Annotated in this window: 52 protein-coding genes, 3 tRNA genes and 1 pseudogene (1 of these 56 running past the window's edge); 29 read left to right on the forward strand and 27 right to left on the reverse strand. The window is 67.6% G+C overall.

Annotation, left to right across the window (positions count from 1 at the left end; translation table 11 throughout):
* A pseudogene (locus NET02_RS06760) lies at nt 1-1040 on the forward strand (hypothetical protein); the annotation flags it as partial.
* Between the two features lie 350 nt (nt 1041-1390).
* On the opposite strand, the gene NET02_RS06765 reads toward NET02_RS06760, so the two are convergent.
* The 12 genes from NET02_RS06765 to NET02_RS06820 all read right to left on the reverse strand — a co-directional run bounded on the left by NET02_RS06765 (nt 1391) and on the right by NET02_RS06820 (nt 13807).
* Complete coding sequence (locus tag NET02_RS06765; RefSeq protein WP_284056627.1) at nt 1391-3706, reverse strand: xanthine dehydrogenase family protein molybdopterin-binding subunit; 2316 nt, start codon at nt 3704-3706, stop codon at nt 1391-1393.
* Nucleotides 3707-3788: 82 nt separating this feature from the next.
* Nucleotides 3789-4301, reverse strand: coding sequence for an NUDIX domain-containing protein (locus NET02_RS06770; RefSeq protein WP_284056628.1), 513 nt, complete (start codon nt 4299-4301; stop codon nt 3789-3791).
* Nucleotides 4298-4918, reverse strand: coding sequence for a molybdenum cofactor cytidylyltransferase (mocA, locus tag NET02_RS06775; RefSeq protein WP_284056629.1), 621 nt, complete (start codon nt 4916-4918; stop codon nt 4298-4300). Before mocA ends, NET02_RS06770 begins: the two co-directional genes overlap by 4 nt.
* A gap of 3 nt (nt 4919-4921) precedes the next feature.
* Nucleotides 4922-5707 (reverse strand): XdhC family protein, encoded by a 786-nt coding sequence (locus NET02_RS06780; protein ID WP_284056630.1) that lies wholly within the window; start codon nt 5705-5707, stop codon nt 4922-4924.
* A complete protein-coding gene (locus NET02_RS06785; protein ID WP_284056631.1) occupies nt 5704-6024 on the reverse strand; it encodes an XdhC family protein in 321 nt (106 codons plus the stop codon). Before NET02_RS06785 ends, NET02_RS06780 begins: the two co-directional genes overlap by 4 nt.
* 18 nt (nt 6025-6042) lie before the next feature.
* Nucleotides 6043-7308, reverse strand: coding sequence for a vWA domain-containing protein (locus NET02_RS06790; RefSeq protein ID WP_284056632.1), 1266 nt, complete (start codon nt 7306-7308; stop codon nt 6043-6045).
* Nucleotides 7309-7317: 9 nt separating this feature from the next.
* A complete protein-coding gene (locus NET02_RS06795; RefSeq protein ID WP_347711018.1) occupies nt 7318-8172 on the reverse strand; it encodes an AAA family ATPase in 855 nt (284 codons plus the stop codon).
* Between the two features lie 212 nt (nt 8173-8384).
* Nucleotides 8385-9251 carry an FAD binding domain-containing protein gene (locus NET02_RS06800; RefSeq protein WP_284056634.1) on the reverse strand — a complete coding sequence of 289 codons (867 nt, stop codon included), beginning with the start codon at nt 9249-9251 and terminating at the stop codon, nt 8385-8387.
* Between the two features lie 86 nt (nt 9252-9337).
* Nucleotides 9338-11689 (reverse strand): xanthine dehydrogenase family protein molybdopterin-binding subunit, encoded by a 2352-nt coding sequence (locus NET02_RS06805; protein ID WP_284056635.1) that lies wholly within the window; start codon nt 11687-11689, stop codon nt 9338-9340.
* 69 nt (nt 11690-11758) lie between these two features.
* On the reverse strand, nt 11759-12223 hold the full coding sequence (locus NET02_RS06810; RefSeq protein ID WP_284056636.1) for a (2Fe-2S)-binding protein: 465 nt from the start codon (nt 12221-12223) through the stop codon (nt 11759-11761).
* A gap of 57 nt (nt 12224-12280) precedes the next feature.
* On the reverse strand, nt 12281-12724 hold the full coding sequence (locus tag NET02_RS06815; RefSeq protein ID WP_284056637.1) for an SRPBCC family protein: 444 nt from the start codon (nt 12722-12724) through the stop codon (nt 12281-12283).
* 309 nt (nt 12725-13033) lie between these two features.
* Complete coding sequence (locus tag NET02_RS06820; protein WP_284056638.1) at nt 13034-13807, reverse strand: SCO1664 family protein; 774 nt, start codon at nt 13805-13807, stop codon at nt 13034-13036.
* A 328-nt stretch (nt 13808-14135) separates the two neighbouring features.
* Here NET02_RS06820 and tig point away from each other — a divergent pair, with 328 nt between their 5' ends.
* Genes tig through clpX form a run of 3 tightly spaced genes read left to right on the forward strand, consistent with a single transcriptional unit; the run spans nt 14136 to nt 17620 of the window.
* On the forward strand, nt 14136-15656 hold the full coding sequence (gene tig / locus NET02_RS06825; RefSeq protein WP_284056639.1) for a trigger factor: 1521 nt from the start codon (nt 14136-14138) through the stop codon (nt 15654-15656).
* 49 nt (nt 15657-15705) lie between these two features.
* On the forward strand, nt 15706-16323 hold the full coding sequence (locus NET02_RS06830; RefSeq protein WP_284056640.1) for an ATP-dependent Clp protease proteolytic subunit: 618 nt from the start codon (nt 15706-15708) through the stop codon (nt 16321-16323).
* Between the two features lie 31 nt (nt 16324-16354).
* Nucleotides 16355-17620: an ATP-dependent Clp protease ATP-binding subunit ClpX gene (clpX, locus tag NET02_RS06835; RefSeq protein WP_284056641.1), complete on the forward strand. Its 1266-nt coding sequence runs from the start codon at nt 16355-16357 to the stop codon at nt 17618-17620.
* A 237-nt stretch (nt 17621-17857) separates the two neighbouring features.
* Here the strand turns inward: clpX and NET02_RS06840 are convergent, their stop codons facing one another.
* On the reverse strand, nt 17858-18334 hold the full coding sequence (locus NET02_RS06840; RefSeq protein ID WP_284056642.1) for a DinB family protein: 477 nt from the start codon (nt 18332-18334) through the stop codon (nt 17858-17860).
* A gap of 134 nt (nt 18335-18468) precedes the next feature.
* Between NET02_RS06840 and allB the strand changes: the two genes are divergently transcribed.
* On the forward strand, nt 18469-19845 hold the full coding sequence (gene allB, locus NET02_RS06845) for an allantoinase AllB (protein ID WP_284056643.1): 1377 nt from the start codon (nt 18469-18471) through the stop codon (nt 19843-19845).
* A gap of 106 nt (nt 19846-19951) precedes the next feature.
* Here allB and NET02_RS06850 read toward each other — a convergent pair whose 3' ends face one another.
* Complete coding sequence (locus NET02_RS06850; protein WP_284056644.1) at nt 19952-20644, reverse strand: zinc metallopeptidase; 693 nt, start codon at nt 20642-20644, stop codon at nt 19952-19954.
* A 310-nt stretch (nt 20645-20954) separates the two neighbouring features.
* Between NET02_RS06850 and NET02_RS06855 the strand changes: the two genes are divergently transcribed.
* Nucleotides 20955-21998: a polyprenyl synthetase family protein gene (locus NET02_RS06855; RefSeq protein ID WP_284056645.1), complete on the forward strand. Its 1044-nt coding sequence runs from the start codon at nt 20955-20957 to the stop codon at nt 21996-21998.
* Between the two features lie 67 nt (nt 21999-22065).
* Here the strand turns inward: NET02_RS06855 and NET02_RS06860 are convergent, their stop codons facing one another.
* Both NET02_RS06860 and NET02_RS06865 read right to left on the reverse strand, forming a co-directional pair.
* Nucleotides 22066-23163: a DUF1786 domain-containing protein gene (locus NET02_RS06860; RefSeq protein WP_284056646.1), complete on the reverse strand. Its 1098-nt coding sequence runs from the start codon at nt 23161-23163 to the stop codon at nt 22066-22068.
* A gap of 40 nt (nt 23164-23203) precedes the next feature.
* Nucleotides 23204-24142, reverse strand: coding sequence for a metallophosphoesterase (locus NET02_RS06865; protein ID WP_284056647.1), 939 nt, complete (start codon nt 24140-24142; stop codon nt 23204-23206).
* Nucleotides 24143-24291: 149 nt separating this feature from the next.
* On the opposite strand from NET02_RS06865, the gene NET02_RS06870 reads away from it, so the two are divergent.
* Nucleotides 24292-25002, forward strand: a complete 711-nt coding sequence (locus tag NET02_RS06870; RefSeq protein ID WP_284056648.1) for a metal-dependent transcriptional regulator — start codon at nt 24292-24294, stop codon at nt 25000-25002.
* 53 nt (nt 25003-25055) lie between these two features.
* Nucleotides 25056-26780: a single-stranded-DNA-specific exonuclease RecJ gene (gene recJ / locus NET02_RS06875; protein WP_284056649.1), complete on the forward strand. Its 1725-nt coding sequence runs from the start codon at nt 25056-25058 to the stop codon at nt 26778-26780.
* Here recJ and NET02_RS06880 read toward each other — a convergent pair.
* Nucleotides 26725-27573 carry a BtpA/SgcQ family protein gene (locus NET02_RS06880; RefSeq protein ID WP_284056650.1) on the reverse strand — a complete coding sequence of 283 codons (849 nt, stop codon included), beginning with the start codon at nt 27571-27573 and terminating at the stop codon, nt 26725-26727. The genes recJ and NET02_RS06880 overlap by 56 nt on opposite strands.
* Before the next feature lie 103 nt (nt 27574-27676).
* Here NET02_RS06880 and NET02_RS06885 point away from each other — a divergent pair, with 103 nt between their 5' ends.
* From NET02_RS06885 to NET02_RS06915, 7 genes are all read left to right on the forward strand, one after another.
* Nucleotides 27677-28114, forward strand: a complete 438-nt coding sequence (locus NET02_RS06885) for a helix-turn-helix domain-containing protein (protein WP_284056651.1) — start codon at nt 27677-27679, stop codon at nt 28112-28114.
* Nucleotides 28092-28577 (forward strand): hypothetical protein, encoded by a 486-nt coding sequence (locus NET02_RS06890; RefSeq protein ID WP_284056652.1) that lies wholly within the window; start codon nt 28092-28094, stop codon nt 28575-28577. Before NET02_RS06885 ends, NET02_RS06890 begins: the two co-directional genes overlap by 23 nt.
* 21 nt (nt 28578-28598) lie before the next feature.
* Nucleotides 28599-30305 (forward strand): adenine deaminase, encoded by a 1707-nt coding sequence (ade, locus tag NET02_RS06895; protein WP_284056653.1) that lies wholly within the window; start codon nt 28599-28601, stop codon nt 30303-30305.
* Nucleotides 30306-30401: 96 nt separating this feature from the next.
* Nucleotides 30402-30472 (forward strand) — tRNA-Cys (locus NET02_RS06900).
* 572 nt (nt 30473-31044) lie between these two features.
* Nucleotides 31045-31455, forward strand: coding sequence for a nitroreductase/quinone reductase family protein (locus tag NET02_RS06905; RefSeq protein ID WP_284056654.1), 411 nt, complete (start codon nt 31045-31047; stop codon nt 31453-31455).
* Nucleotides 31456-31481: 26 nt separating this feature from the next.
* Nucleotides 31482-32015, forward strand: a complete 534-nt coding sequence (locus NET02_RS06910; RefSeq protein ID WP_284056655.1) for an NUDIX domain-containing protein — start codon at nt 31482-31484, stop codon at nt 32013-32015.
* 168 nt (nt 32016-32183) lie between these two features.
* On the forward strand, nt 32184-32912 hold the full coding sequence (locus tag NET02_RS06915; RefSeq protein ID WP_284056656.1) for a response regulator transcription factor: 729 nt from the start codon (nt 32184-32186) through the stop codon (nt 32910-32912).
* Here NET02_RS06915 and purD read toward each other — a convergent pair.
* Nucleotides 32909-34201, reverse strand: coding sequence for a phosphoribosylamine--glycine ligase (purD, locus tag NET02_RS06920; protein ID WP_284056657.1), 1293 nt, complete (start codon nt 34199-34201; stop codon nt 32909-32911). The genes NET02_RS06915 and purD overlap by 4 nt on opposite strands.
* A gap of 19 nt (nt 34202-34220) precedes the next feature.
* Complete coding sequence (gene guaA, locus NET02_RS06925; protein WP_347711019.1) at nt 34221-35756, reverse strand: glutamine-hydrolyzing GMP synthase; 1536 nt, start codon at nt 35754-35756, stop codon at nt 34221-34223.
* A gap of 265 nt (nt 35757-36021) precedes the next feature.
* Between guaA and purN the strand changes: the two genes are divergently transcribed.
* Nucleotides 36022-36660, forward strand: coding sequence for a phosphoribosylglycinamide formyltransferase (gene purN / locus NET02_RS06930; RefSeq protein WP_284056659.1), 639 nt, complete (start codon nt 36022-36024; stop codon nt 36658-36660).
* A gap of 52 nt (nt 36661-36712) precedes the next feature.
* A complete protein-coding gene (locus NET02_RS06935) occupies nt 36713-37816 on the forward strand; it encodes an alanine racemase (protein ID WP_284056660.1) in 1104 nt (367 codons plus the stop codon).
* Between the two features lie 3 nt (nt 37817-37819).
* Here NET02_RS06935 and NET02_RS06940 read toward each other — a convergent pair whose 3' ends face one another.
* The 5 genes from NET02_RS06940 to NET02_RS06960 form a co-directional block, all read right to left on the reverse strand.
* Nucleotides 37820-38035, reverse strand: coding sequence for a hypothetical protein (locus NET02_RS06940; protein WP_284056661.1), 216 nt, complete (start codon nt 38033-38035; stop codon nt 37820-37822).
* 5 nt (nt 38036-38040) lie between these two features.
* Nucleotides 38041-38784, reverse strand: coding sequence for a helix-turn-helix domain-containing protein (locus tag NET02_RS06945; RefSeq protein ID WP_284056662.1), 744 nt, complete (start codon nt 38782-38784; stop codon nt 38041-38043).
* 79 nt (nt 38785-38863) lie between these two features.
* Entirely contained in the window at nt 38864-39358 is a 495-nt protein-coding gene (locus tag NET02_RS06950; RefSeq protein WP_284056663.1) for a DUF402 domain-containing protein, read from the reverse strand.
* A gap of 12 nt (nt 39359-39370) precedes the next feature.
* Complete coding sequence (glmM, locus tag NET02_RS06955; RefSeq protein ID WP_284056664.1) at nt 39371-40720, reverse strand: phosphoglucosamine mutase; 1350 nt, start codon at nt 40718-40720, stop codon at nt 39371-39373.
* 32 nt (nt 40721-40752) lie between these two features.
* Nucleotides 40753-41511: a Nif3-like dinuclear metal center hexameric protein gene (locus tag NET02_RS06960; protein WP_284056665.1), complete on the reverse strand. Its 759-nt coding sequence runs from the start codon at nt 41509-41511 to the stop codon at nt 40753-40755.
* Between the two features lie 139 nt (nt 41512-41650).
* On the opposite strand from NET02_RS06960, the gene NET02_RS06965 reads away from it, so the two are divergent.
* From NET02_RS06965 to NET02_RS06980, 4 genes are all read left to right on the forward strand, one after another.
* Entirely contained in the window at nt 41651-42586 is a 936-nt protein-coding gene (locus NET02_RS06965) for a PHP domain-containing protein (RefSeq protein ID WP_284056666.1), read from the forward strand.
* Between the two features lie 48 nt (nt 42587-42634).
* On the forward strand, nt 42635-43465 hold the full coding sequence (locus NET02_RS06970; protein WP_284056667.1) for an AAC(3) family N-acetyltransferase: 831 nt from the start codon (nt 42635-42637) through the stop codon (nt 43463-43465).
* Between the two features lie 376 nt (nt 43466-43841).
* Nucleotides 43842-43914 (forward strand) — tRNA-Thr (locus NET02_RS06975).
* A gap of 5 nt (nt 43915-43919) precedes the next feature.
* Nucleotides 43920-43991, forward strand: a tRNA-Thr gene (locus NET02_RS06980).
* Between the two features lie 339 nt (nt 43992-44330).
* Here NET02_RS06980 and NET02_RS06985 read toward each other — a convergent pair.
* Both NET02_RS06985 and NET02_RS06990 read right to left on the reverse strand, forming a co-directional pair.
* Nucleotides 44331-44873: a hypothetical protein gene (locus NET02_RS06985; protein WP_284056668.1), complete on the reverse strand. Its 543-nt coding sequence runs from the start codon at nt 44871-44873 to the stop codon at nt 44331-44333.
* 199 nt (nt 44874-45072) lie between these two features.
* Nucleotides 45073-46242, reverse strand: coding sequence for a pyridoxal phosphate-dependent aminotransferase (locus NET02_RS06990; protein WP_284056669.1), 1170 nt, complete (start codon nt 46240-46242; stop codon nt 45073-45075).
* Nucleotides 46243-46546: 304 nt separating this feature from the next.
* Between NET02_RS06990 and groES the strand changes: the two genes are divergently transcribed.
* From groES to NET02_RS07025, 7 genes are all read left to right on the forward strand, one after another.
* On the forward strand, nt 46547-46852 hold the full coding sequence (gene groES, locus NET02_RS06995; protein ID WP_284056670.1) for a co-chaperone GroES: 306 nt from the start codon (nt 46547-46549) through the stop codon (nt 46850-46852).
* Nucleotides 46853-46926: 74 nt separating this feature from the next.
* A complete protein-coding gene (groL, locus tag NET02_RS07000; protein ID WP_284056671.1) occupies nt 46927-48555 on the forward strand; it encodes a chaperonin GroEL in 1629 nt (542 codons plus the stop codon).
* Between the two features lie 165 nt (nt 48556-48720).
* Nucleotides 48721-49944, forward strand: coding sequence for a glycosyltransferase family 4 protein (locus tag NET02_RS07005; RefSeq protein WP_284056672.1), 1224 nt, complete (start codon nt 48721-48723; stop codon nt 49942-49944).
* On the forward strand, nt 49941-50882 hold the full coding sequence (locus tag NET02_RS07010) for a lysylphosphatidylglycerol synthase transmembrane domain-containing protein (protein ID WP_284056673.1): 942 nt from the start codon (nt 49941-49943) through the stop codon (nt 50880-50882). The genes NET02_RS07005 and NET02_RS07010 overlap by 4 nt, the downstream gene beginning before the upstream one ends.
* Nucleotides 50879-52234 (forward strand): hypothetical protein, encoded by a 1356-nt coding sequence (locus NET02_RS07015; protein ID WP_284056674.1) that lies wholly within the window; start codon nt 50879-50881, stop codon nt 52232-52234. The genes NET02_RS07010 and NET02_RS07015 overlap by 4 nt, the downstream gene beginning before the upstream one ends.
* Complete coding sequence (locus NET02_RS07020) at nt 52228-53622, forward strand: SH3 domain-containing protein (protein WP_284056675.1); 1395 nt, start codon at nt 52228-52230, stop codon at nt 53620-53622. The genes NET02_RS07015 and NET02_RS07020 overlap by 7 nt, the downstream gene beginning before the upstream one ends.
* Nucleotides 53612-54412: a class I SAM-dependent methyltransferase gene (locus tag NET02_RS07025; RefSeq protein ID WP_284056676.1), complete on the forward strand. Its 801-nt coding sequence runs from the start codon at nt 53612-53614 to the stop codon at nt 54410-54412. Before NET02_RS07020 ends, NET02_RS07025 begins: the two co-directional genes overlap by 11 nt.
* Before the next feature lie 6 nt (nt 54413-54418).
* On the opposite strand, the gene NET02_RS07030 is transcribed toward NET02_RS07025, so the two are convergent.
* Nucleotides 54419-55297: an LLM class F420-dependent oxidoreductase gene (locus NET02_RS07030; RefSeq protein ID WP_284056677.1), complete on the reverse strand. Its 879-nt coding sequence runs from the start codon at nt 55295-55297 to the stop codon at nt 54419-54421.
* 173 nt (nt 55298-55470) lie between these two features.
* On the opposite strand from NET02_RS07030, the gene ggt reads away from it, so the two are divergent.
* Nucleotides 55471-56573 carry the 5' portion of a gamma-glutamyltransferase gene (ggt, locus tag NET02_RS07035; RefSeq protein WP_284056678.1) on the forward strand. The gene runs 532 nt beyond the window's last position, so the window shows 1103 of its 1635 coding nt (coding positions 1-1103); its start codon is at nt 55471-55473; the stop codon falls past the right edge of the window.

Genomic DNA, 56573 nt, shown 5'->3' on the forward strand with positions numbered 1-56573 from the left:
AGCCGACCCGCTTCGAGGCCGAGCCGGGATTCGCGGAAAACCCGGTCACAGTGTGGGCGGACGATGATGACGGCGATGCGGTTTTCAGCAGCCACACGGTGACGGTGACGGTCTACGACCAGTTCGGGGACCCGCTGGCGGGCGTGGACGTGTGCGTCGACGTGGTGAGGGGGCCGAACGCGGGCGTGGGCGACTGCGGGTCGACGGACGCCAACGGCCAGTTCGCGTTCACCTACTGGCCGAACGGCACGTTGGGCACCGACGCGATCCGGGTGTGGGTCGACCTGGACGACGACGGGGTGGTCGACGGGGGCGAGACCGACACCCTGATCAAGGAGTGGGTGCTGGGCCTCGCACGGGTGCTCGCGTGCGCGCCGACGCCAGACTACAACGTCACCAGAACTCCGCACACCTTTACCTGCACGCTGACGGACGGGGCGGGCAACGGGGTCGCGGGGCAAACCCTGAGTGTCGACATCGACCCGGGCCCGAACAGCGGGGTGACGCCGACGTGTGGCATTACGAACGCGCTCGGCCAGGCCACCTGCTCCTACACCGACCAGGACGCCGACCCGTCCAGCCTGGAGTTGAACGACTACCGCGACACCATCAGGGTGACGCATCCGGCCAGCGGGGCGAGGGACACGGTCACCAAGGTGTGGTTCGACGGCGTGGCCGAGGGCGTCGTCGAGGGCGAGCTCTTGGTGCGGGTGACGCTGTCCCCGTCGGTGCTACCAGCGGGCATCCGGGTGCTGTTCGTGATCCGCGACGCCGACCCGGCATCCAGCACCACGCCCAGCGCGTCGTTCGGCGGCTGCTCGAGCGATGACGAGGTGGCGGCGGCGAGCACGGACGCGAACGACCAGGCGGTCTCGCCGCTCATCTACGTGTGCGATTGGGTTTACGCCGGCGAAGGCGACAACACGTATGGCGACACGTACGATGTCGAGGTCTACTGGGACGCGGACGGCGATGAGGAGTTCGATCCAAGGGTCGACGTCCTGCTCGACACGGTGACCTTCACTGTAATCGAAACGTGAGCCGTACGGATGGGCTAGGTACACCTGATCCAAACCCGCGCGGGGAAGAGGCCCCGGGGGATCATCCCGGGCCCTCTGGGTTTGCTCGCACCCCCTACCCCCTCTCCCGCCATGCGGGAGAGGGGGGCCCGAAGGGCGGAGGAGGTGGGAAGGCACCGGAGTGGGGTAGCGCAGGCAGGGTGAAGGCGGCGGGGGCGGTGCCGCTACGCCGCTCGGGATCTTTCACCGCCATGGCCACCTGGCACCTGGGCGAGTGGTGGAGAAGAGATTGTCGGCCCGCTGGCCAGGAGGTGACGTCCCGTCCGCTCGGTTGCGCCCACGGCAACCTCGGGCCGAGCACCGGGCCGGCGTCAGGCCGATGCAGGCGCGCTGCGTGCCTCGCGAATGGCGCGCCAGACGCGCTCGGGGATGAGCGGCATGTCGAGGTGCCGCACGCCGAGCGGCCGCAGCGCGTCGAGCACCGCGTTGACGATCGCCGGCGGAGCGGCGGTCGTGCCCGCCTCACCCACGCCCTTGGCGCCGAGCGGGTTGAGGGGACTGGGCGTCTCGATGTGGGCGGTCTCGACGTCCGGCACGTGCGCGGCGCGCGGGACGGCGTAATCGAGGAACGAGCGAGCCAGCGGCTGGCCGCTCTCGCTGTACGGAACCCATTCCAGCAACGCCTGCCCGATGCCCTGGGCGACCGCGCCGTGGATCTGCCCCTCGACGAGGAGCGGGTTCACCTGGTTGCCGCAGTCGTCGACGGCTAGGTAGCGGAGCACCTCGATCTCGCCCGTCTCAGGGTCGACTTCGATCATCGCGATGTGGACGCCAGAGGGGACGGTACGGGTCTCTGGCGCGAAGAAGCGCGTCGCTTCCAGACCCGGCTCCAACCCTCCGGGCGGGCCGTCGAAGCGGTGCGCGAGCCGGGCGACTGACTGCCAGGTCACGCGACGGTCGGGAGCGCCGCGCACCTGGAAGGCCCCGTTCTGGAGTTCGATGTCGTCCGGGCTCGCCTCCAGGGCGTGCGCGGCGAGCTGCCGCGCCTTGGCCAGCACGTCCTGCGCCGCGAGGAACGCGGCCGAGCCGCCGACGGCCGTGCTCCGGCTGCCGAAGGTGCCGATGCCCTGCTGGATCGCGCCGGTATCGCCGGTCCGGACGCGCACGCGCTCCAGATCCACACCGAGGACATCGGCGACGATCTGCGCGAGCACGGTCGAGTGTCCCTGGCCACTGGGCGTGATGCCGCTGAAGACGCTGACGGCGCCGTCGGGGTGCACCCGCACGGTCGCGCTCTCCCAACCGGGCCCGGCGAACTCGCAGTAGCAGGCGAGGCCGATGCCGAGGATCCGGCCTTCCGCCCGTGCCCGCTGCTGCGCCGCTCTCGCTTCGACGTAACCGAAGCGGTCGAGCGCGATATCGAGGGCCCGGTGGTAGTCGCCGCTATCGTACTGAGCGCCGGTCGGGCTGCGGTAGGGGAACTCATCGGCCCGCAGGAGGTTGCGGCGACGGATCTCGGCGGGATCGAGGTCGAGCTCCGCGGCGGCGGCGTCCATCAGCCGCTCGAGCAGGTAGGCGGCTTCGGGCCGCCCGGCTCCCCGGTAAGAGCCGAGCGGGGCGCAGTTGGTCATTATCCCCTCGACCAGCACATGCAGTGCCGGCACCCGGTACGGCCCGGCGGCGAGCAAGCCGGTGCGCAGAGCAGTCGTGGCGGCGTTGTAGGCACCCAGGTTCGCGAGGAGCTGCACGTCGAGTCCCAGGAGCGTGCCGTCCCGGCGGAAGGCTGCGCGGACGCGCTGCACCTGGTCGCGGGCATGGACGGTTCCCAGCAGGCTCTCGCTGCGTGTCTCCACCCACTTCACCGGCCGGCCGAGCTGCCAGGCGAGCGCGGCGACCAGCACGTACTCGGGATAGACACCGCCTTTGGAGCCGAACGCCCCGCCGACCTCCGGGACGATGACGCGGATCTGATGCTCGGGCAGGCCCACGGCGGTGGCAAGGCCGCTGCGCAGCCCGTGGGGGGCCTGGGTCGAAGCCCAGACGGTCAGCTCGCCGGTCGCCCGGTCGGGCCGAGCGAGCGCGCCGCGGGGCTCCAGGAAGGCGGCATAGATCCTTTGGTTCACCAGCCGCAGGGAGACTGTGACGTCGGCCTGGCGAAACATCGCCTCGAGGTCGCCCTGCCTGACCTCCCAGCGGAACGCGACGTTGTCGGGCCAGTCTGGATACACTAGCGGCGCCGTCGCTTCCCGCGCACGCTCGGCGTCCACGACTGCCGGCAATTCCCCGTAGCTCACGGTGACCAGCTCAGCCGCCTCGTGCGCCGCGACGGGGTCGACGGCGAGGACGGCAGCCACCGGGTCACCGACGAACCGGGCGCGATCTACTGCCAGTGGGTATCGCTCCAGACGACGGCCTGACAGGAGCTCCGGCGGGCTGGACAGGGGCGAGACCCAGGAGGCGAGCTCGCGGCCGGTCACGACGGCCACGACGCCGGGGAGGGCCAATGCGGTAGCGGAATCCACGTCGCGAATGAGCGCGTGGGCAAGCGGGCTCCGCACGAGCGCCAGGTGCAGTAGCCCGGGGACCCTGATGTCGTCGAGAAATGCTGCGGTACCGGTGATGAGCCGATCGTCGCCGAGCCGGCGCAGCGGACGGCCGATGTACCTGGTGTTGCCGGACGTCGACATGGCTCCATCCCTTCCCTGAGCCACTACCACCGTAGAGCGGGTATCGCGTCGATGCGCCGAGCTGGTCGAGCTGCCACAAACGTCACGGCGGTTGGCCAGTCTCGCTCAACCAGGCCCGGATGATCTCCTCGTCGTGCTCGAACGCTAGCTCTGGCAGCTCGTCGGCCGCGAAGAGCGCGACGTCGTCGGTCTCGTCGCCCGCGGCGAGCCGACCGCCGATTGGCTCGGCGAGATAGACCGCCAGCACCACGGGGTGCCCCGGTGTCGAGTAGAGGCCGAGCAGCCGGGTCAGTTTCACCTCCAGCCCGACCTCTTCGCGCACCTCGCGCAGAGCCGCGTCTTCGACGCGCTCGCCGCGCTCGACGAACCCGGACGGAAACGTCCAGCGCCCGAGCCCGGGATCGATGGTGCGTCGCTGGAGCACGACCTTGCCCTGCTGGACGATGAGCACTGCCACGGCGAGCTTCGGGTCAGCGAAGAAGGTGACCTGGCAGTCAGGGCAATGGGGTCGCAGCCGGCCGGCGACGTGACGGCGCTGAATAGGACGGCCGCAGTGCGGGCAGAAGCGGATCGAGTCGTCGAAGCTCAGGCTCATCGGCCTGTGTCTCCCCTGCGTGCACGCTCGAACTCGGCCTGGAGCCGCTCGTAGTCTTCCCAGGTGTCGAGGTCAGCCGGCCGCCGGTGCGCGCGGACGTCGACGAGGAGCACCTCGTCGGCATGACGCTCGAGCAGCGGGCGAGCTCCGGTGTCTCCGGTCAGGCGCTCCAGCTCGGGGAAGAGCGCCCGGGCGATGAGCACCGGGTTGCCGCGCCCCTCGGCGTAGCGTGGCTGGACGATCGGCGCCCGGCGTTCGCAGAAGGCCTCGATGAGCCGGTCGACGACGGCCGGCTCGACCAGTGGCTGGTCGCCGAGCAGGAAGACGATTGCCTCGACGTCACCCGGGAGGTGTCGCAGCGCGAGGCGAACCGACGTGCTCAACCCTTCGGCGTAGTCCGGGTTCTCGATCACGGTCAGGTTCGTGAGGTCGACCTGCCGGCGAATCTGGTTCGCTGCGTGGCCTAGGACGACGAGCACCGGGTCGAGCTTGGTTCGCCGAGCTACTGCGACCGTGTGGGCCAAGACCGGCTGTCCCCTGAGGGGAAGGAGTTGTTTAGGCTGGCCGAGGCGACGCGAGGCGCCAGCCGCGAGGATAACGCCAGCCACCCGCCCCATAGCCTAGTCGTTGCCGGCGGTCGCCTTGGCAGGGAGCAGGCCGGAGCCAGCCCCCCGGGGATCGCGGCCACTGCGCACGGCGATGATCTCCGCCAGGATGCTGACGGCTATCTCGGCCGGTGTGCGAGCGCCGATGTCGATGCCGATCGGGCCGTGGATCCGGGCGATGTCTTCATCGCTGAACCCGGCCTGGCGCAGTCGCTCGGCCCGGGCCTCGCTGGTCTTCCGGCTGCCGATCGCCCCGATGTAGCCCGCACGCGACCGCAATGCGACCTGGAGCGCCGGGTCTTCGAACTTCTCGTCGTGCGCGAGCACGACGATGTCCGTCTGCGGGCCGAGCGGCACCTGGGCCAGCGCCTCGTCCGGCCAGGCGACGATCAGCTCGTCGGCGTGCGGGAAGCGCTCGCGCGTCGCGAAGAATTCCCTGGCATCGATGACGGTCGTGCGGTATCCGAGTTCTCTCGCCATCGCGACGAGGGGGATCGCAATGTGGACGGCGCCGATCACTACCAGGCGTCGAGGCGGCAGGAAGCTCTCGATGTAGACGTCGACCTCCTCGCCGCTGGCGAGCTGGTACGAGCGCGTCTCGATCTTCCCCTGGGGGAGCAGCGCGCGAGCGTCAGCAGCTACGGCCTCGTCGAGCTCGGGATGCCCCAGCGTGCCGAGTATCCGGCCGTCTTCATAGATCAGCAGCTTGGCGCCCAATGGCTCACCGCGCACCAGCGTGGCCTGCGCGACCGCGTCCTCGCGCGCGATGGCTTCGCGCAGCGCGTTGAACAGCTTGCTCATCCTCGCCTCACCAGTGGCTCGACGAACACGTCGATGATGCCTCCGCAGCTCAGGCCGACGTCCCAGGCCATCTCGTCACTGATCCCGTACTGGACGAGCTGCGGCCGGCCGCTCTCGAGCACCTGTTGCGCGAGCTCGAAGACCGCGCCTTCGACGCAGCCCCCGCTGACCGAGCCGGCCATGCGGCCGCTCCTGGTCACGGCCATCTTCGCGCCTACTGGGCGCGGAGCGGAGCCGGCAGTCCGGACAACTGTGGCCAGGGCGATCTCCTCGCCCTCGGCCATCCACTGTTCGATCTCGGGTAGAATATCGCGCATCGGTCTCCCTCCGGGCCGTTACGCCACGCGGCTGCTTTCGACCGGCGCTGGCAACACCGGGTGCTGGCGCCGCACCGGCCGGTAATCGTCGATCGTGCTCAAATGCCTGGCGAGCGCCTCCAGGCTAGCGAGGTTGTGCACCGGCATAAAGTCGTCGATAAAGGGTAGCGCTGCCTGCATGCCGCGGGTCAGCGGCTCGTAGCGCGGCGAGCCGAGCAGCGGGTTGAGCCAGATCAAGCGGTAGCTGCTCCGCTGGAGCCGGGCCATCTCGCGGGCTAGGAGCTCGGGATCGCCGCGATCCCAGCCGTCGCTGATGATCAACACCACCGCGCCGTTCCGCAGGACGCGCCGCGCCCACTGGGTGTTGAACGTCTGCAGCGACTGCCCGATCCGGGTGCCGCCCGACCAGTCCTGCACCTCGCGCGCGACTCGCTCCATGGCCTCGTCGATCGAGCGGTGCTTGAGCAGCCGGGTGATGCGCGTCAGCCGGGTGCCGAAGACGAACGACTCGACTTTGGCCATGCCGTTCTCGACGGCATAGATGAACTGCAACAAGATGCGCGAGTAGCGATCCATCGAGCCGCTGACGTCGCAGATGACGACGAGCTGGCGCGGCTTGGTCTTGGTCTGGCGCCGGGAGATAGTCAGCGGCACGCCGCCGGTCTGGAGCGAGCGACGCATCGTGCGCCGCGGGTCGATGAACCGGCCCTTGGGCGACGCTACCTTTCGGCGTGAGCGCCGCTGCCCGATCTGCCAAGTGAGCTGCTCCATCAGGTGCCGGGTCTGCTGCAGCTCCTCTTCGGTCAGGTCGGCGAAGTCCTTCTCGCGTAGCACCTCGGCGGCGCTGTAGCTGAATGCTTCCGAGCCTACGCCTTCCTCGGACTCCTCACCCTCCCCCTCGTCGAGCGTCTCGACGAACTCGAGGCGGCGTCCCTGGATACCCTCGAGCGCGCGACCGTCGGCCTCGCCCTCGCCCTCCTCGCTCTCTTCCGGGGCGAGCTTGACCACGTCGTCGGGCTGGCCGCTCTGGAGCGATCCATCGACGTACTCCGGCTTGGCTCGCCAGAAGGCGTCGAAGAGCTGCTCGAAGACCGGGATGTCTTCCTTGTGCGTGATCAGGCACGCACGCGCCGCCTCGCGGAACTCCTCCCGGCTACCGACATCGATATGCTCGATCGCGCGGACGAAGTCCATGGCCTGGCCGGTAGTGGTCTTCACCCCGGCTCGCCGCAGGAGCCGGGCGAACGTCAGTGTGCGCTGTGCGAAGTTCGTCGCCGTCGTCATGGCTACCAGCTAGTTCTCAGCGACTGCAGTACTGACCAGATCCTCGAGCTTGCGCTTCCGTACGAACTGCAAGTCTTCCTGATGCTTCAGGATCGCGCCCAGTGTCGCCGAGGCGATCTCGAGGCTGAGCTCCTGCTGGTTGAGCGCGAGGAGGGCAGCGGCCCAGTCGAGCGTTTCGGCGACGCCCGGGAGCTTGTACAGATCCTCCTGGCGGAGCGCCTGGATGAACCGAGCGACCTGGAGTGCCAACCGCTCGGAGATCCCGGGCAGCTTCACGGTGAGGATCTGGAACTCCTTCTCCAGCGACGGGTAGTCGATCCAGTGGTAGAGACATCGCCGCTTGAGCGCGTCGTGCAGCTCGCGCGTACGGTTCGAGGTGATGATGACGTACGGCGGGTGCTCGGCCCGGATCGTCCCGATCTCGGGGATCGTGATCTGGAAGTCCGAGAGCAGCTCGAGCAGGAAGGCCTCGAACTCCTCGTCGGCCCGGTCGATCTCATCGATCAACAGCACCGGGGGCTTGCCTCGATGGCGGATCGCCTGGAGAAGTGGCCGCTCGATGAGGAACTCTTCGCTGAAGATCTCCTGCATGGCCACATTCCAGCCGACCTGCTGATCCTCGAGCAGGCGGATCGCCAGCATCTGGCGTGGGTAGTTCCACTCGTAGACCGCGTGGCTGACGTCCAGTCCCTCGTAACACTGGAGCCGGATCAAGTCGGTGTCGAGCATGGCCGCCAGGACCTTCGCGACCTCGGTCTTGCCGACACCGGCCTCACCTTCCAGAAGCAGCGGCTTGGGCAACTTGAGCCCGAGATAGATCGCCGTGGCGAGGCTCTTCTCGCAGACATACCGATGCTGAGCCATCGCCTGCTGGACGTCTTCGACCGTATTGAGCGCTGTCGTTGTCGTCACCCCTCACCTCGACCTGCTCAAACTCCCGTACAACCTGATACGAATTGTATCAAATCTGCGCCTGCCCGACAGCGCGATCCGGTGGCCCGATCTCATGCCCTCCTGGCAACAGCAGACCGGGGGGACGATCCGCCCCGGTCTGCGGAGACCTGGCCGCGCTGGAATCAGCCGCGGGCGCGCTGAGCGGCCTTAGCGATGGCTCGGCCCACGAAGACGCGCGTCAGGTGCGCGCGGTACTCTTCCGACGCGAACACATCGCTGTTGAACGTCATGCCCTCGCTCGCGCGCTGGCTGGCCTGCTTGATGACCTCAGTCGTCGGCTCCTGCCCGATTAGTGCCTGCTCGGTCTCCGTCCGGCGCACGGCATAGGGGCCAGCTCCAGTCACCGCCACGCGCGCGGCCGACACTCGCCCGTCGTCACCGAGCGTGACGACTGCCGCTGCTCCGACCACCGCGTACCCGGATGCCGGGTTCGCGAACTTCTCATATGCCATGCCAGTGCGGCCGGACGGCTTGGGGATAGCGATCTCGGTCAGGACCTCGTTCGGCTGGAGAGCAGTGGTGAAGAGGTCCACGAAGAACTCATCGGCCGGGATGGTGCGCTCGCCGCTGGGACCGACGGCCTTGAGCTCGGCCCCGAGCGCCAGCATCACCGCAGGCAGGTCGGCCGCCGGATCGGCATGGGCCAGCGAGCCGCCGATGGTGCCCAGGTTACGTACCTGGAGATCGCCGATGACATCGATCGCCTCCGGCAGGATCGGCAGCGTGCGCTGGACCAGCTCCGAGCGCATGACCTCGTCGTAGGTCGTCGTTGCCCCGATGACTACCCGGTCACCCGCGTCGCGGATGCCGGACAGCTCGGGAATCCGCGTAATGTCGATCAGCGCGGCCGGCGACGAGAGCCGCAGCTTCATCGCTGGCACCAGGCTGTGCCCGCCGGCGAGCAGCTTGGCATCCGGATTCTGGCTGAGCAACTGGACAACCTCGCTGACCGACGATGGCCGGTAATATTCGAACGCACTCGGATACATCGCTCAGTTCCCCTTCCACTCCTGGCAACCGATCACTCGCGCTCCCCGGTTGGAGCGCGAGGCCATTGGCTCGATCCCCGCGTGGGCTAGCCCCTCCGCTCCTGAACAGCCCGCCAGATCCGCTCGGGCGTCAGCGGGATGTCGATATGGTCGATGCCGAGCGGGCTGAGGGCATCGATGATCGCATTGGCAACGGCCGGCGTCGAGGCGATCGTTCCGGTCTCTCCGGCGCCCTTCGCGCCCATCGGGTTGACCGGTGTCGGCGTCACCGTGCGATCGACATCGAACCGCGGGAGCATGGTGGCCTTGGGAATGGCGTAGTCCATCATGGTAGCGGTCAGGAGCTGCCCGCTCTCGTCGTAGGCGGCGAACTCGTAGACCGCCTGGGCCAGTCCCTGGGCGATACCGCCATGCACCTGCCCGTCGACGATCATCGGGTTCACGACGTTACCGACATCGTCGACTGCCACGTACTTGCGGAAGGACACTCGACCCGTGTCGGGATCGACCTCGACCACGCAGATGTGGCACCCGAACGGGAACGTATTGTTGATCGGGTCGTGGAAGTGGGTCTCCTCGAGCCCGGGTGTTACCCCTTCCGGCATGCTCCAGGCAAGGTAGGCTGCTCCGGCGACCTCCTGGAATGTCTTGGCCCGGTCGGGCGCGCCCTTGACGAAGAAGCGCCCGTTCTCGAAGGCGACGTCCTCCGGTGCGACTTCCAGTAGATGCGCGGCGATCTTGGTTGCCTTGTCCTTGATCTTGCGGGTGGCCATGATCACGGCCGTGCCACCGACGGCCAGGCTCCGGCTACCGTAGGTGCCCATGCCGAAGGGGATCATCTCGGTGTCGCCGTGGACGATCTCTACGTCGTCGATCGGGACCCCCAGCTCGTCGGCCACGAGCTGGGCGAAGGTGGTCTCTTCGCCCTGGCCGTGCGGGTTCGACCCGGTGAAGACCGAGACCTTTCCGCTCGGGTGAACTCGGACAGTCGCGCTCTCCCAGAGACCGCCCTGAAAGCCCATCGCGCCGGCCGCTGCCGAGGGCGCAAGGCCACAGACCTCGACGTAGGTCGAGAACCCGATGCCCAGGTAACGACCCTGCGCGCGCAGTTCCTCCTGCTCACGGCGGAGCTGCTGATAATTCACCAGCTCTAGTGCCCGATCGAGGGTGGCCTCGTAGTCCCCGCTGTCGTACTGGAGGCCGGTCGCCGTGGTGTAGGGGAATTGCTCCTTGGGGATGAAGTTCTTGCGGCGGATTTCGGCCGGATCCATGCGCAGCTCACGCGCGAGCAGGTCCATCACGCGCTCGAGCAGGTAGGTCGCCTCGGGCCGGCCAGCGCCGCGATAGGCGTCGGTCGGCGTCGTGTTGGTGACCACGCCGTAGACGTCCACGTGAACAACCGGGATCGTGTAGGCGCCGCAGAGCATCAAACCGAAGAGCCAGGTGGGCACGCCGGGAGATGCGGTCGAGAGATAGGCACCGAGATTCGCATACGACTTCACCCGGATGCCCGTGATCTTGCCGTCCCGCGTAGCCGCGACATCGACGTACTGGATGTGGTCGCGACCGTGGATGGTTGCGACGTAATTCTCGCGCCGGCTCTCGAACCACTTGATCGGCCGGCCCAGATCGCGGGAGATCGCACTGGCCAGCATCTCGCCGGCGTACATCGGGATCTTGCTCCCGAATCCGCCACCGACGTCGGTCGCGATCACACGGATGCGCGTCTCCGGGATGCCGGTGACGGCCGACAGCAGCAGGCGGTGCACATGCGGGTTCTGGCTGGTGCACCAGATCGTCAGGTCACCGGTGCCGGGGTTGAAGTAGGCCAGCGCGCCGCGCGGCTCCATCGCGCTCGGGATTAACCGGTGGTTGATGAAGCGCCGAGTGAGCTTGACCTCGGCCTGGTTCCAGGCGGAGTCGAAGTCCCCGGCGTGGAGCTTCCAGTGGAAGGCGATGTTGTTCGGCACATCGTCGTAGAGCTGGGGTGCGCCCTCCTGGGTGGCCTTCTCCTGGTCGACCACCGCCGGGAGCACCTCGTACTCCACTTCGATGGCCTCGGCCGCGTCCTCGGCGATGTACCGGTTCTCGGCCACGACCGCCGCCACCGCGTCGCCGACGTAGCGGACCTTGTCCACCGCCAGCGCACGGTACGTCGGAACCTTGAGGTCGCTGTCAGGGACCAGCCAGGCGCAGGGTACGGGTGCCAGCTTGTCGACCAGGTCCTGTCCCGTGTAGACGGCGACCACGCCCGGCATCGCGCGGGCCTTGCTGGTATCGATGCGAACGATACGGGCGTGGGCGTGCGGGCTGCGCTTGAGGGCCATGAAGAGCGTGCCGGGGAGCTTGATGTGATCGGTGAAATTGCCACGCCCAGTGATCAACCGGGGGTCTTCCCGCCGCTTGACTGAGGCGCCGAACAGCTTGGTGACAGCCATAGTTTCCTCCTTCGCGATGTCGCGAACCGGCTGCCGTCCTCAACTCGGTCAACGCCCGGCCGGGCGGCTTCAGGCGCGCATCTTCTCCGCTGCATACTGCACGGCTCGGACGATGTTCTGATACCCCGTGCAGCGGCAGAGATTACCCTCGAGGTAGTGCCGGATCTGCTCCTCACTGGGGTTCGGGATGCGCTGCAGCAGGTCCACCGCGGTCATGATCATGCCGGGTGTGCAGTAGCCGCACTGGAGCCCGTGCATCTCCCAGAAGCCCTCCTGGACCGGGTGCAGCTGCCCGTCGCGAGCGAGGCCCTCGATCGTCGTGATCTCGGCCCCGTCGGCCTGGACCGCGAAGACAGTGCAGGACTTGACTGCCTTCCCGTTCATCAGGATGGTGCAGGCTCCGCACTGGCTGGTATCACAGCCGATATGTGTCCCCGTCAGGTTGAGGACATCGCGGAGGTAGTGAACCAGCAGCATTCGGGGCTCGACATCGTGGGTATGGCTGACGCCGTTCACCTTCACCGTGATCTGCATCGGACCCTCCCTTCCGTGCTCGACCTCGCTCAACGCGCTCGTTGACCGCAATAGGACTCAACCGCCGGCGATCTGCTTCTCGATGCAGGAGAAGAACTGCTCCACCATTCGCTTGGCCACGCCGCCGAGCATCCGCTGGGCGACGCCAGCGACTGGCCCGCCGACTTCGACATCGCCCTCGTAGGTGATCTGCGTCGTGCTGTCGGGACCTTCAGCGAGACGGATCGTCCCGGTGCCCCGCACGAAGCCTGGCCGGCCGCTCCCCTCGACCTGCATCTGGTACTCCTCCGGCGGCCGCATGTTGATCAGGCGCACCTTGCCGTCGTAGGTACCCCGAACCGGGCCGATCCCCACGGTCATCGACATCTCGTACTCGTCCTGGCCGACCTGGTTGAGCTTCTCGACGCCAGGCAGGCATCCTGCAATCGCCTGCGGATCGATGAGCCGATCCCAGACGACCTGGCGTGGCGCGCTCATGGTGTAGCTACCGCTGATTTTCACTCCCGCTCCTTTCCTGTATCCCGACTCGTCCGCGTGTCAATGGACCGGGCGGCCATCTCCCGGCGAATCGGAAGAGACGGCCGCCTGGCTCAGGCGTGCACTGATCCCACGGTGGCGCTCCTTGCCGGGCTCACCTCGCGAAGAGTTCCCATACACCGCCACCCATGCTGATCGACTGCGGAACGAAGCGAGGTTAAACAGCGCTCTCAATGCGTATCATAAGACCAAGCCCGCGCTGCGGTCAAGCAGTTTGCTCGTACGCGCCCCGGTACGAATGATTTGATCACGTAGCCCGCGGCACCTGGTGTGCTACCAGCCGTACGGGATGTTGCGACGGGGGTTGAGGAGGGGGAAGATCGGTCTGTCGCACACGTTCCGGATCCGCTGCCACAGCCGCTCCAGTTCGGCCGAAGCCAGATAGGGGCGGAGCAACCGCTCCAGGAGCGTCCGGTGGCGGAGGGCGTGCCGGAGTGGGGCAAGGAGCTCGGGGCCGATGATCTCCCCGCAGAAGTCCCAGAGAACAGTCCGCAGCTTGGGATCGACGTGGAACGTAAGGCCGTGGTCGATCCCCCATACCCGCCGGTCGTAGCGGCCGATGAAGTAGTGACTCGCCTTGCGGTCGGCGTTATTCGTGATCAGGTCGAACAGCGCGATCTGGCGTAACTCCTGTTCCCGGCAGCGCTGCCCGGCTAGCCCGCGCAATGGCATCTCATCGGGCTCGATGTAGAGCTGAATCGTCCCGATCCCGTGTGGGCCATCCCGAATGACTGTCGGTGGGATGAAGTACCAGCCCATAGCGCGGCTGAGCACATACGAGGCGTACTCGCGCTTGTACAGCGTGCCCGAGGGGAAATCCCACAGCGGCACCTCGCCGCGACGCGGTTTGTAGACCGCTACCAGCGGCTCGGCGCCTGCCGGCTCGAGCATGACAGCGAACGTGTAGTTCGAGCCCCAAGGAAGCAACTGGCAGTCGGTGATCGGCGCATCAGCGAGCCATCGCAGAATCTGGCGACGGTGTACCGGCCCGTGCTTCATCAGCACGGACTGGCCGTCCCGGCGGTGATGTAGACTGTGCTCGGTCATGAGCGGCGCGATCCCTGTGCGGTCCGGTTCCTGGCACGAGTAACGATACCACCTCTCACCCCGGAGCTTGGTAGAGGCATCGCCCGCGGGGTAGGATTAGCGTGGCAGAAGGCCATCCTGGATGCGGAACGTGTGCGGCGCCGGGAGAAGCCCGGCGATCGAGCCGGGGGAAGCTCAACCGCATGGCGTTACCCTAGACCGGGATGGCACAATTCCTGAGCAGCGGTCCGGTATGGCACGACGCATACGGGGCGCCGCGAACGAGAGGTGCCCGGGGCGTCGTCGAGGCCGTGACACGGTACGGATCAGTGGGACAGGGTGAGGACGGGTGAAGGTTACGGTCGAACGACTGCCGCAGAGTGCCGTGCGCTTGGATATCGCCGCCGACCCTGAGGAGTTCGAGCGGGCATTCGAGCGCGCGTTTCGGCGCATCAACCAGCAGGTCGCGATCCCCGGCTTTCGCCCAGGCCGCGCGCCGCGAGCCCTCGTGGAGCGGCGGCTCGGGCGCGAGGTGATCGTCCACGAGGCTCACCACGAGTTAATGGACCAGCTCTACCGCAAGGCCCTCGAGCAGGAAGACTTGACGCCGGTATCGGAGCCGGTCGTCGAGGTCTACCAGGACGAGCCACTGGCCTTCCGGGTCGAGGTCCAGGTCTACCCGCGCGTCGAGTTGAACGATTATCGATCGGTGCGGGTCGAGCCGCGGGAGGTCAGCGTAACCGATGACGAGATCGACCAGGTGATCGAAGACCTGCGGAAATCGCAGAGCGTCTGGGTCGAGCCGGAGCAACCGCGACACCCAACGAGCGGCGACCAGGTGACGATCGATCTTCAGGCGTTCGAGGGTGATGAGCCGTTCCAGTCCCCGCTGGAAGGCATGCCCTTCGTGCTGGGCGAGAGTTCACTCTTCCCGCAGATCGAGGAGGCGATCCGCAATCTGCTGCCCGGCGAGAGCGCCGAGTTCGACATCGCCTTTGCTGAGGACGACGAGCGGGTAAACCCCGATCTGCGCGGCAAGACGCTCCACTACAAGGTCACGCTGCGCGAAGTCAAGGAGCGCGAGCTGCCCGAGCTGGACGACGAGTTCGCGCGCTCGGTCGGCGACTTCCAGACCCTCGACGAGCTGCGCCAGCGCATCCGCGACGATCTGCTCCGCCAGAAGGCGCTGGCTGCCCGGAGCGAGGTACTGAACGAAGCTGTGGAGAAAGTGACTGAGCAAGCCACAGTCGAAGTGCCCCCGGCCTTGGTCGAGCGCCAGGTAGAGCTCCAGATCGAGCGACTGCGGGAGGATTTGCGGCAGCAGGGCTCGAGCCTCGAAGAGTACCTCCGCCTCAGCCAGAAGTCGCTCGAGGATCTGAAAGCGGAACTACGTCCTGGGGCCGAGCAGCGGCTGCGGCAGTCCCTGGTGCTCGAGACCTTTGCGAAGATCGAAGGCATCGAAGTCTCAGAGGAGGACCTCGTCCAGGAGATCGAACGCCTGAGCTCGGCCAGTGAAAACCCCGAGCAGATGCGCTCGATCTACGGCTCCCCGTACTTCCGCGACCTAATCGGTGATGAGCTGCAGACTCGCAAGGTGACCGAGCGGCTCATCGAGATCGTGACCGAGGGGCGTGGCGCCGTTCTCGGCGAGGCGGCCCGCCTGCTCGAGGCGGAGGAGACCGCGGTGGAGGTAGAAGAGGTAGAAGGAGAAGACGGGGAGACCCGACCCACCGCTGACATGATCGCATCGGTGCCAGCGGAGCCTGCCGATGCCTCGGAAGAAGAGGAAACCGTTGCCAGCGCTGGCGAGCCGGAAGAGGAGACTGAGGAACCGGTAACCGCTCGGGAGGAAGCGCGGGAGACGCAGTGAGGCTTTTCGAGACGCGTGTGGAAGCATGCTGACCAGGAGGCACCTAACCATGGAGTGGTACCGAACACCGCAGAACCTCATTCCGATGGTGATTGAGACAACCAGCCGGGGCGAGCGCGCCTACGACATCTATTCCCGCCTGCTGCGCGACCGGATCGTCTTCCTCGGGACGCCGATCGACGACCAGGTGGCGAACGCGATCATCGCTCAACTTCTGTTCCTGGCCCATGAGAGTCCGGAGCAGGATATCAAGCTGTACATCAATAGCCCAGGCGGGCTGGTCTATGCGGGACTCGCTATCTACGACACGATCCAGATGATCGAGCCAGATGTCGCGACGTACTGCATCGGTATCGCGGCCAGCATGGCGGCGGTACTGCTGGCCGCCGGAGCCAAGGGGAAGCGCTTTGCGCTGCCACACTCTCGTGTGCTCATCCATCAGGGCACGTCGGGCTTCCGCGGCTCAGTGCCGGATATCGAGATCCAGGCGAGGGAAACGATCACGCTGACGACCAAGCTCACCGAGTTGCTCGCCTTCCATACCGGGCAGTCGTTCGAGCGCGTCAAGCGCGATACCGAGCGGGATTACTTCATGTCGGCACAGGAAGCCAGGGAGTACGGCATCGTCGATCACGTCCTCGAGTCGCCGAAGCTCGTCGGTGTGTAGCCTGAGGGGATAGTGGGGCGGGAGCGCGAGGATGTCGACGACGCGCGGAGGCCGGATCTTCTACCGCTGCTCCTTCTGCGGCAAGAGCCAGGAGGAGGTGCGCCGGTTGATCGCCGGCCCGAACGGCGTGTACATCTGTGACGAGTGCGTACAGCTCTGCCGGGAGATCATCGAAGAGGAGTCGCCGCCGCGTCGGCCCGCTCCCTCGCTCACCCATATCCCGACGCCGAAGAAGCTCTACGAGCAGCTCAGCCAGTACGTCATTGGACAGGATCGCGCCAAGAAGATCCTCTCGGTCGCGGTCTACAACCACTATAAGCGCGTCCTGATGGGCGACGACGATGAGGTCGAGCTGCAAAAGAGCAATATCCTGCTGCTCGGCCCGACCGGCAGCGGCAAGACGCTGCTGGCACAGACGCTCGCCAAGCTCCTCGATGTCCCCTTCTCGATCGCCGACGCGACGGCGCTCACCGAGGCCGGCTACGTCGGCGAAGATGTCGAGAACATTCTGCTTCGCCTCATCCAGGCGGCGGGCGGCGATGTGCACCGCGCGCAGACCGGGATCATCTACATCGACGAGATCGACAAGATTGCGCGCAAGAGCGACAACCCGTCGATTACCCGCGACGTCTCGGGCGAAGGCGTCCAGCAGGCGCTGCTGAAGATCATCGAGGGGACGATCGCCAACGTGCCGCCGCACAGCGGCCGCAAGCATCCCCATCAGGAGTACATTCAGATCGATACTCGCAATATCCTCTTCATCTGCGGCGGTGCCTTCGAGGGGCTAGCCGAGATCATCCGTCGGCGTATCGGCAAGGACTCGACTATCGGCTTCGGCAAGAGCAAGCAGCAGCGACAGCGCGAGGAGAACGTGCTCCACGACGTGACGCCCGACGATCTGCTCAAGTTCGGCCTCATCCCCGAGTTTATCGGCCGGCTGCCGATCGTCGCGGCGCTCGACCCGCTGACGCACGAGGATTTGATCCGGATCCTGGTCGAGCCGAAGAACGCGGTCGTCAAGCAGTATCAAAAGATCTTCGCGCTCGACAACGTGGAGCTGGTCTTTACCGACGATGCCCTGGAGGCCACGGCGGTGCTGGCTGAGCAGCGCAACACCGGCGCGCGTGGCTTGCGCACCACGATCGAGGAAGTGCTACTGGACGTAATGTACGAGCTGCCTTCGATGCGCGGAGTGCGCAAGTGCGTGATCACCGGCGACGTGATCTATCGACGCCGGCCACCGTTGCTGCTCGCCGAGAACGACGAGCCACTGGAGAACTACCAGGAGACAGCCTGAACCTCGCCGTCATGGCGCAGGCGTCTCCGGCACAGCGCATAGAGAAATCGCAGGGGCGAAAGACATACTCGCCCCTGCGATTCGATAAACCCCCTCGTCCCCATCTGCCGCCGGCGCCAGAGCCGCCCGGCGCTGAGGCCAGCAACTGGCCGAACCCTCTACCCGTCCCGTCTGCCGGTGCGCGCTGCCACTCGCGAACGCGGGCTGCTCAGGCTCGTCTCCTTCGACAGGACGCAACTATCGCAGGTGCTTGCGCCGGCTCGGGCTGCGCGTGCGCATGAACTCCAGCACGTCCTTCAGGTGCTCGCGATAATGCTCGTAGGTGTCCCCGGCGACCAGATCTCGCGTCAGCATCGGTGTGGTTTCGAGAAGCTCCATGAGCTCGGCGTGCGTGGTATCGAACTCGGCGCGTACCTCGTCGATCGGCTTCTCCGCCTGGCGGCGTACCACCTCGGCGTTGAAGGCGTCGACATCCAGCTCTGCCTCTTCCAGCTCGGCGGTGTCCTTGCCCTCCTCCAGGGCGCGAATCCGCTCGATCAAGAGTCGCTCCCAGGCCGTGATATGAGCCATCAGGTCCTTGAACGACCACGTCCCCACAGTGTTCGGCTCGACCAGCTCGTGCTCGCTCAAGGCGACGAGCGCCTTGCGGAGTTCGAGCCAGCTCTCGGCGATATCGCGAAGTATTGCCAGCCGCTCCTGCGTGCTGATCGTCATGGTTCACCCCCCTGAGATTGTCGGTTTCCAGCGGAGAGCGTACCACGGCGCCGGCAGAGCGTGTCCTGTGGCGGCCGAGGGGGCAGTACAATGAGGCCAGCAGAGGGGATTGCCTGGTGGAGAGGAGCTGGGCCGTGAGGCGCGTCGTGGTGACCGGTGGGGTACTGGCGCTCGAGGATGGGCCGGTTCGAGCTGACCTCGTCATCCACGATGAGCGGATCGCGGCCATTACGCTCGATGCATCAGACGTCGAGGCAGACGGTCGGATCGACGCGACTGGACTGATCGTCACGCCTGGCGGTATCGACGTGCACACCCACTTCAAGGAGCCTGCCGACCCGCTGCTCGAAGGCTTCACGACGGGCAGCCTGGGAGCGATCGCCGGCGGCGTGACGAGCGTCGTGGAGATGCCGCAAGCCTCTCCGCCCTCGAGCCGGGGGGCGCACATCCGGGAGAAGCGACGGCTGGGGGAGGCGCACAGCATCGTCGACTTCGCGCTCTGGGGCGCGGCGATCAACCAGCCGCTGGACCATATCGACGAGATGCTCGACGAGGGGATCGTCGGCATCAAGTCGTTCATGGCCGGGTCGAGCCCCGGTTTCCCGGCGGCGACTGACGAGACGCTGCTCCAGGTATTCCGGCGACTGGCCGGCACCGGTATCCCCTATGGCCTGCACGCTGAGAACGACGACCTGCTCCAAGCCGGCATCGCGCGCATGCAGGCACTGGGTCGCAAAGACCCCCTGGCGCATGCCGAGTCCAGGCCGCCGATCGTCGAGGTCGAGGCTGTCCACCGCGCGCTCTTCTTCGCCGAGCAGACCGGTGGGCATGCCTACATCGTCCACTGCAGCACCGTGGGGGCGCTGGAGCTGGTGCACGCGGCGCGGGCCAGAGGCGTCCGCGTCTCGGCCGAGACTTGCCCCCAATACCTGACACTGTCCGAGGAGGATCTCGTCCGGCTCGGGCCGTTCGGGCGCTGCGCGCCGCCGTTTCGCTCGGCCGCGGAGGTCGAGGGGCTCTGGCGCTTCCTGGCCGACCGCACCATCGACGTCGTCTCTTCCGACCACTGCGGGTACACGATCGAGAGCAAGGAGGCCGGCTGGGACGACATCTGGCAGGCTCCGCTGGGCCTCTCAGGCATCCAGACGCTGTTCCCGGTCACCTTCGACGAGATGGTCAACCGGCGCAAGCTGCCGCTCGAGGACTTCGTCCGCGTGTCGGCCGCGAACCCGGCGCGCATCTTCAGCCTCTACCCGCGCAAGGGGTGTATCCGCGTCGGAGCCGATGCGGATCTGGCCTTCTACGACACGCGGCAGCAGTGGACGATCCGAGCCAGCGACCTCCTCCACCGCAACAAGTGGACGCCGTTCGAGGGGCACACGGTCGGCTGCCGGGTGGTGCGCACGATGATCCGCGGGCGCGTGGTGTACTCCTGGGACGGCGAGCACCGCGTGAGCGCGGAACCTGGCTATGGACGGTTTCTGCCGCGCGGATACGGGCGAACCGGGTGACACAGGCACTTCACCGCGTCAACTGTGGCGCGGTCTGCTCTCTATGCTGCGGGCCGGGGCGTATGCCGCCCCGGCCCGCTCGCATGCATGAGAAGCCGATCGTTGACTAGTCACGGCGCTGCATGCCGGTGACCAGGCTCACCCAGTAGAGGAGTTGCAGCAGGGCAGCCAGGAAACCGGCGATGTAGGTCAACGCCGCCGCGTTCAAGACTTGTCGATTCTGCTCGTACTCCGTGCGGTCCACCAGCCCCATGGTGGTGAGCATCTGCATAGCCCGGCTGCTCGCGTTGAACTCGACCGGGAGGGTCACCAGAGCGAACAAGGTGCCGGCTGAGAAGAAGGCGATCCCGAGCCAGGCCAGCCCGGTAGCTCCGATCACGATGCCGGCGAGGATCATGATCCAGCCGATGTTCGAGCCGAGCGTCGCCGCTGGCACGAGCGCCGAGCGGAGCTGGAGCGGCACGTAGCCGACCTTGTGCTGGATCGCATGCCCCGCCTCGTGCGCCGCGATGCCTAGCGCCGCGACCGAGCGACCACCGTACACCGGCATCGAGAGTCGCAGCACTCGCTGCCGGGGATCGTAGTGATCAGTCAACTCGCCCGGCGTGAGCTCGACCGGCACGTCGTAGAGCCCGTTGGCATCGAGGATCATCCGGGCAACCTGAGCGCCGGTCAGCCCCTGGCGGTTCGGGACGTTGCGGTACTTGCCGAAGGTCGAGTGCACCCGCCACTGGGCGAAGAGCATCAAGAGCAGCGCCGGGGCCATGAAGACGATGTACATCGGATCGAAGAAGAACATCCCGTTGGCTCCTTTCTGGCCAGTAACGGTCGTTCCACACGCCTGTACAGACTGTTAACACCAGCCGACGCGGGGCCCGTCGTTCACTGCCCCGCCGCCGAGAGTCGTGCAGAACTTCCCGCTCCCTGAGTATGACCGAAACCTGCGCTCAGTTTCAAGCGCGTCGAAGGCCGGGAGGGCGCGGTGGAGGTGAACCGCAGCGGCCTGTGCTCGCGGAATGTGGGATTGCGCTGACCGAGAGACCGGCACGAGGGTAGGATTGAGCGGTGCACTAGAGGCCGTGGCTGAGCGATCGGGGAAACGAGGGGGCATGACGGAGGATCAGCCAGCGCTGCGCGAGGTCGAGCGGTATATGCGCGCGGTCATCGATCGAGCGGAGAGCAGCGGCATGCTCGATGATCGGGCCGCGCTGCCGCTCTACCGCGTGCTGGCCTACCACCTCGGGTGGATGGACGAGCAGTTCCGACCGGCGCGAGTCGACGGCGGCAAGCGCATCCGCCCGCTGCTGTGCCTGCGCTGCTGCGAGGCAGCCGGTGGCGACCCATCGGCGGCAGCCCCAGTGGGCGCGGCGATCGAGCTGCTCCACAACTTCACGCTCGTCCACGACGATATCCAGGATCGTAGCCGGACACGCCGTCATCGGCCTACCGTCTGGGCACTCTGGGGCGAAGCCCAGGCGATCAATGCCGGGGACGCCATGTTCGCCCTCAGCCAGCTCGCGCTGCTGGGGGTAGCCGATCGCTTGCCGGCGAGCTCGGTCGCGCTGCTGCTGAGAGCGTTCAACGAGACGACGCTACGCATCGTTGAGGGGCAGGTACTCGACCTCGGCTTCGAGGACAGGCCATCGGTCAGCGTCGACGAGTACCTGACGATGATCCGCGGCAAGACGGCCGCGTTGACCGCGTTCGCTGCCTGGTCGGGCGCGCTCGTGGCTGGGGCAGATCCGGAGCGCCTGGAGCGTTTCCGGCTATTCGGCGAGGCGCTCGGGCTCGGGTTCCAGATCCGGGACGACTACCTCGGAATCTGGGGGCGTCGCGAGGAGACGGGCAAGGAACCAGCCGACGACATCCGGCGTCGAAAGAAGAGTCTACCGATCGTCCTGCTGCTCGAGTCCATGACTCCTCCGGATCGCGAGCTCCTCGATTCACTCTGGAGCGGCCCGGAGGTGAGCGACCAGGCCGTCGAGCAGGTGCTCGAGCTGCTCGAGCGCTACGGTGTCCGCGAGCGCGTCCGAGCCGAGGTGGCGCGGCTGCACCAGGAAGCTCACAGTCTCCTCGCGGAGGCAGCCGAGCCGGGGCCGGCGCGGGATGCGCTGGCCGCGCTGTTGGACCGGCTCGCCACGCGCTCCGGTTAGGCAGCCGGGGCTGGGCGACCGCGCCGCCCCTGCATCCCGCCGGGGTCTCTCCGCCAGGCGCGTGGGGTTAGCCTGCCAGGTGGGCGCCCTCGATGAGCGATGGGAGCCTGGGGGCGAACTCTTCGCGCTCCAGCAGGCGCAGCGTGCCCTCCACGAGGCCGAAGGCGCCTGTCAGCATCATGTCGCCGAACGGCGCGGCCTCGTAGTACCCCAGGCCGCGGGCCAGCCCGCGGTTGGGGCCGGTAACGGCCACGAAGTCGAAGCGGCCGGCGCGGCTGTACGCCGGGTCGAAGGCGGCGCCATGCCCACCGCTGGCGGCGACCTCCTCATGAGTCAATCTGCCCTGCTGTAGTTGCTCGACGAGGTAGGACAGGATCGCTGCGGTGATCCCGCCGGTATGGTGCTCGAAGAGTCCGTAGACGCGCTGGCCGCGGACCGCCACGCCGAAGGTGTGCATGTTTCCGATATTCACTAGGACTGCGCCCGTCTCATACGCTGCGCGGGCCACCATGGGGTCGCAGAGGCTGCCGAGGACGGCAGCCGCACCGGTATCCATGATCACCGCGCCGGGCACCAGCCGGCGCGTGGCGCGCATCCGGATCATGAACTCCGGTGGCTCGCGGTAGACCATGTCGTGCAGGTGGCCCCCGCGCGCGAGCAGGCCCTGGAGGAACTCGTAGCGGAACTCCCGGCCACCGGCATCGGGCAGGTACCCGTGGTCTTGCACAGCGATGGCGAAAAGCGAGGGGAGCGTTACCTCGAAGCACCGCAGTGCCTGGCGAAGTCCAGCGAGATCGACGTCTCCGAGCCAGACCACCTCGGCGCCAGGCGGTGGATCGTCCCGGAGCTGGATGCCCAACGACTGGACCCGGCTGAGATCGTTGTGGAGCGTTCGGGCGGGTTCAGGCGCGGCATAGACCGGGAGCCCCGCGTGCAGATGGTCCAGGACGGCCTCCGTGCTGGCACCGCCGCCCATCAAGCTGCCGGCCAGGTAGAGAGGCCGGCCGCGCTCGGTGACCTCGCGGATGCGAGCGGCCACCACGCGTGGTTGGGAGGGGAGCACGAGCTTGACGCAGTTCTCCGGCTCACGGCCGCTCTCGTAGAGAAAGACGTCCTGGGTACCAGCGCCCACATCGATCGCCAGGATGCGGATCGGCAGTTCCATAGTGCCCCCTCGCGCCGCGATGCGGTGACTACCCTTCGATTTAGTATGCCAGCCGGCGAACATAGCGCATCGGGTGGTCACACGGCCGGGTCGGATCGGCTGGCTCCGCTGCCAGCTCGATGAGCACGACTTCGGGCGGAGCCAGAAAACGAAGCGGAAGCGTGGTCATGCCGATCCCAGAGCTGACATAGAGCAGCGTCCCGCGCTCCCAGTGGAAGCCGCGCTGCTGGCGTGAAGGAGTCCGACCGCGCGAGAGGTCGAGATACCAGGCGGCATCCAGCGGGGTCAGCCTCGACCAGGGTGACAGGCAGATCTGCCCGCCGTGCGTGTGACCGCACAGCATCAGGTTGGCGATCCCGCTCGGCAGCCGGTCGACGATGAGGGGAGCGTGAGCGAGCGCGAGCGTCGGAACTGTCGCGCTCGGCGAGTGCCGGAGCCAGGGATGCAGTGTGGCCCTGCCGGTGTACGGGTCGTCGAGACCGATCAGGCGGATCGTTCTGCCACGCAGATCGAGATCGACCGCTTGGTTGCGCAGCATGACCACCCCTCGCTCCTCCAGGAAGCGCACGATGCGCTCGGCGGCGGCCTCACTCTGGCGATAGTCGTGGTTGCCGAGCACGCCGTAGACCGCTGGTAGCTCGCGCAGATCGTCGAACACGGTCGTCGGTCGGAAGATGCCCTGGTCGAAGTAGTCACCGCCGAGCAAGACCAGCTCGGCTCGCCAGTCCCGCGCAGCCCGGATGGCCTCGCGCGTCAGCCGCTCGGAGGGGCCGGGCCCGCCGAGATGGAAATCGGTGAGGAACGCCAGCCGCGCGCCTGCGAGCTGCGGTGTGAGGGTAGGGAGGGTGACGCGCAGGATCGTTCGCCTCAGCCGGCGCGGTTCGATGCGCCAGCTATAGCCTGCGAGGAGAGCGCCGAGCGTCGCCGCGCCCGCCAGGGCCACAGTGGCGTTCCGCCCGATCCGGGTTACGCTCAACACGCTTGCCCTCTCACTCTGTGGGTGTTCTCGTCTGGCTGGCCGGTGCCGAACGGCTGTTCTGTCGTATACTTGCCCCGGCAGCGGCACGCCCGGTCATCGGGATAGGAGTTCGCGCCCAGGCACTGCCGAATGGGGAGTGTAGCAAGATCATGCCTGCAGAGCGACGCGCCGAGCGCCCGAACCGGCACGAGGCGATCACCCATGCGATGGAAGACTATCTCAAGGTCATCTACCTCCTGGAGGAGGAACAGGGCCGGGTAAGCACCCAGGCGATCGCCGAGCACCTCAACGTGCAGAGCCCCTCGGTCACGAATATGCTCAAGCGCCTGGCGTCACTGAAGCTGGTCGATCACACGCCCTACCGCGGAGTGACGTTGACACCGGCGGGACGGCGTATTGCGCTCGAAGTCATCCGCCACCACCGGCTCCTCGAGCTGTACCTCACCGAGGCGCTCGGGTACTCCTGGGACGCCGTGCACGAGGAGGCCGATCGGCTGGAGCACAGCATCTCCGAGGAACTGGAGTCGCGGATCGACGCGCTGCTCGGCTACCCGAGCGCCGACCCGCATGGTCACCCGATCCCGACACCAGAAGGGGAGCTGCCGCTGAACGAGGCGACCCGGCTCGACCAGGTCGACGCCGGCAGCACAGTGACGATCGAGCGCGTGTCCGATCGCAATCCGGAGCAGCTCCGCTATCTGGCAGCTCTCGGCCTCTTGCCCGGGGTGGAGGTGGCCGTGCTCGACCGGCTGCCGTTCTCCGGGCCGATGCGGGTTCGGGTCGGGGAGCAGGAGCATTATCTCAGCCGGGAACTAGCGCACGCGGTGTTCGTCAGCGTTCCCGTGCAAGACGGACGCTAGCGCCGTCCCGCCCGGGTCTGCTATGATCTCCTCGGAACGGTGCGAACGTACGCATGGTCGTTCGCGAGCGGGAGGCGTTGGCCGTGGGTATCTACCGGTGGAAGGAGCCGGATCCGCTGCCCGACGCCGCGTACGGGCTAGCTGACGACGCGCTGCTGAGCCAGATCCTGTACCAGCGTGGTGTCAGAACGCCAGCCGAGGCGAGCGCCTTTCTCCGCCCATCACTCGATCAGCTCTCGGATCCGGCGCTTCTCCCGGACGCAGGCGCAGCGCTCGCGCTCCTCCGTCGCGCGGTCGAGCACCGCTGGCCGGTCGTCGTGTTCGGCGACTACGATGTCGACGGCGTCACGGCGACCACGATCTTCACCAGAGCACTGCGCTCGCAGGGCTTGACTGTCCAACCGGTCATCCCGCATCGGATCCGCGACGGGTACGGGCTGCATCAGGCCGATGTGCCGGCCATCCTAGCCACCGGCGCGCGGCTGCTGGTGACGGTCGACTGCGGTACTTCCAGCGGGGAGGCGCTCGCGGCCATCCGGCAGGCCGGCCTCGAGGTGGTAGTGATCGATCACCACGTCGTCAACGGCGATCGGCTACCGGAGGGAGTGGCGTTCGTGTCGCCACAGAGGCCGGACGCCTCGTATCCCTTCCCGAGCCTGGCTGCGGTGGGCGTCGCGTACCAGGTGCTGCGCCTGCTGCTCGGCGATGCGCAGACCGTCTCGTACCTGCCACTGGTCGCGCTCGGCACTGTGGCCGACGTGGTGCCGCTGGTCGGTGAGAACCGGGTGCTCGTCGCCGAGGGGCTGCGCCGGTTCGCGCAGGAGGCGCCGCTGGGCCTGCGCGCGCTGGTGGAGGAGGCAGGCCTGCAGCTCGACCAAATCACGAGCTGGCACTGTGGCTTCATCCTCGGGCCGCGGATCAACGCCGCCGGCCGCATGGCCGACCCGATGCTGGCTCTGCAGTTGCTCCTCACCGAGGATGACCTGGAGGCGCGCCGGCTGGCTCGACGACTCTCCGAGCTGAACGACCAGCGGCAGCAGGAGATCGAGCGCATGCTAGTCGAGGCCGAGCGCAAGCTGCAGCGACAGGCGGAGCTGCCGCGCGTGCTGGTGCTCGCCGACGAGGCGTGGAACGTTGGGCTGGTCGGACTCGCGGCCAGCAAGCTGGCCTCACGGTACGTTCGCCCGGTCGTCGTGCTGAGCCGGCAGGCGGAGATCAGCCGTGGTTCGGCTCGCGGCATTGCGCGGTTCGATGTCAGCCAGGCGCTGGCTGCCTGCCAGGATCTGCTCCTGGAGCATGGCGGGCACAGCGGCGCCGCCGGGCTGACGCTCGAGAGCGAGCGTATCGTGGAGCTGGAGGCGCGGCTCCTGGACTTCGCGAATGCCGCCCTCGGCGATGACGACCTCGTCCCCGAACTCGACCTCGATGCCGAGCTCTTCCCGCCGGAGCTGCGCGTGGAGACGGTCGAGCTGCTCACGGCCCTGGAGCCCTTCGGCCACGGGCATCCCACGCCCCGCTTTTTCCTGCGCGACGTCGCCGTGCGCGATCTCCGTCCGAGCCGCAACGGGCGCCATCTGCTCTTTACCGTCGTGCCGCGTGGCGGCTCGCCAGTCAGCGCCGTCTGGTTCGACGGCGCAGAGCACCGGAGGGCTCTAGAGCGCCTGGGGCGGGTAGACCTGGCGTTCACCTTGAGGCGGGACTCCTGGGACGGTCTGCCGCGCCTCAAACTCGACGTGCTCGATTTCCGCCCGGCGACGACTGCGCGGCCGTCCGGATAGCACGGGCGAGCATTTCAACCCGGCTCCGGCTGACCCGGTTCTCGATGATTCCCTCCTCTTTCGCCCAGGTTCCGACGATGAAGCCGCTGGTCTCAGGGAGGAATGCAGCCACCCGCTCCGGCGTGATCCCGCTGCCGATGAAGATCGGCACCTCGGGGAACAGCGCGCGCAGGCGCCGCAGCTCTTCGGGATCAGCAGGCTGCCCGGTAGCGCTTCCGGTCAGGATCAGCGCGTCGGCCAGCCCACGCTCGAGCGCGTCGCGGGCAGCCTCCTCTAGGGAGACCGGACCCAGCGGCGCCGCGTGCTTCACCAAGATGTCTGCCCAGATCTCGACCGGTGCGTCCAGAAATCGACGGAGTCTCAGCGTCTCGTCGGCCCGGCCCTCGATGATCCCCTGGTCGGTCAGCATCGCGCCGGTGTGCACGTTGACCCGGATGAACGAGGCACCGGTCGCCGCAGCGATGCTGAGAGCGGCGACCGCATCGTTGCGCAGCACGTTGACGCCGACGGGAAGGCGCACCGCAGCCCGCACCGCCGTCACGACCCGGGTCAGCGCGGCGATGGTGTACGGCTCGACGCGGTCCTTGCGAAACGGGGCATCGCCGTAGTTCTCAACGATGAGCGCGGACGCGCCGCCCGCCTCGTACGCCCGGGCATCGTCGACGGCCCGCTCGATGATCTGCTCCAAATTCAGGCTAGCGCGTGGCGAGCCGGGCAACGGGAGCAGGTGGACGACGCCGACGATCGGCGTCTCCCCGCTCCTCGCCGCCCGCGCCTGGCTGATCTCCCTCATCGGCGATACTCCTCCTGGGGAGATGGTCTACCCTGGTCTCAGTGAGACGCCAAGGGATACTATAGCGCCGGGTAGTGGGCGAAGGATCTGCCGGGGCACGGCGATGAGCGAGCGGGGATACCCGGAAACGAGCATGAGCATCCACGAGCTCGCGGCTCGCAGCGGCGTGCCCGAGCGGCGCATCCGCTACTACATCGCCGAGGGCTTGCTGTCACCGCCGCGCGGCCGAGGCCGAGCGGCGCACTACGGTCCTGAACATCTGGAGCGACTCGCCGAGATCCAGGCACTGCGCAGCCAGCATCTGGGCCTGGAGGAGATCAGGCAGCGCTTGCAGCGGCACACAGACAGTGCAAGGAGCCCGGCCGACGGCTCGCTCTGGCGGCACTGGGAGCTCAAGCCGGGCGTGCTCCTGATCGCGCGGGCTGACCTGGTCGAACCGGAGATGCAGCGCGTCGAGGCCTTGGCTAGCATGGCGAGGCAGCTCCTGGGTGATGCCGGGCGGGAAGGAGAGCGTCGAGGTGATCGCCGGTCTGCCCGGTGATCAGCGCGAGCACGCGAGGCAGCGCCAGGCACGGGCAGCGCTGCGGCCGATCGTCGAGCTGCTACGCCGGGCGGGGTACCATGCCTACCTCACGCCTGGCTCGGATAACGAGTGGCTGGTGGCCTGCGATACCGACCTGGGCCGGGTCGATGTCCGCATCGGCTCGGACGGTCTACTGGTGGAAGTCTGGGACACCTCTCCTGGACTCTTCTGGGACGACGAGGACGAGCGACGGCGGGCAGCCAGGGAGCGGCTAGCCCGTATCACGCTCCCCGCAGTGGCACGTGGCCTGCTCGACCCTGATGAAGAGGCCTGGTGGGACGAGGTCGACCACGGTGTCGGGTTGCGGCTCAGGCTCCAGGTACCGTTCGGCGCGCAGCATCTGCTGGCGCAGGTCATCGAGGAGATGCTGGCCCGCTTGAATGACGACATCGCCCGCCTGGAGAAGCGGCTGGTGGAGTGAGGGCGTGCATCGGAGGCGACCATGGCGACACTGGGGATCGAGGGGCTGAGCCTGGAACAGTGGCGACAACAGCTCGCCGTCGCGCTGGGGGATGCGCCGGCTGACCTGTTGATCCGCAATGCGCGCGTCGTCAACGTGGCGAGCGGCGAGATCGAGACGGCGAACGTGGCGGTCGTGCATGGCCGGATCGCTGGGGTAGGCGACTACACAGAGGGCAAAGAGGAGCTGGATCTGGCCGGGGCCTACCTCGCGCCGTCGTTCATCGACGGTCATGTCCACGTCGAGAGCTCGCTGCTGTGGATCGACCAGTTCGCCCGGGCGGTCGTCCCGCACGGCACGGGGGCCGTCGTGACCGACCCGCACGAGATCGCCAACGTGGCTGGCCTGGCCGGTATCGAGGCGCTGATGGAGGCATCGGCCGATCTACCGCTGGGAGTGTTCTTTACGGTGCCGTCGTGTGTCCCAGCGAGCCCGATGGAGAGCGCGGGAGCCGAGATGACACCCGAGCTGATCGGCGAGGCACTGAGACTGCCGCGGGTGGTCGCGCTCGGTGAGATGATGAACTTCCCAGGGGTGCTGGCCGGTGACCCGGAGATCTACCGCAAGCTGGTTGCGCCGGCACCGCGACGTGACGGCCACGCGCCGGGCCTGGCCGGCCGGCAGCTCAACGCCTATGCCGGCTCGGGCATGGGGTCCGACCACGAGTCTACCCGCCTGGAGGAGGCACGAGAGAAGCTCCGCCGGGGACTCATGATCATGATCCGGGAGGGCTCGACCGAGCACAACCTGCTCGAGCTGTTGCCGCTGGTCACCGACCAAACCTATCCCCGCTGCTGCTTCGCGAGCGACGACCGAGACTGCGCCACGCTTCTGCACGACGGGCACATGGACGCGGTATTGCGTAAGGCGATCGGCGCCGGGCTCGACCCGATCCGGGCTATTCGAATGGCAACGCTGAACACCGCCGAGTACTGGGGGCTGCCTGGGTTCGGGATGGTAGCGCCTGGCTACTGGGCCAACCTGGTCGTCTTCGACCGGCTGGACGATATCCGCCCGCGCCTGGTGCTCTACCGCGGCGCGGTGGTGGCCCGTGAGGGGAAACCGGCTTTCGAGACGGAAGTGACGATCCCTGGCGAGCTCCTGCACACCGTGCACGTCGCACCGCTGGCGCTCGCATGCCTGCAGCTCCCAGCAGAGCCGAAGATGACTGCGGTCGGCGCGATCCCGGGCCAGATCGTCACGCGCAAGCTGGAGGTCGAGCCGAAGGTAGTGAACGGGCTGGCGGTCGCCGACCCTGAGCGGGATCTGCTCAAGCTGGTCGTGGTCGAGCGTCACCGGGCGACCGGCCGGGTGGGCGTCGGCCTGGTGCAGGGTTTCGGGCTCGAGCGCGGGGCGCTGGCGTCGTCGATCGCGCACGACGCGCACAACATCGTGGCGGTCGGCGTATCGGACGAAGATCTGCTGCTGGCGATCGGGACGGTGGCGGAGATGCAGGGTGGGCTGGCGGCGGTGGCGGACGGCCAGGTTCTGGCGACCTTGCCGCTGCCGGTGGCCGGCATCCTCTCGCCGGAGCCGCTGGAGAAGGTGGCGGCGGCGTACGAGCGGGTGGAAGAGGCGGCCCGCTCGCTCGGCAGCACTGTACCAGCGCCGTTCGCGCTTCTATCGTTCATGGCGCTCTCGGTTATCCCGGAGGCTCGGGTGACCGACCGCGGACTGGTGGTGTTGTGAGCGTCTAGGCCGGTTGCGTGGCACCGGGCTCGTTGGCCGGCTTCTCTTCGAGAGTGCTATACTAGAGCACCGGAGACGAGGCCCAGCGTCTATTCTGGCGCCGTAGCCAAGCGGCAAGGCAGGAGTCTGCAAAACTCCGATCGGCGGTTCGAATCCGCCCGGCGCCTCCGCATCATTCCCCGAGAGCGGTCACCACTCTGCCATCCCATAGCCGAGCCAGGTGACGCGTGAACCGCTGGTGACTGAGCCAGCGGGCTTTCGCGTGGCTCGCGAGAACGGCGCTGGGCGTGCCGATCCGTAACGTCTTAGCCCTGACCGCCGCTGTCCACGGTTTTCACCTGCACCGTCGCTCCCGTATCATCCCGTCGTTTGCAGGCGTCTCCAGCCTCGGCGGTGAACGTCACCGCACTGCCGGTGCAGCCAGAATGGGAGACTGGAGGCGCGGCCTCGGAATCGCTTCGAGCGCCGTGCTCGGAGCGCATTTGTGCGTCCGGTGATCGCTTGGAGTCCGGTGGGGAGGGTAGCCCTGCCATAACCCTCCGGTTGGCCTGGTGGCTGGCGTCGAGCTGCCAAACGAACCTGCCCAGGCGAGCAGGGGTGCGTGGTTTTCCCTCTCCCGGAATGCGAGGGGGCGGTGGAAGAGAGCTGGTGTGGAACGGGGTGTCAGACTCCGTATCCCGCGCGTGAGGCACGAGTGGTAGGCTGGCCGCAGCGAGATCGATCGATCGGGAAGGTGGCGATGGGTAGCTCGGACAATCAGCCGGAGTGGCTCGCGCGGTGGGCTGGCGCTCGGGTGCTGTACCTCACTACGCTCGGACGCCGGACGGGGCGGCCGCACCGCATCGAGATCTGGTTCGCGGTGGATGGTGGCCGTTTGTACCTGCTCTCCGGCGGGCGGGATCGGTCGGACTGGGTGCGGAATATCCAGGCGAACCCGCGGGTCACCGTCGAGCTCGGGGGCGAGACCCACAGCGGCGTGGCGCGCATCCTGGAGGAGGGCACACCGCAGGATCAGCGCGCTCGCGAGTTGCTGGTGCGCAAGTATCGCACGACTGAAGACGACCTCGCTGACTGGGGACGGCGCTCTCTCGCCGTGGTCATCGAATTTCCCGGTGAAGCGCCCAATCAGCCTCAGGCGTCGTCGGGCTAGGTTCGGTATCAGGAGTGGCAAGGACGATGGAACCGGAAGAGCTCATCTCGTCGGAGACGCGCTTCGCGGGGAGGCTGCTACGGCTCCGCGTCGATACGGTACGGCTGCCTGGTGGCCAGGTGAGTCGCCGGGAGGTCGTCGAGCACCCTGGGGCCGTCGCGGTGCTGCCGGTGCTGCCGAGCGGCGAGCTCGTTCTGGTTCGCCAGTACCGTCATGCTGTTGGGCGCGCGCTGCTCGAAGTCCCGGCCGGCACACGCCAGCCGGCTGAGTCGCCTGAGGCGTGCGCGCGTCGCGAATTGCTGGAGGAGACAGGTTTCGAAGCTGGGACGCTGCGCGAACTGGCGCGCTTCTACGTCAGTCCTGGCTGGGCGAACGAGGAGCTGATCGTCTACCTGGCAACCGGCCTGGTGGCCCGGCAGCCACAGCCTGCCGACGACGAGCGGATCGCGGTCGAGCATGTGGCTCCTGAACGGGTGCCCGAGCTGGTTCTGAAGCGCGACATCGCCGATGCCAAGACGCTGGTCGCAGTCCTAGGCTATCTGGGGCTGCACCTTGTGTAATGTGCCTCTTCGGCACATCTTTATACCACCACCTCAGTACTCCCCATCCTAGTACCTGCGTGTTGACCGCTCGAACCTTTTCACTATTGATGAATGATTCGCTGAACCAGACAATCTGAAGCAAGATTCTGGTACTCTTGCTCCGCGCCAGCGGGGAAGGGAGCAGCGATGCGGCGGTTTTCTGCGAACACGACCCGCACGACGACGCGCGTCATGTTGGTCGATGACCACCCGTTTTTCCGGCAGGGTTTGCGTCGCTTGCTCGAATCCGAGGGCCGCTTCGCCATCGTCGCTGAAGCAGGGTGTGGTCACGAGGCTGTCTACCAGGCTGAACTCCAGGAGCCTGAGCTCGCGCTGATCGATGTCCAGCTTCCCGGAATCACCGGGCTACACGTGGCGCGCATGCTCAAGCGACAGCACTCGCACATGCGCATCATCATGGTATCTACCGAGGCCGAGGAGGGGTGGCTGATCGAAGCGGTACGGGTGGGTGCCGCTGCCTTCCTGCTCAAGGATGCCGGTCCAGACCAGATCATCGAGGCAGTCGATCGGGTGATGGCAGGCGAGGAGATGCTGTCGCAGCTCGTGCTCTCCCGGCCGGAGCTGGCCCGGCGCTTGCTCCTCGAACTCCAGGAGTGGGGTGCTGCCCGGAGCGGCCTCGGTGTCGAAGAACAGCTCACCGTCCGCGAGCTCGAGGTGCTCGACTGCGTGGCGTTGGGGATGTCGAACAAGGAGATTGCCGACGCCCTGTTCATTACCGAGCAGACCGTGAAAAACCACATGACCTCGGTGCTGCGCAAGTTGCAGGCTGAGGATCGCGTGCAGGCTATCCTGAGCGCGGTGCGGCGAGGCTGGGTCGTGATCTCGCCGCGCAGCTCGACGATGACGGCGGCCTAGCCCTGAGGTAACGCCGGCCAAGGATCGACCTCGCGGGCCGCGATGTCGTGCCGGTAGGTCATGCCCTCGAACTGGATCAGCTCGACTGCGCTGTAGACACGCCGGCGCGCGGACTCGAAGGTCGGGCCGGTCGCCGTCAGGGCGAGGACTCGACCCCCCGCTGTCACGATCGTCCCATCAGGTTCCCGCTGTGTCCCCGCATGGAATACCAGGACATCGTCCGGTACGCGATCTAGGCCAGTGATCGGAAATCCAGTCCGGTACGAGCCGGGATAGCCGGCGGAGGCCACGACGACGGTGATGCAGACCAGCGGCTGCCAGGTCGGGGCCGGTACCTCGGCGAGTCGACCAGTGGCCGCGGCGTAGAGCAGCGGTGCCAGGTCGCCGTCGAGCAGCGGCAGCACTGCCTGCGTCTCCGGGTCGCCGAACCGGCAGTTGAATTCGAGTACCTTCGGCCCTTCGGCCGTGAGCATCAGGCCCGCGTAGAGGACGCCTCGGTACGGTATGCCCCGCCGCCCGAGTTCGCCGATCGCCGGCAAGACGACGCGCTGCAGAATCTCTTGCCGCAGCGTCTCGTCCACCCACGGAACTGGCGCGTAGGCGCCCATGCCGCCGGTGTTGGGGCCGGTATCGCCGTCGCCGATCCGCTTGTAGTCGCAGGCCGGGATCAACGGGTATGTCGTCTCCCCGTCGGTAATTGCCAGGAACGAGACCTCGCGCCCGCTCAGATACTCCTCGAGGAGTACCTCGCGGCCGGCCTCGCCGAGGCCGCCCTCTTCCATCATCCAGCGGAGCGTCCGCTCAGCTTCTCTCTGATCCTGGCAGATCACTGCGCCCTTGCCAGCAGCCAGACCGGACGCCTTGACCACCAGCGGGTACTGCTGGTCGCCGAGCGCGCGGAGTGCCGCGCCGAGCTCGGTGTAGCGCTCGGCGCGCGCGGTGGGGATGCCGGCGGCGGTCATGATCTCCTTCGCCCAGGCTTTGCTGCTCTCGATGCGGGCTGCTGCCGCCGAAGGCCCGAAAACAGGTATGCCCTGCCGGGCGAGGACGTCGGTCAGGCCGCGGGCGAGTGGATCCTCGGGGCCAGCGACGACGAGATCTACCCGGTGCTCGCGCGCTGCTACGGCCAGCGCCTCGATATCGGTGGCGGGGATCGGCAGGTTCTCGGCGATGGCCGCGGTGCCACCATTGCCGGGCGCCACCAGCAGCCGCTCGACCGCAGGGGATCGACTCAGTGCCCAGGCGAGCGCGTGCTCGCGCCCGCCGCTGCCCACGACCAGGACACGCATAGTTACCCCCTGCCAGCCCCTACTCCCACTCGATCGTTGCGGGCGGCTTGCTGGTGACGTCGTAGACGACCCGGTTGATGCCAGGCACCTCGTTGACGATCCGATTGCTGATGCGGGCCAGTAACTCGTGCGGCACCCGAGCCCAATCTGCTGTCATGGCATCCTCGCTGGTGACTGCCCGGATGGCGCACACCTGAGCATAGGTACGGTAGTCGCCCATCACGCCAGTCGTGCGGACGGGCAGAAGCACGGCGAAGAACTGCCACAGCTCGGCCGAAAGCCCGGCTGCCTCCACCTCCTGCCGCACGATCGCGTCCGCGCGGCGCACGGTCGTCACCGCTTCTGGCGTCACTTCGCCGATGATGCGCACGGCCAGGCCTGGCCCCGGAAACGGCTGGCGCTGCACGATCTCCTCCGGCAGCCCCAGCAGCCGGCCGATCGTCCGCACCTCGTCCTTGAACAGGAAGCGCAGCGGCTCCAGAAGCTCGAAGCGCAGGTCGGCCGGCAGCCCGCCGACGTTATGGTGCGTCTTGATCTTGGCGGCGGCCTTGGAGACGGCTGTCGCGCTCTCGATAACGTCGGGGTAGAGCGTGCCCTGGGCCAGGAAGCGGAAGGGCCCGTGCTCGACAGCGGCAGCCTCGAAGACACGCACGAACTCATCGCCGATGATCCGGCGCTTCTCCTCCGGGTCGAGCACTCCCCGTAGCCGCGCGAGGAAGCGCTCGCCGGCGTCGATCGCAACCAGCGGCATCTTGAAGTGCCGGCCGAAGACTTCCTTGATCGTCTCCGGCTCGCCCTCGCGGAGCAGGCCGGTGTCGACGAAGACCGGGGTGAGCTGGTCGCCGATCGCCCGGTGGATGAGCGCGGCGGCGACCGAGCTGTCTACGCCGCCGGAGAGCGCCAGCAGTACGCGGTCGTTGCCGACCCGCTCGCGGATCGCCGCGATGCTGCTCTCGATGAAGGACTCTGCTGTCCAGTTACCGGCGCAGCCGCAGACGTCGTAGAGGAAGTTCCGCAAGATCACCCGGCCGAGCGGGGTATGCGCGACTTCAGGGTGGAACTGGAGACCGATCAGGTTGCCGCGGGCCATGGCTGCGTACGGGGAGTTGCCGCTGCGGGCGAGCGGAGCGAAGCCCTCGGGGAGGCGAGCGATGCGGTCGCCGTGGCTCATCCACACATCGAGCCGCTCCGGCAGCCCGGCGAAGATCGGGTGAGGTTCGAACACCTCGATCGTCGCCGGGCCGTACTCGCGCTCGGCTGCTGGCTCGACCGCTCCGCCGAGGGCGTGCGCCAGGAGCTGCATGCCGTAACAGATGCCGAGCACCGGCAGGTCGCTCTCGAGTACCCAGGCCGGCAACTGGGGCGCTCCAGGCTCGTAGACGCTGGCCGGCCCGCCCGAGAGGATCACCCCACGGGGCCGCAGTGGCGCCACATCGGACCAGGTCGCGTCGTGGGGGAGGAGCTCGCAGTAGACGCTGGCCTCACGCACCCGGCGGGCAATGAGCTGCGAGTACTGCGAGCCGAAATCGAGCACCACCACGGCATCGGTGGACATCGGCAGGCGCTCGGCCGGTTCTGCTTCCGGCGCCGCATGCTCCGGTGTCGCAGCGGTTCTGATCGTCGCTTTGGTCTCCACCCACGCCTCCTCCGCTGCTGGCAGGGCCGACCCATGACCTGCCACCATTCTACCGGAGCGGGGTATCCGTACGGCGGGAGCAGCTCGCAGGCTCCGGAAACACGCCGGGACGTGACAGCCGGAGCCCGCCGGACGATACTACGCTTCGAGCGGAGACGCGCTCGACTGGGGTTGTGGGGCACGGGTGCGGCGACTGAAGCTCGGAGTGCTCATATCCGGTACCGGCCGGACGCTCGCTAACCTGTTACGCCTCACCGCTGGCGGCGAACTGCCCGCGGCGGTAAGCGTGGTCGTGAGCAGCCGGCCCGACGCGCTGGGCAACCAGATCGCGCGCGATCACGGGATCCCGCTGGTAGTCGTCGATGCTCGGAAGGTGCGAGACATCGAGACGTTCAGCGACGCCGTCTATCGCGCGCTCGACGAGCACAAGGTCGATCTGGTGACCATGGCCGGGTTTCTGCGGCGCATCCTGATCCGGCCTGACTACCAGGGACGGATCGTGAATATCCACCCATCGCTGCTGCCGCTCTTCGGCGGCAAGGGGATGTACGGCGAGCGAGTTCACCGGGCGGTGCTGGCGGCCGGGATGAAGGTGAGCGGCTGTACCGTACACTTCGTCAACGAGGAGTACGATGCCGGCCCGATCATCCTGCAGGCCTGCGTGCCGGTGCTGGAGGACGACACGCCGGAGACGCTAGCCGCGCGCGTCTTCGCCGAGGAGTGCCGGCTGTATCCGGAGGCGATTCGCCTGTATGCGGCCGGGCGCCTGCGCCTAGAGGGGAACCGCGTCTGCATCTTGCCGGAGCCTGGTCTCGAGGGATAACTGGGCCGGCTCGCGGCGTGCTTCCGAGCGGGAGAGCATCGAGGAGGGATCGATGAGCTATCGCGACGAGCTCGACACCCCCTGCCTGGTCGTCGACCTCGACCGGCTGGAGCGGAACATCGCGGAGATTGCTGCCTATGCGCGGGAGCGCGGGCTGGCGGTGCGACCGCATATAAAGACCCACAAGACGGCCGAGATTGCCCGCTTGCAGCGGCAACACGGGGCAGTCGGCTTCACCTGCGCCAAGCTCGGCGAGGCCGAGACGCTGGCCGACGCCGGCGTGCTCGATGACGTGCTGCTCGCCTACCAGATCGTTGGAGAGCAGAAGATCCGCCGGCTTCTGGCCCTGATGGATCGGGCTACGGTCACGGTGGCAGTCGATAGCGTGGAGGTCGCCGAGGGGCTGTCGCGCGGCGTACGCCAGGCCGGGAAAATGCTCGACGTGCTGATCGAAGTGAACACCGGCCTGAACCGTGCCGGGGTGGAGCCGGGCGAGCCGGTGCTACGACTCGCGCGCGAGGTGGTGCAGATGCCTGGGCTGCGCTTGCGCGGCCTGATGACGCACGAGGGGCACGTGGCCCGGGCGCGCGACGCCGAGGAGCTCGCTGGGATCGCTCGCCGGGCGGGACAGGACATGGTTGACTCGGCCGAGTTGCTGCGGCGGGAGGGCATCCCCGTAGAGGTCGTCAGCGTCGGCTCGACGCCGGCCGCGTTCTACACAACTTCGGTGCCGGGGATCACCGAGATGCGGCCGGGCACCTACGTCTTCTACGACAACGCGTCGTTCCGGTTCGGCCGCATTGGGCCCGACCGCTGCGCGCTACGCATCCTCACTACGGTGATCAGCCGCCCGGCGGCGGACCGTGCGGTCATCGATGCCGGCTCGAAGACGCTGACGATGGATCCACCGCCGCCAGGCCGGAGCGGGCACGGGTACATCGTCGAGCACCCGGAGGCGGTGATCGTCCGGCTCAGCGAGGAACACGGGGTCGTCGAGCTCCCGTCGTCGGCACGTGGCCTTCGCGTCGGCGACCGGCTGGAGATCATCCCCAACCACGTATGCCCGGCAGTGAACTTGCAGGATGAACTGTTCGTGGTCCAGGGCGGTCGAGTCATCGGCACGTGGCCGGTGCTGGCGCGGGGCAAGGTGCGCTGAGCGCTATTCAGTCAGCTCTGGCTCCACCGGTTCCTCGGCGCGCAGTTGACGGTAGCACGCGCTGCAGATCCAGAGGTATTCAGCGTCTGGGGAGCCGACCTCAGCGCCGGGGACCTGGCGCGCTCCGCTTCGGGACACCACCCGCTGGCACAGCGCGCAGGTGACCAAGTCATTCTCTCCGAGCAGTTCACGGCGCAGGATGATCTGCTCCTCTTCCATCGGCTCTACTCCTTAGCGAACCGGCCAGAGGGGCCGGGGCTCGCGCTCGGGATCGTCGTTCCATTTCGCGCGGAGGCGCCTCTGCTACCGGAGGCCCCGGAGCTGACGGCATTGTGCGCGGCCACGGTCGCGAGCAGCACCTCATCGAGGAAGTGGTTCACTTCGGTCAGCAGGCGCAGCACGCGCCGGGCTGGGATCTGCTCATCCTCAGCGAAGCGCTCGATCGCCAGCAGGACAGGCTCGCGGAATGCGAGGAACGCTTCCACTGCGTCGATCGTCGAGAGGCTCGCCTCGGCGCTCAGCTCGCCGTAGCGCGAGCCGATCGCCCGGCCGGAGGCGAGGATCTGGGCGCGGTCCTCGTGACGGCTGATCAAGCGAAAGGCAAGCTCCACCAGTTGGCGGCCCAGCACGCGCAGTTCAGCCCGGTGCTCCGGCCGGTAGGCAGCATACCAGGGGCGGGAGGCTACGCGGCTCAGCGTCTCGGATTGGTAGGTCGCGAACGAGAGGTCGGTTAGAACCTTGCGCGACATGCGCCGGCGGGGCCGGGTATCGCCTCGCAGCAGGCCGAGCAGATCGGCCTCGCGGAAGCGGCGATGGCCCCCAGCGGTGCGGTAGACCGGGATCTTGCCGGCGTCGCTCCAGCGGCGGAGCGTAGACTGGCCGACCCCGAGCAGTCGGCTGGCTTCCTCGATGGTCAGCCATCGCCCTTCCGCAGCCGGCTTGGCTTCAGCGTCGCTCGGTCGGCGCACGCGCGCTCCTCACGGTTCGGGTCACCATAGCAATGGATTGTACCGGCCGCTTCCCTCGCGATCCAATTATGGAATTCGCTCAGGCTTCCGAGAACGGATATTCGTGTCCGCGGATCATCTCGAGCAACCGGTCGCGAGTGGCCAGGATGCACCGGTAGCCGTCCGGCTGGGCTTCGGCCATGTTGGCTGCCTCCAGCTCGTCTTCGTCGAGGATGGTCACATCCGTGCCCGGGACGGCGATGACATCGATGTAGAGATCTCGCCACCGGACTACTTCGCCATCGATGTCGAGCGGGCAGGACACGTTGGCGTACCAGCCCTTGAAGCGCCCTCCGGCGGAGAAGACCGCGAACGCGCTGATAGGTTCGACGAGAGAGAAGTACTCGATGAGCCGGTCGCCCGGCGTGAAACGGAGCGGCCCGGACTCGACCTCGCGGTATGTCCAGCGGGCCTCGGCGACTACCCAGCCGGTGCGTCCCGGTAGCACGGTGCCCTGGTAACGGGCGACCGGCTGTCCATCCGGGCTCAGCTTGACGATCGTGATCCGGGTTCCTGGCTCTGGCAACCTGACCATGAGCGAGGGTCACTAGGCTGCGTCGCGAGCAACGGCCAGCACCTCGTCAGTCTTCTGGCGCAGCAGCTCTGGCGTGATGGCCTCGACATTGATGCGCAGCAGCGGCTGGGTGTTCGATGGCCGGACGTTGAACCACCAGTCCGGGTAGTTTACCGTCAGCCCATCGAGGTGATCGATCTCGCCGTCGGCGAAGTGCTGCTCCAGCGCCCGCAGCACGGCAGGCATGTCCCGCGCCTCGATGTTGATCTCCCCGGAGCGGAAGTAGCGGTCGATCGGCTTGACTGCCTCGGAGACGCTCACGCCCTCGCTGGAGAGTAGCTCCAGCACGGTGAGCGCGGCGATGATGCCGGAGTCGGCGTACCAGTTGTCGCGGAAGTAGAAGTGGCCCGAGTGCTCGCCGCCGAAGATCGCGTCGTGCTCGCGCATCAGCGCCTTGATGAAGGAGTGCCCGACCCGGGAGCGGATCGGTACTCCACCCTCGCGCTCGATCGTCTCCCGCACGGCGCGCGAGCAGATCAGGTTGTAGACGATCCTGGAGCCGGGGTGCTTGCGCAGCAGCGTCTTCGCAACCAGCGCGGTGATGATATCCCCTCCGACGAACTGGCCGTGCTCGTCGAGGATGAACATGCGGTCAGCGTCACCGTCGAACGCGATGCCCAGGTCGGCCCCGTGCTCGACGATTGCCCGCTGCAAGTCGCGGATATTCTCCGGCTCGAGCGGGTTGGGCACATGGTTGGGGAAGCGGCCGTCCAGCTCGAAGTAGAGCGGGACGATCTCGATCGGTAACTGGCCCAGGACGGCCGGCGCGATGCGGCCTCCCATGCCGTTGCCCGCGTCGACCGCGATCTTCATCGGCCGGATCACCGTGCGGTCGATCAGCGAGAGGACGTGGGTCGCGAAGTCGGCGAGCACGTCGCGCTGGTGGAGCGCGCCGCGCCGCTCGGGGTCAGGGAACTGGTTGGCCAGCACCAGGTCGCGGATCTCGCCGATCCCCTCGTCCATGCTCAGGGCACGGGCCTCGGAGCGGCAGAGCTTGAAACCGTTGTATTCCGGCGGGTTGTGCGATGCCGTCACCATGATGCCGCCGTCGAAGCCGAACTTGCCCACAGCAAAATAGAGCCCGTCCGTGCTGATCAGGCCGACGTCCGTGACGTCCGCTCCCTGATCGAGCAGGCCATCGATGAGGGCAGAAGCGAGCGTTGGCGAGGAGACGCGCATATCGCGGCCCACGACCACGTGGCGTGGCTGCAGATACACGACGAACGCGCGCCCGATCCGGTACGCCAGCTCCGGCGTCAGCTCGTCAGGGTAGATGCCGCGCACGTCGTAGGCCTTGAAAATGTTGGCGACAGTTTGGCTCATCGTAACCTCCCCTCGTTCTCTCGCGTGGTCTGTTAGACCGGATTGGGATCGTGGAGGAACGTCGTTTCCAGCTCGAAGCGCTCGGCGAGGTGCCGTCCGAGCGCCTGCACTCCCAGGCGTTCGGTGGCTTCGTGCCCTGCGGCGATCACGGTTACGCCCAGCTCGCGTGCCAGCGCCATGGTCGTCTCCCGCGCCTCGCCGGTCAAGAGCGCCTGGCATCCCAGTTCGGCGGCCTCTGGCAGCGCTGAGGCGCCGGAGCCGCTCAGCACAGTGACGCGCCGCACCTCAGCCGGGCCGCCGGGTAGCACGAGCGGCTCGCGCCCGGTCAGCTCGCGAACCTGATCGATGAGGTGAACTAGTGGGCGCGGCGCGCTGCTCTCGGCGACGAACCCGATCGGTACGCCAGCGACCGGCCCGCACGGCTCGATGGGCTCGAGCTCGAGCGAGCGCGCCAGCAGCGTGTTGTTGCCTAGCTCTGGATGCGCGTCCAGTGGCAGGTGATAGGCGAGCAGGCTGAGGTCATCGGCTAAGAGCAAGCGAAGGCGCTGCCGGAGGACGCCCGTGATCGGGCCGAGCCGGTCGCCCCAGAGCAGCCCGTGGTGTACGAGCAAGGCGTCAGCGCCCCAGGCCAGGGCCTCGCTGATCGTCTGCCGGCTGGCGCTCACCGCCGTCGCCAACCGGCGCACCTCCGCCCGCCCCTCGACCTGCACGCCATTGACGGCCGCATCGCGGAAGCGGGCGATTTCGAGCAGTTCGTCGCAGTAGCGCGCGAGCTCGCGGAGCGAGATCACTGGAGACACCTCCTGCACCTGTGCGACCATTCTGCCATGGCCGCCAGGCGCGCGCACGGGCCGTGGTGAGCCGCAAGGTATACTGCGTTGGTGGCTTGCGTCGATCGCCGGCTGAGAACCAGTCGGAAGGGTTCGGATCGTGACGTCTCACACCCCAGTTCTGGATCCTCATGCCCCGGTGGATTTGCATCTCCATACCGTCGCCAGCGATGGAGGATGGACGCCGGCAGAGCTAGTCGAGCATCTGGCTGCTCGCGGCTTTCGGGTCGCGGCCGTCTGCGACCACGACACGATGCGCTCGGTACCGGAGGCCCAGGAGCGGGCACAGCGCCACGGCATCCTGCTCGTCCCCGGTGTGGAGGTCACCACACGCTGGGACGGGCGCCAGTGGCACCTCCTGGTCTACGGCGTCGATCTTGCGAGCCCTCGGGCCTGGAGCTTCGCGCGCCTGCTCGACTACCTGGCCGACCAGCTCTGGGCGGCGGCTGAGCGCGGGATCCAGGTTCTCGAGCGGCACGGCTACCGGCTCCCCTCGCTGCGCGAGGTGGTGAATGGGCAGCCGCTGCGGCCGTTCCACGTGCTCACCGCGGCCATCCGCGACGGGCACGCGACGAACCTGGCGACTGCGCACGAGCTGACCAAGCGCTACGGCGAGGCCATGCAGGTCGACGTACCGCTAGCGGAGGCAGTCGAACTGGCTCACCGGGCCGGTGGCTACTGCGTGCTGGCGCACCCAGGCCGGAACGATGGCGATGGTGTGCTGGACGCTGAGCGACTGGATCGCATGCTCGAGGTCGCGGCCATCGACGGCTTGGAGGCGCACTACCGCTCGCACAGCGACGACGACACCGCACGCTACCGCGCGATGGCGAGCGATCGCGGGTTGCTGGTGAGCGCGGGCTCGGACTCCCATGCGCCGGGCTTCCCGGTGAACCCGAAGCCCTACCCGGCCTCCTGGATTGCGCCACTGCTGAGCCAACTCGGCATCGAGATCGAGCCGGTCGACGATGATCCGTGGCGACCGGGCGCGCCGGACGCCGAGCAGCTTCGGGCGACGGTAACGCGCGGCACTTGACCGGCGACCGCGAGATCTACGTCGTCCTTTGCTCGCAGGAGTGCTAGGGTGGCTGTCTCGCTGGAGGACATCCGCGAGGGGGTACGGGCGCTCGGCTTGAGCGGGGCCGTGCTCTGTGTCCATGCCTCGCTCCGCTCCTTCGGCTGGGTAAACGGCGGGGCCGCGACCGTGATCGAGGGGCTACTGGCTGAGGGGTGCACAGTGATGGTGCCCACCTTCAGCTCCTGCTACGAGATCCCACCCCCGCCCGAGTCTGCCATGCGGCCACTACGTAACGGCGTGGACTACGACGCCGTCGAGCCGCGCGCGGAGCAGACCGCGCGAATCTACACGCCAGAGTGCGGTGAGATCGACCGATACCTGGGCGTCATCCCGCGCACGGTACTCTCGATGCCAGGACGGGTGCGCGGCGACCACCCGCTCGACTCGTTCACCGCCGTCGGGCCGCTGGCCGCAGACCTGGTGGGGAGCCAGCGACCAGACGACGTGTACGCGCCGTTCGTCGAGCTCGTTCGGCGCAGCGGCTGCGTGCTGCAGATGGGGGTTGGGCTGGAGACGATGACGCTGATCCATCTGGCGGAAGAGCGGGCGGGCCGCACGCTGATACGCCGGTGGGCGCTGGGGCGAGATGGCCGGCCTCTGATGGTGCCGGTCGGCGCCTCCTGCTCCGACGGCTTCGTGCAACTCGAGCCGGTGCTCGGCCCGCTGGCGCTGGCGGTAACGGTAGGCCGGAGCCGGTGGCGCGCGTTTCCGGCGAGGGAGGCGCTAGAGGTCGCCGCCGGGGCTATCCGGGCCGACCCGATGGTCACGCACTGCGGCCGGCCAAGCTGCCGAAGTTGTCACGATATGGTGCGCGGTGGTCCAATCCTGCTGCACTGAGCGAGGGGCGTTCGCGCTCGCGCGCCAGCGACGACGTCCGACTGGCTGCCGGGTAAGTGTCACATTCGTCGTAGGGTCGGGGGCATTTTGTCAACGCCAGCGTACGGGAACGCTTCGGCTCGCCTCGTGACGCGCTCCGAGCAAACTAGCCCAGCGCCCATGAGACTGCTAGGAGCACGTTGGCTGCTCTGACCGGTTCGGTGGCGTCTCGCTATCCCCAGGGTTGTGCGGTTGCACTCCCGCCTGATCTCCTCGGCTGGCTAACCCCAGCACTGCGCTGACCGGTCGTGAAAGGGTGGACGGATGGCGTGTCTTGCCCGGTGGGTGGGGGCTCGTGTATACTGCCTGAGGCGAACGCGGTCGTCGCCCGCGTGGTGCCCACGTAGCTCAGGAGGCAGAGCACAATCTTGGTAAGATTGAGGTCCCGGGTTCGAGTCCCGGCGTGGGCTCCGGTGCCGGTGTAGCTCAGCGGCAGAGCAGCTGTTTCGTAAACAGCAGGTCGTCGGTTCGAATCCGACCACCGGCTCCCAGCAGAAGCTGACCGGAACCCGGCAATGAGAGAGCGCCTGGGAGTTCTCCCAGGCGCTACTGCTCTGCTTGCCCCGGTTCACCCAGTAGCCTCTCACGATGCCAGGTCCAGCCGCCCCAGCGTCTCGCGCGGCGGGCACTCAGCGACGTGGAAGCGGGAGAGGGCAGGTAGCGCGATCTGCCAGCGTCTCGGAATCGGGAAGCGTATCTCGGAACAATCGCCCAGGCCTGCGCCTAGCACCGCCGAGGTGCTGTGCCTGCGGCCCGGCCGGCTAGCACAAGCCGGCGCTCCGGCCCTGATCGAGATCCCCTTGCCGGGCTACCCGGGAGCCGCTCACTAGCTGGTGGTGCCAGACTGGGGTCCGGGCTGCCGGCGGCTCCCGTTGAAGGCGGCGGCGAACGCGAGTGCTGCGACGGGGAAGAACACGGGCCCGATGCTGAAGATGCCCAACATTACCGCAAGGACCAGGAGCCCAACTACGCCCCAAAGGAGCGCTAGCGTTGCCGGGTTGCGGCGGTGTGCGTGCAGGAATGCCAGAAGCGCTGCCCAGCCGACCAGCAGCGACACGAGGAGAAGGTAGACCGCCAGCCGCGGGCCGATGCCTGCTTCCCAGAGGCTCTGGAACACGATGCGCGTAGCTGCTGGAGAGGCCGATCCACTCGCCGTTTCCTGCGCTGTAGCGGTTGCGGTGCCGTACGGCAGCGGCGCGAAGACCAGAACGAGAAGGAGCGCCGAGCCCAACCCGGCAGCCAGCAGCCCGCTCGTCATCTCGGCCCGCCGGAATTGCTCCGGCGTCTTCGGCGTAAGCAGGAACCATGCCACCAGGACCAGGCTGAGCGCTATCCAGGCCAACCAGAAGCCTGCGATGATTACCGGCATGGCGCGCCCCAATCTGTCCTTCTAGATTTTACGAGCGAATGATCATTCGTCCCAATGTCGTTATCCCCGGCTGGTGCCTCCCCAGCGGCGAGCCGCGTCATCCGTGCCACGGCGCCTGTGATTGCCCTCAGCGGTCGCGCCGGGAGCTAGCGAGGACCAGGTGAGCCGGTCCCGCCGCTTGCCGGCTGGAGGGCTGCGCTCAGCCGCCGAAGATCCGGGCGATCCGGTCGAGCGCGGCCTCGATCTTGTCGTCGGATTCGGCGAAGCTCAACCGGACACAGCCCGCGCTCACCTCGCCGAATGCGTCGCCCGGCGTCACCCCGACATGCGCCTCGTCGATCAGCCGGGCTGCTACCTCCTGGCCACTCAGCCCGGTTCCGCTGACATCGGGGAAGGCGTAGAAGGCGCCCTCGGGCAGCGGACAGCGGAAGCCGGGGATCTGGTTCAACCGCTCGGTGATCAGGCGCCGGCGCCGGTCCCAGGCCGACACCATCTGCCCGATGAAGTCCTGCGGCCCCTCGAGCGCCGCGACAGCTCCCCACTGGGCGAACGAGGTGGCGCAGGTGGCGGAATGGCTGTGCACCTTCATGATCTGCTTGATCAGCGGAGCCGGCCCGGCGACGTAGCCCAGCCGCCACCCGGTCATCGCGTAGGCCTTCGAGAAGCCGTTGACGGTGAGCGTCCGCTCGGCCATACCGGGGAGCGCGGCCAGGCTGTGGTGCCGGTGACCGTCGTAGACGATCTTCTCGTAGATCTCGTCCGAGATGACGAGCAGGTCGCGCTCCTGCGCCACCTCGGCGATCGCGGCCAGCTCGGCCTCGCTCAGCACCCGCCCGGTCGGGTTGTTGGGGCTGTTGACGATCATCAGCCGGGTCGCCGGCGTGAGCCGGGATTCGATCGCCTCCCTGGAGATCCGGTAGTTCTCGGCTGGGTCGAGCGGGACGTGCAGGCAGCGCGCACCAGCGATGGTGACCATCGGCTCGTACGACACCCAGCCGGGGTCGAACATCAAGATGTCGTCCCCAGGCCCGACGAGCGCCAGGATCGAGACGAACAGGGCAGCTTTCCCTCCAGGAGTGACGATGATCTCCGCGGGATCGACCTCGATCGCGTTATCCTCGCGCAGCTTCCGGGCGATGGCGCGTCGGAGCGCCGGGATCCCGGCGCTGGCGACGTAGTGGGTCTCGCCGCGGAGCATCGCCTCGGCAGCGGCCCGGCAGATGTGCTCAGGCGTCGGGAAGTCGGGGTCTCCTCCACCGAGGTCGATGACGTCGAGCCCCTGCTCGCGCAGCGTGCGCACGCGATCGCTCACCGCCAGCGTGGGCGACGGTCGGAGCTGGACGACGCGCTCGGCAACCTGGTAGGCCACGGTACCTCCATTCGTCTCGGGCTACTCGGAATCGCCAGGCACCTGGCGGCCTGGTGGCGACAGCGATTATGCCTCATCGATCCGCCACTCGGTCGCGCGTCTGCCCCCGAGCCATCGCTATCGCGGAGCCTAAGCCCGCATGATACGACCTGGCGCAAATTCAACGCGCTGACCCTTGAAAGTTGGCACGGAGTTGAATACTATACGCACTGGTTAGCACTCGATCGTCGAGAGTGCTAACCGGCAGCAGTTGGGGTAGTAGGGCGGCGCGGGGGCGCCGCAGCATGAGGGAGGTTGGTTGGCCATGGTGTTGACCAGCACCAAAATCCGGCCGCTGGGTGATCGGGTCGTAGTCAAGCCGATCCAGCGGGAAGAGGTTACCAAGAGCGGCATCGTCCTGCCGGATACGGCGAAGGAGAAGCCCCAGCGAGGTGAGGTCATCGCTGTTGGGCCGGGCCGGCTGAACGACGACGGGGAGCGCATGCCGATGGAGGTCAAGGTCGGCGATGAGGTGCTCTTCGCCAAGTATGCCGGCACCGAGCTCAAGATCGACGAGGAAGAGTACCTGATCCTGAGCGAGAAGGATATTCTGGCGGTCCTGACTGAGTAGCGAGGGTGCACCGACCGCCCTGAGGTGTGGCAGCAGTCGGATGTCGTGATGGATGGTACAGGAGGGCAGGAACCGTGGCGGCGAAAATTCTCGAGTTCCATGAGGATGCTCGGCGCTCCCTGAAGGAGGGCGTCGATATTCTTGCGAATGCGGTCAAGACCACGCTGGGCCCGAAGGGCCGCAACGTCGCGCTGGATAAGAAGTACGGCGCCCCGACGGTAAGCCACGACGGCGTCACGGTGGCCAAGGAGATCGAGCTGGATGACCCGTTCGCCAACATGGGCGCCCAGCTCCTCAAGGAGGCGGCCACCAAGACCAACGACGTGGCCGGCGACGGGACGACGACGGCGACCGTGCTGGCCCAGGCGATCGTGCACGAGGGGCTGCGCAACATCGCGGCTGGCGCGAACCCGATGCTGCTCAAGCGCGGTATCGAGCTGGCCAGCAAGCGCGTGGTCGATCACCTCAAGAGCATGGCCAAGGAAGTTCGTGGCCGCGAGGATATCGCGCACGTCGCCTCCATCTCGGCGGCTGACACCGAGATCGGCAACCTGATCGCCGACGTCATGGAGAAGGTCGGCAAGGACGGTGTCATTACCGTCGAGGAGTCGAAGGGCCTGGCCTTCGAGGTCGAGTACACCGAGGGCATGCAGATCGACCGCGGCTACATCTCGCCCTACTTCGTCACCAACCCGGAGCGGATGGAAGCGGTCGTCGAGGAGCCCTTCATCCTGATCACCGACAAGAAGGTCTCGGCGGTGTCGGACTTGCTGCCCATCCTGGAGAAGGTGCTCCAGGTCAGCAAGAACTTCGTGATCATCGCCGAGGACGTGGACGGTGAGGCGCTGGCCACTCTGGTGGTCAATAAGCTGCGCGGGACGCTGAACGCGCTGGCCGTCAAGGCGCCGGGCTTCGGCGATCGGCGGAAGGAGATGCTCCGCGACATCGCGATCCTCACCGGTGGCACGGTGATCTCGGAGGAGCTCGGCCGGCGGCTCGAGACCGCGACGCTCGATGACCTCGGGCGGGCTCGCCGCGTGGTCGCGACCAAGGACGAGACGACCATCGTCGAGGGCTATGGTCGCGAAGAGGACATCAAGGGGCGCATCGAGCAGATCAAGGCCCAGATCGAGCAGACCACCAGCGATTTCGACCGCGAGAAGCTCCAGGAGCGGCTGGCGAAGCTTGCCGGCGGCGTCGCGGTGATCAAGGTCGGTGCGGCCACTGAGGTCGAGCTGAAGGAGAAGAAGCATCGCGTCGAGGACGCGCTGAGCGCGACCCGCGCTGCCGTGGAGGAGGGCATCGTGCCCGGTGGTGGCGTGGCGCTCGTCAATGCGATGGCGGCGCTCGATGACGTGGAGGCTGACGGCGACATCCGCACCGGTGTGCTGATCGTGAAGCGGGCGCTCGAGGAGCCGATGCGCGGCATCGTCGAGAACGCCGGTCTCGATGGCTCGGTGGTGATCGAGACGGTTCGCCGGCTCCAGAAGGAGCAGAACAACCCCAACATCGGCTATGACGTGATCCGCGAGGAGTACGGCGACATGGTCGAGTGGGGCGTGATCGATCCGGTGAAGGTCACCCGCTCGGCGGTCGAGAACGCCACCTCGATCGCGGCGATGATTCTGACCACCGAGGCGCTGATCACCGAGAAGCCGGAGAAGGAGAAGGCTCCGGCCATGCCGAGCGGCATGGAGTACTAGACCAGGCCGTCGGGACTGCTGGGCGCGCTGCCGATCGGCAGCGCGCCCTCTCCTTTTTCCCCTGCCAGGGTGACCGGTCACGTTTCGGGTCGTACACTGGGCGCCGGTACGGCCGCATTCGGCCGGTGGCGCGTTCGTCCTGCTCCAGCAGGGAGGCGGCGCACGGTGCAACTCCGCGACCAGCGCCACGCAGCTCCAAACCGCCCGCGCGTGCTGGCGCTCGGCACGTTCCAGCCGGAATATCCGCGCAATGCGCTCACCCAGGCAGGATTACGGGCGCTCGGCTGCCCCATCGATACCCTCAATGTCCCGGTATGGGATCGGCTACCTGACCGCCTAGCACCCGCCCGCCGCTGGCGGTCTCTGGCTTCGCTCGGGGTACGGCTGCTTCGAGCCTATGCGACGCTCCTTGTCCGGCTGCCGCGACGGCTCGCTCGGGTCGATGTGGTGCTAGTCGGCTACCCTGGCCACCTCGATATGCTGGCCCTCGGACCGTTCGTCCGGTTGAGCCGCCGCCGGCTGATCTTCGACCCGCTCGTCACGCTGACCGACACTCTCGTCGAAGACCGCCGGCTGATTCCGCCCGGGGGGATGCGCGCCCGGGCGATCCGGCTGCTCGACCAGGTCGCCCTCAGGCTGGCTCACGTCGTGCTGGCCGATACGGAAGAGAACGCGCAGTACATGCGCGCGCTGGCTCCGTCAGCGCGGTCGCGGATCGTGGTCGTGCCCGTGGGTGCCGATGAGGAACTCTTCTCGCCGGCGCGGGCGCTGTCGTCTCCTGGCTGGCCGGCGCGGGCACCGGAGGCGCTCCGGGTGCTCTTCTACGGCACCTTCATCCCGCTCCACGGGCCGGAGACGATCGTGCGCGCAGCGGCTCTGCTCGGGCCCGAGCGCGCCAGTTTCGTCCTGATCGGGCAAGGCCAGCTCGCCGGCGAGACGCAGGCGCTCGCCCGAACCCTGGGCTTGCGCAACGCTTGCTTCCTGCCCTGGGTTCCCTACCGCGATCTGCCCGCCTGGATCGCTACCGCGGACGTGGTGCTCGGGATCTTCGGAGACACCGCCAAAGCGGCGCGCGTGGTGCCGAACAAGGTCTATCAGGCGATGGCGATGGGCGCCGCGATCGTCACCCGGGACTCGCCTGCTGTGCGCCGGGTACTGGAGCACGAGCGCTCCGCGTTCCTCGTGCCGCCGGCCGATCCAGCGGCTCTGGCCAGCGCCATCGAGGCACTGAACGATCACGGATTGCGCGCGAGACTCGGCGCCGCAGCGCGCCAGGCATTCTTGCAGCTCGCCACGCGCCAGGCGCTCGCCGATCGCTTGCAGGACGCGCTGCTGGACTCGCGCTTGCCCGCGCGCATGCTGGGTGTGGTCGAGAGGGATGGGCGATGAGGCTGCCGGTTCGTCCCACTCCGCTCCAGTCAGCCCGTCATGCGGTCTGGCTCGTTGCTGGGATAGCCCTGCTGGCCCTGGTGGTGCTCTGGGCAGGCCAGTTCGGCTCGACCTTCACCATCCTCCGGGAGGCGCGACCGGCAGCCCTCCTGCTATCGCTGCTCCCGGCAACGCTCGCTCCGGTCGTGCACGCCTGGCGCTGGCAACGCATGCTGCAGGCACTCGACCAGTCCTTGCCCCTCCGGGCGGCCGTTCGTGCCACGGTGGCGGCGACGCTCGCCAACTACATCTTGCCCGGGTACGCGTGGGCGCCGGTAAAGGGACTGGTTGCCCGGCAGGCGTACGGCGTGGGGCTGGCTCGATCCGCTCCCACGCTGGCAGTCGAGCAAGCGCTGGATGCCGGAGCGCTGATCTTCATGGCTGGACTGGGATATCTGCTGGTTCCCGATCTTGCGAGCGAGGCGCAGTTCCAGCGACCGGAAGCTGCGCTCTGGCTCGGGCTGCTGGTTGGGGCGGCGCTTATCACGCTCGCGGCGGTACGAGGGAGCCGTCGTCTCGACTCCCACCTCGAAGCCCTTCGATCGAGCGGCCGGAGACTGCTCGGCGCCCGGGCCCTCTACCCCTGGCTGGGGCTTCTGACGCTCGCCCGCTGGGCCAGCGATCTCGCCTGCTTCTGGCTGGTGGCTGCGGCGCTGGGGATGCGACTCGATCCAGCACGGCTGCTGCTCCTGGCCGGTCTCCCAGCGCTGGCCGGTCTGGTGACCCCCATCCCCGGCGGTCTGGGCGTCCGCGAGGGAGGGGCATTGGCAATCGGAGGGCTGCTCGGCTTGCCGGCCGGCCCATTGGCCGGAGCGGCGCTCCTCCACCGTGGCGTGCTGGTGGCCGGCCTGCCGCTCGCGTTGCTCGCGAGCTCAATCGCTCTCAGGAGTCGACCATGAGGACGATCGCTCGAGAGCGACGCCAGCGAGCGATTCCGGAGCATGCTCAGGCTGCTGCCGGCCGGGAGGCTGCGCTCGTCGCCGCCATCTGGGTTGCCGGGCTGCTCGTTCGGCTGGCGCTGATGCCAGCGACCTTCCACAGCGACCTCTACCAGATCTACTCTCGGGCCAACGATGCTGTGACCCACGGTGCCTGGCTGAGCTGGAGCGGGCAGGTGATCATCCAGCAGGTACACAACCTCTGGTTCCTGGTCATCGAGCGCTGGCTGCCGGATAACAGCGCTATCTGGTCGTCGTACTCCGGAGTCGCCGGCATCGGGGCACAGCCGTCGGAGCTGGAGCGCTTCCTCTCGTACGCCTATCTGGGTCGCGCGCTCTTCTTGATGAAGCTCCCGTATCTGGTTGCCGACCTGGTGAACGGCTGGCTGCTCACCCGGCTGGTCGAGCCGAGGTGGCGGGCACGCGTGCTGGCACTGTGGTGGCTGAATCCGCTGGTGATCTACACCAGCATGATGTTCGGCCGGCACGACTCGCTCTCCATCGTCGCGGTGCTGGCCGCGATCGTTCTGGCACGACGGGGCGCTCGCCTGGCCGGGCTGATCCTGCTCGGGTTGGGGGGCCTGGCCCGCTTCTTTCCCGTCTTCGCGCTACCGTTCTATATCGCCGCCTATCGCCGCTCCTGGCGACAGGCACTCCTCCTGGCTGGGGTGATAGCCACTCTCTGGCTGTGCCTCGACCTGACTGTCCTGGGCCTGACCGGTCAGAGCCCCACGCTGACACTATTGGGGCGCTATCCGCACGTCCGCTACCTGATCAGCCTGGCGTTGCCCGTCGGCGACGAGATGGTGCCGCTCCTGCCCATGGGTTACGCCTTGCTGCTCCTGTGGTGGCTCAACCGGCCCAACCAGGGGACGGACGCCTTCCTGGCCGGGGGCGCGGCCACGATGCTCCTCTTGATCGCGCTGATGCCATTCAACCCGCAGTACGCCATCTGGGCCGTACCGCTCCTGGTGCCCTGGCTCGCGCTCGACTCGCGGTTGATCCTCGCCCACGCGGCGCAGATCGCGCTGTACGTGGTCTGGCTGGCCCGCTGGGGCAGCAACGTTACCTGGGATCTCTTCCAGCCGCTCGGGAAGGATCTGGTAGAGCGTTTGCCCGACCCGCAGCTCGTGGCCGCCGCGCTGCTGCCGACCGAAGTCTGGCAGCCGGTCGTGCGCGGGCTCTTCGCCGCGGTGACACTCTGGCTGGCCTGGCGCGTCCTTGTCCTATGGCGCGCCGGGATGCCGGCTGCGGGCGCGGCGGGTGGAGGCACGGGCGATCACGCGCCGGTGAACGAGGAGCAGGCATGCTGAGGGCGATACTCCAGGCTCGTCGTCTCATGCGAGGGCATCTCCCCAGACGAAGCGGCTCCTGGGGCCTCTGGCCGGCTGCGCTGCTCGGGCTGGCGCTGTACCTCGCCGGGTGCCGGGCGCCGGTCGCGCTCGTCTCCTCGCTCCCGCCCAGCGCCAGCACCATCACGGTGTACACGAGTGCGAGCCAGCCGTTCTATTCGGCGCACGACGGGCTGCGCGGGATCCAGCTTCGCGTGAACGTGCCCACCGAGTTCTCCCCCGGCCAGACGCCGGCATTGACCGGGGGGGCATCGCTACGCGTTACCTACGAGCCTGACCTCGACCCGCGCTATCCCGACCGCGACTTCTACGCCTGGCCAGAGAGCGAGCAGTGGCTCGGCGAGCTGGTCGATGGACGGACGGTCGGGCAGACGTTTCGCTCGCTCTACCCTGGGCTGAACGGCATCACGCTCAGGGTCTCGACGTACGGTGCCGACTTCTCCCCCGGCACAGGGCGGCTCAGAGAGGGCCAGCCAGCCATCGTGCGCGAGGCTCCCTTCGCCGGGCGCGAGGTCACGGTGCTCCCCGGGGGGACCGAGGTAGAGGTCCGCTCGGCTCGCGAGGGCTGGGCCGAGGTGATCCTGCCAGATGGGCGCCGAGGCTACGTCGATCAGGATCAGTTCGCGAGCTTGCCGCCCCCGTCGCGCCGCAACACCGGAGAGGTGATACTACGCCTCTACCGGCTCTCCGACGGCGCGCTGCTCCGCGAGTCGCGGCTGCCGGCCTCCACGCTCCACGATCAGAGCCACGTCACCTTCGCATTCGAGCCGCTGCCGGACTCCTACCGGCAGGAGTACCGCTTCACCCTGACCGCTGCCGGCGCGCGGCCGGGGAGTGCGGTCACCTTCCGCTTCAGTCCCATCGATGTCTACCCGGAAGGAAGCCGACTCGAGGGTAACGGCGAGGCTGACGGCGACCTGATCTTCCGGCCGGCCTATGCCGAGCGCATGCTGGTAGAGACTCCACTGGACCAGGCCCTGTGGTCGGGGCTGACGGGGGTGCTCGAGGTCACGTTCGAGCCCACCGGGCCGACGCGTGATTGCTACCTGCGCGTCACGATCCAGGCCGGTGACCGGCCGGTCATCGTGCACTGGTCGTGGATCCGACCGCCGGGCGGTCTGCCGCTCTCGAGCGCCGACGACCCCGGCGCGCCGGCCGGGGGACTGGTGCTCAACGCGCTCTACGCGGAGGACGTGCCGGTGCTCTCCGTGCTCGGAGGCCTGGCTCGCGGGTATGCCCGCCTGTTCTGGCGCGATCCTTGGTTAACCGCGGCCTATATTGCCGTCGTCGCCGGAGCGCTGGCCTGGGTGGCACGGCGCGCGCGGGAGAGCTGGAGCCATGGTGGTTGAGCGCTCCTGGCGGCGCTGTCTTCTCTGCGGGGCTGCCTTCGTAGGGCGCGCCTTCCTCTGTCGTAGCTGCGCGGACCGCTACCGCCGCGAGCCTCCCTCGCCCGCCCTGCGCCGCCAGTTCTACGAGGCGGTCGACCGGACCTACCCGGATTGGGCGAACACCTACGGTGACCACAACCTGCCGCGCGGCCTGCTGCGCGAGCTGGAGTCGCTGCCACGCCACCTTTCGGTGCTCGAGCTCGGCGCCGGCGGAGGGTTCTTGCTGCAGGCACTCCAGCGACTGGGCTATCGCACGTTGATCGGGCTCGACCTGGCCAGGACGGCGCTCGAGCCATTCCGGAGACGGGTGAGCGGGGCGCTCGCCGTCTGCGGTGACGCCGAGCGCCTGCCGTTCGCCGACGAGAGCCTGGACATCGTGATCTCGAGCGACCTGGTCGAGCATCTGCCCGATCCAGATCGCCATTTCCGGGAGGTGGCCCGGGTGCTGCGTCCCGGCGGTCACTACCTGTTCAAGACGCCCAACCGTCTCCTGGCGGTGCCCTATTACCGGCTGGCCGGGCTGTACGACTATCCCTTCTGGCATCCCTCGATGTTCTCGCCGGGCGACTTGCGTCACCGCCTAGCCGCCAGCGGCTTCACCTGCCGCTTCGTCGCACAGCCCAGGCTCACGCCGGCCCAGCTCCGCAAGGTCCCGATTCGAGGGCTGCGCCCGCTGGCCGAGCGCCTTCCGGTGGGCCGCTTGCCGCCCTGGCTGCGGCCGCATCTCGAAGTGGTCGCCCGTCGCCGGTGAGGTCGGTCAGACGCCTGGCTGGTAGGCCGCGCGGAGCGGCCCGATCACCTCATCGGCCAGGCGATGCGTGACGCCCTCGGGGAAGGGCGGTCTTAGGATGAGCACGAGGTGGGTCGCTCCCGCGTCGATATACTGCCGCGCCAGCTCGCGCGTCGCCGCCGGATCGGCGTCGTCGACCCAGAGCTGCACCGAGCGCTGGATCGACGAGGGATCGCGGCCGATCTCCAGGCAGTGGCGATCCAGCACCTCGCTCTTGTGGCGAAACGTCTCGACGGGACCACCGCCGAAATTCCAGATGTCGGCGTACTGGGCCGCGACCCGGAGCGTCAGTTGCTCGCCGCTCCCGCCGATTACGAAGGGTGGATACGGCTTCTGGACAGGCTTCGGCTCGCAGCGCGCTTCCCTCAGCCGGTAGTAGCGGCCCTCGAAGCTGGGTGTCTCTTCCGTCCAGAGCCGGCGAATGACCTCGCACGCCTCGCCGAGCATTCGGATGCGGCGTCCGGGAGGCGGCAATTCGAGACCGTACATGTCGTGCTCGAGCTCGTGCCAGCCCGCGCCGATGCCGAAGTCGAGCCGACCGCCCGAGATGACGTCGACGGTCGCGGCCATGTTCGCGAGCACCGCCGGGTGCCGGTAGGTGTTGCCGGTCACCATCACCCCGATGCGCAGCCGCTCGGTCCGAGCGGCCAGGGCCGCCAGCAGCGACCAGCCCTCCAGGCAGGGCCCGGTGGGGTCCGGGCCGAGCGGGATAAAGTGATCGAACACCCAGGCGTGCTCGACTGCGGGGTTGGCATCGGCCTCCTGCCAGACGCGCAGGATATCCGCGTAGGTGGTCTGCTGCGGGGACGTCTTGATCCCGAAACTGAGCTGTCTCGCGAGTGCCATTCTACCTCCTTGCCTTGGGCGACGCGGTAGACCCGTGCCGCGGACCGTTCGCCGAGTGGCTAGATTGTAATCATTGCAGCGATGTAATCAAGCGGACGATTCTCAACTTGTTCTGACAGTCCGGCAGTTCGGTTATGCTACGCAGGGCTGGGCACCACGAAAGGGGCGAGTGAATGGCAGGACGAAGGGTGGGCGAGACGAGACGAGCGGCGGTGCTGGCGCGGAGCGGCATGGTAGCCACCGCGCATCCACTGGCGACGGCCGCTGGGCTAGAGGTGCTCCAGCGCGGCGGTAACGCGATGGATGCGGCGGTCGCGGCCGCGCTGGTAACCGGCGTGGTGCTGCCTGCCATGTGCGGCCTAGGAGGCGATGCCTTCGTGCTCTACTACGAGGCAGCGACCCGGAAAGTCACCACCTTCTACGGCTCCGGGCCCGCGCCGGCCACCGCCACGCGCGACTTCTTCCTCGAGCGCGGCTTTCAGAAAATGCCGTTCTACGGCCCGCTCTCGGTCTCGGTGCCCGGCGCGGTCTCGGTCTACTTCACCGCCATCGAGCGCTTCGGCACCTGGAAGCCAGGTGCACTGTTCGAGCGGGCGATCCAGTATGCCGAGGAGGGATTCCCGCTGACTGAGCAGGGAAGCCAGGCCATTGCCGCCAATGCTGCTGAGCTCGCGAAGTACCCCACCTCGGCCGCGGTCTTCCTCCCTGGCGGCGATGTCCCCCGGCCGGGCACGGTCTTCCGCCAGCCCGACCTGGCGCGCTCGCTCCGGCTCGTCGCTGAGGGTGGCCCCGATGTCTTTTACCGGGGTGAGATCGCCGAGGCGATCAGCCGCTTCATGGCCGAGAGCGGTGGGCTCCTGACGAAGGACGATCTAGCTGGCTATCGCTGCGAGGTCGGCGAGCCGATCCAGACGACCTATCGTGGATACACGGTCTACGAGACCGGGCTGCCGACGCAGGGACACATCGTCCTCGAGGAGCTGAACATCGTGGAGCAGGCCGACTTGGCCGGGCTCGGGCCCGACAGTCCCCACCTGATCCACCTGCTGGTGGAAGCCAAGAAGCTGGCCTTCGCCGACCGGCTCGCCTACTCGGGCGACCCGCACTTCGTCGACGTGCCGCTCGGCACGCTCTTGAGCAAGGAGTTCGCCCAGCGCCGCTTCGCGGAGATCGACCCGGAGCGGGCGCGGGACGAGGTGCCAGCGGGCGCGATCGAGCGCGGCGGCGAGACCACGTACCTCTGCGTCGTCGACCGCTGGGGCAACGCCGCCTCCTT

The sequence above is a fragment of the Thermalbibacter longus genome (genome assembly GCF_023806485.1).
Lineage (GTDB): Bacteria > Chloroflexota > Chloroflexia > Thermomicrobiales > Thermomicrobiaceae > Thermalbibacter > Thermalbibacter longus.

Excerpts from the sequence above, each read along its gene's own strand:
- NET02_RS06765 (WP_284056627.1), bottom strand. The coding sequence starts at position 3,706 with ATGTCGACGTCCGGCAACACCAGGTACATCGGCCGTCCGCTGCGCCGG.
- NET02_RS06770 (WP_284056628.1), bottom strand. The coding sequence starts at position 4,301 with ATGAGCCTGAGCTTCGACGACTCGATCCGCTTCTGCCCGCACTGCGGC.
- mocA (WP_284056629.1), bottom strand. The coding sequence starts at position 4,918 with ATGGGGCGGGTGGCTGGCGTTATCCTCGCGGCTGGCGCCTCGCGTCGC.
- NET02_RS06780 (WP_284056630.1), bottom strand. The coding sequence starts at position 5,707 with ATGAGCAAGCTGTTCAACGCGCTGCGCGAAGCCATCGCGCGCGAGGAC.
- NET02_RS06785 (WP_284056631.1), bottom strand. The coding sequence starts at position 6,024 with ATGCGCGATATTCTACCCGAGATCGAACAGTGGATGGCCGAGGGCGAG.
- NET02_RS06790 (WP_284056632.1), bottom strand. The coding sequence starts at position 7,308 with ATGACGACGGCGACGAACTTCGCACAGCGCACACTGACGTTCGCCCGG.
- NET02_RS06795 (WP_347711018.1), bottom strand. The coding sequence starts at position 8,172 with ATGGCTCAGCATCGGTATGTCTGCGAGAAGAGCCTCGCCACGGCGATC.
- NET02_RS06800 (WP_284056634.1), bottom strand. The coding sequence starts at position 9,251 with ATGTATCCGAGTGCGTTCGAATATTACCGGCCATCGTCGGTCAGCGAG.
- NET02_RS06805 (WP_284056635.1), bottom strand. The coding sequence starts at position 11,689 with ATGGCTGTCACCAAGCTGTTCGGCGCCTCAGTCAAGCGGCGGGAAGAC.
- NET02_RS06810 (WP_284056636.1), bottom strand. The coding sequence starts at position 12,223 with ATGCAGATCACGGTGAAGGTGAACGGCGTCAGCCATACCCACGATGTC.
- NET02_RS06820 (WP_284056638.1), bottom strand. The coding sequence starts at position 13,807 with ATGACCGAGCACAGTCTACATCACCGCCGGGACGGCCAGTCCGTGCTG.
- NET02_RS06830 (WP_284056640.1), top strand. The coding sequence starts at position 15,706 with ATGGAGTGGTACCGAACACCGCAGAACCTCATTCCGATGGTGATTGAG.
- clpX (WP_284056641.1), top strand. The coding sequence starts at position 16,355 with ATGTCGACGACGCGCGGAGGCCGGATCTTCTACCGCTGCTCCTTCTGC.
- NET02_RS06840 (WP_284056642.1), bottom strand. The coding sequence starts at position 18,334 with ATGACGATCAGCACGCAGGAGCGGCTGGCAATACTTCGCGATATCGCC.
- NET02_RS06850 (WP_284056644.1), bottom strand. The coding sequence starts at position 20,644 with ATGTTCTTCTTCGATCCGATGTACATCGTCTTCATGGCCCCGGCGCTG.
- NET02_RS06855 (WP_284056645.1), top strand. The coding sequence starts at position 20,955 with ATGACGGAGGATCAGCCAGCGCTGCGCGAGGTCGAGCGGTATATGCGC.
- NET02_RS06860 (WP_284056646.1), bottom strand. The coding sequence starts at position 23,163 with ATGGAACTGCCGATCCGCATCCTGGCGATCGATGTGGGCGCTGGTACC.
- NET02_RS06870 (WP_284056648.1), top strand. The coding sequence starts at position 24,292 with ATGCCTGCAGAGCGACGCGCCGAGCGCCCGAACCGGCACGAGGCGATC.
- recJ (WP_284056649.1), top strand. The coding sequence starts at position 25,056 with ATGGTCGTTCGCGAGCGGGAGGCGTTGGCCGTGGGTATCTACCGGTGG.
- NET02_RS06880 (WP_284056650.1), bottom strand. The coding sequence starts at position 27,573 with ATGAGGGAGATCAGCCAGGCGCGGGCGGCGAGGAGCGGGGAGACGCCG.
- NET02_RS06885 (WP_284056651.1), top strand. The coding sequence starts at position 27,677 with ATGAGCGAGCGGGGATACCCGGAAACGAGCATGAGCATCCACGAGCTC.
- ade (WP_284056653.1), top strand. The coding sequence starts at position 28,599 with ATGGCGACACTGGGGATCGAGGGGCTGAGCCTGGAACAGTGGCGACAA.
- NET02_RS06905 (WP_284056654.1), top strand. The coding sequence starts at position 31,045 with ATGGGTAGCTCGGACAATCAGCCGGAGTGGCTCGCGCGGTGGGCTGGC.
- NET02_RS06910 (WP_284056655.1), top strand. The coding sequence starts at position 31,482 with ATGGAACCGGAAGAGCTCATCTCGTCGGAGACGCGCTTCGCGGGGAGG.
- NET02_RS06915 (WP_284056656.1), top strand. The coding sequence starts at position 32,184 with ATGCGGCGGTTTTCTGCGAACACGACCCGCACGACGACGCGCGTCATG.
- purD (WP_284056657.1), bottom strand. The coding sequence starts at position 34,201 with ATGCGTGTCCTGGTCGTGGGCAGCGGCGGGCGCGAGCACGCGCTCGCC.
- guaA (WP_347711019.1), bottom strand. The coding sequence starts at position 35,756 with ATGTCCACCGATGCCGTGGTGGTGCTCGATTTCGGCTCGCAGTACTCG.
- NET02_RS06935 (WP_284056660.1), top strand. The coding sequence starts at position 36,713 with ATGAGCTATCGCGACGAGCTCGACACCCCCTGCCTGGTCGTCGACCTC.
- NET02_RS06940 (WP_284056661.1), bottom strand. The coding sequence starts at position 38,035 with ATGGAAGAGGAGCAGATCATCCTGCGCCGTGAACTGCTCGGAGAGAAT.
- NET02_RS06950 (WP_284056663.1), bottom strand. The coding sequence starts at position 39,358 with ATGGTCAGGTTGCCAGAGCCAGGAACCCGGATCACGATCGTCAAGCTG.
- glmM (WP_284056664.1), bottom strand. The coding sequence starts at position 40,720 with ATGAGCCAAACTGTCGCCAACATTTTCAAGGCCTACGACGTGCGCGGC.
- NET02_RS06985 (WP_284056668.1), bottom strand. The coding sequence starts at position 44,873 with ATGCCGGTAATCATCGCAGGCTTCTGGTTGGCCTGGATAGCGCTCAGC.
- groES (WP_284056670.1), top strand. The coding sequence starts at position 46,547 with ATGGTGTTGACCAGCACCAAAATCCGGCCGCTGGGTGATCGGGTCGTA.
- NET02_RS07010 (WP_284056673.1), top strand. The coding sequence starts at position 49,941 with ATGAGGCTGCCGGTTCGTCCCACTCCGCTCCAGTCAGCCCGTCATGCG.
- NET02_RS07015 (WP_284056674.1), top strand. The coding sequence starts at position 50,879 with ATGAGGACGATCGCTCGAGAGCGACGCCAGCGAGCGATTCCGGAGCAT.
- NET02_RS07020 (WP_284056675.1), top strand. The coding sequence starts at position 52,228 with ATGCTGAGGGCGATACTCCAGGCTCGTCGTCTCATGCGAGGGCATCTC.
- NET02_RS07025 (WP_284056676.1), top strand. The coding sequence starts at position 53,612 with ATGGTGGTTGAGCGCTCCTGGCGGCGCTGTCTTCTCTGCGGGGCTGCC.
- NET02_RS07030 (WP_284056677.1), bottom strand. The coding sequence starts at position 55,297 with ATGGCACTCGCGAGACAGCTCAGTTTCGGGATCAAGACGTCCCCGCAG.